General features: G+C 56.0%; 51 protein-coding genes and 1 pseudogene (2 of these 52 only partly in view). 34 read left to right on the top strand and 18 right to left on the bottom strand.

Annotated elements, in window-relative coordinates; all coding sequences use genetic code 11:
• The 7 genes from ACR0NM_RS13560 to ACR0NM_RS13590 all read left to right on the top strand — a co-directional run.
• Nucleotides 1-422 carry the 3' portion of a ribonuclease D gene (locus ACR0NM_RS13560; RefSeq protein WP_170408673.1) on the top strand. 193 nt of this gene lie to the left of the window's left edge, so 422 of the gene's 615 nt are visible here — the last part of the coding sequence; its start codon lies beyond the left edge, outside the window; it ends in the stop codon at nt 420-422.
• Nucleotides 419-1,381 (top strand): KpsF/GutQ family sugar-phosphate isomerase, encoded by a 963-nt coding sequence (locus tag ACR0NM_RS13565; RefSeq protein ID WP_480615196.1) that lies wholly within the window; start codon nt 419-421, stop codon nt 1,379-1,381. The genes ACR0NM_RS13560 and ACR0NM_RS13565 overlap by 4 nt, the downstream gene beginning before the upstream one ends.
• A gap of 4 nt (nt 1,382-1,385) precedes the next feature.
• Nucleotides 1,386-1,994, top strand: a complete 609-nt coding sequence (locus ACR0NM_RS13570; protein ID WP_480615198.1) for an LPS export ABC transporter periplasmic protein LptC — start codon at nt 1,386-1,388, stop codon at nt 1,992-1,994.
• 3 nt (nt 1,995-1,997) lie between these two features.
• Complete coding sequence (locus ACR0NM_RS13575) at nt 1,998-2,489, top strand: LptA/OstA family protein (protein ID WP_480459812.1); 492 nt, start codon at nt 1,998-2,000, stop codon at nt 2,487-2,489.
• On the top strand, nt 2,489-3,247 hold the full coding sequence (lptB, locus tag ACR0NM_RS13580; RefSeq protein ID WP_170395315.1) for an LPS export ABC transporter ATP-binding protein: 759 nt from the start codon (nt 2,489-2,491) through the stop codon (nt 3,245-3,247). Before ACR0NM_RS13575 ends, lptB begins: the two co-directional genes overlap by 1 nt.
• Before the next feature lie 252 nt (nt 3,248-3,499).
• On the top strand, nt 3,500-4,063 hold the full coding sequence (gene hpf, locus ACR0NM_RS13585) for a ribosome hibernation-promoting factor, HPF/YfiA family (protein WP_039541074.1): 564 nt from the start codon (nt 3,500-3,502) through the stop codon (nt 4,061-4,063).
• Nucleotides 4,064-4,122: 59 nt separating this feature from the next.
• Nucleotides 4,123-4,587, top strand: coding sequence for a PTS sugar transporter subunit IIA (locus ACR0NM_RS13590; protein ID WP_170395318.1), 465 nt, complete (start codon nt 4,123-4,125; stop codon nt 4,585-4,587).
• A gap of 71 nt (nt 4,588-4,658) precedes the next feature.
• Here the strand turns inward: ACR0NM_RS13590 and dalA are convergent, their stop codons facing one another.
• Nucleotides 4,659-5,174 (bottom strand): divisome-associated lipoprotein DalA, encoded by a 516-nt coding sequence (dalA, locus tag ACR0NM_RS13595; protein ID WP_255611997.1) that lies wholly within the window; start codon nt 5,172-5,174, stop codon nt 4,659-4,661.
• Between the two features lie 169 nt (nt 5,175-5,343).
• Between dalA and ACR0NM_RS13600 the strand changes: the two genes are divergently transcribed.
• Entirely contained in the window at nt 5,344-5,943 is a 600-nt protein-coding gene (locus ACR0NM_RS13600) for a L,D-transpeptidase (protein ID WP_170395325.1), read from the top strand.
• A 139-nt stretch (nt 5,944-6,082) separates the two neighbouring features.
• Nucleotides 6,083-6,265: a hypothetical protein gene (locus ACR0NM_RS13605; RefSeq protein ID WP_010442520.1), complete on the top strand. Its 183-nt coding sequence runs from the start codon at nt 6,083-6,085 to the stop codon at nt 6,263-6,265.
• A gap of 76 nt (nt 6,266-6,341) precedes the next feature.
• Here the strand turns inward: ACR0NM_RS13605 and hemH are convergent, their stop codons facing one another.
• A complete protein-coding gene (gene hemH / locus ACR0NM_RS13610; RefSeq protein ID WP_480615200.1) occupies nt 6,342-7,391 on the bottom strand; it encodes a ferrochelatase in 1,050 nt (349 codons plus the stop codon).
• Between the two features lie 55 nt (nt 7,392-7,446).
• Nucleotides 7,447-8,277: a methyltransferase domain-containing protein gene (locus ACR0NM_RS13615; RefSeq protein WP_480615202.1), complete on the bottom strand. Its 831-nt coding sequence runs from the start codon at nt 8,275-8,277 to the stop codon at nt 7,447-7,449.
• Between ACR0NM_RS13615 and ACR0NM_RS13620 the strand changes: the two genes are divergently transcribed.
• From ACR0NM_RS13620 to ACR0NM_RS13640, 5 genes are read left to right on the top strand one after another with little or no spacing between them, the layout of a single operon-like run.
• The gene (locus tag ACR0NM_RS13620) at nt 8,258-9,022 is read left to right on the top strand and encodes a double zinc ribbon domain-containing protein (protein WP_480615204.1); all 765 of its coding nucleotides are present in this window, start codon (nt 8,258-8,260) and stop codon (nt 9,020-9,022) included. The genes ACR0NM_RS13615 and ACR0NM_RS13620 overlap by 20 nt on opposite strands.
• Nucleotides 9,023-9,059: 37 nt before the next feature.
• Nucleotides 9,060-9,317, top strand: a complete 258-nt coding sequence (grxC, locus tag ACR0NM_RS13625; RefSeq protein WP_170395334.1) for a glutaredoxin 3 — start codon at nt 9,060-9,062, stop codon at nt 9,315-9,317.
• Complete coding sequence (locus tag ACR0NM_RS13630) at nt 9,317-10,147, top strand: carbon-nitrogen hydrolase family protein (RefSeq protein ID WP_480615206.1); 831 nt, start codon at nt 9,317-9,319, stop codon at nt 10,145-10,147. The genes grxC and ACR0NM_RS13630 overlap by 1 nt, the downstream gene beginning before the upstream one ends.
• Before the next feature lie 14 nt (nt 10,148-10,161).
• The gene (locus tag ACR0NM_RS13635; protein WP_170395340.1) at nt 10,162-10,602 is read left to right on the top strand and encodes a MarR family winged helix-turn-helix transcriptional regulator; all 441 of its coding nucleotides are present in this window, start codon (nt 10,162-10,164) and stop codon (nt 10,600-10,602) included.
• Between the two features lie 36 nt (nt 10,603-10,638).
• Nucleotides 10,639-11,328, top strand: coding sequence for a hypothetical protein (locus tag ACR0NM_RS13640; protein WP_480615208.1), 690 nt, complete (start codon nt 10,639-10,641; stop codon nt 11,326-11,328).
• A 71-nt stretch (nt 11,329-11,399) separates the two neighbouring features.
• Here the strand turns inward: ACR0NM_RS13640 and ubiG are convergent, their stop codons facing one another.
• Nucleotides 11,400-12,146 (bottom strand): bifunctional 2-polyprenyl-6-hydroxyphenol methylase/3-demethylubiquinol 3-O-methyltransferase UbiG, encoded by a 747-nt coding sequence (gene ubiG, locus ACR0NM_RS13645; RefSeq protein ID WP_170664356.1) that lies wholly within the window; start codon nt 12,144-12,146, stop codon nt 11,400-11,402.
• Between the two features lie 48 nt (nt 12,147-12,194).
• Between ubiG and pip the strand changes: the two genes are divergently transcribed.
• The 6 genes from pip (at nt 12,195) to infB (ending at nt 19,473) form a co-directional block, all read left to right on the top strand.
• Nucleotides 12,195-13,172 carry a prolyl aminopeptidase gene (gene pip / locus ACR0NM_RS13650; protein ID WP_480615210.1) on the top strand — a complete coding sequence of 326 codons (978 nt, stop codon included), beginning with the start codon at nt 12,195-12,197 and terminating at the stop codon, nt 13,170-13,172.
• The gene (locus tag ACR0NM_RS13655) at nt 13,169-13,981 is read left to right on the top strand and encodes an ABC transporter substrate-binding protein (protein WP_170395350.1); all 813 of its coding nucleotides are present in this window, start codon (nt 13,169-13,171) and stop codon (nt 13,979-13,981) included. Before pip ends, ACR0NM_RS13655 begins: the two co-directional genes overlap by 4 nt.
• A gap of 159 nt (nt 13,982-14,140) precedes the next feature.
• The gene (rimP, locus tag ACR0NM_RS13660; RefSeq protein ID WP_480615212.1) at nt 14,141-14,731 is read left to right on the top strand and encodes a ribosome maturation factor RimP; all 591 of its coding nucleotides are present in this window, start codon (nt 14,141-14,143) and stop codon (nt 14,729-14,731) included.
• Nucleotides 14,731-16,344 (top strand): transcription termination factor NusA, encoded by a 1,614-nt coding sequence (gene nusA, locus ACR0NM_RS13665; protein ID WP_480615214.1) that lies wholly within the window; start codon nt 14,731-14,733, stop codon nt 16,342-16,344. The genes rimP and nusA overlap by 1 nt, the downstream gene beginning before the upstream one ends.
• A 22-nt stretch (nt 16,345-16,366) precedes the next feature.
• Nucleotides 16,367-16,990, top strand: coding sequence for an RNA-binding protein (locus ACR0NM_RS13670; protein ID WP_170395356.1), 624 nt, complete (start codon nt 16,367-16,369; stop codon nt 16,988-16,990).
• Between the two features lie 8 nt (nt 16,991-16,998).
• On the top strand, nt 16,999-19,473 hold the full coding sequence (gene infB / locus ACR0NM_RS13675) for a translation initiation factor IF-2 (protein WP_170395359.1): 2,475 nt from the start codon (nt 16,999-17,001) through the stop codon (nt 19,471-19,473).
• A gap of 59 nt (nt 19,474-19,532) precedes the next feature.
• Here infB and ACR0NM_RS13680 read toward each other — a convergent pair whose 3' ends face one another.
• From ACR0NM_RS13680 to ACR0NM_RS13700, 5 genes are all read right to left on the bottom strand, one after another.
• Complete coding sequence (locus tag ACR0NM_RS13680; protein WP_480615216.1) at nt 19,533-20,363, bottom strand: alpha/beta hydrolase; 831 nt, start codon at nt 20,361-20,363, stop codon at nt 19,533-19,535.
• Between the two features lie 3 nt (nt 20,364-20,366).
• On the bottom strand, nt 20,367-21,242 hold the full coding sequence (locus tag ACR0NM_RS13685; RefSeq protein ID WP_170396070.1) for a tryptophan 2,3-dioxygenase: 876 nt from the start codon (nt 21,240-21,242) through the stop codon (nt 20,367-20,369).
• Between the two features lie 63 nt (nt 21,243-21,305).
• Nucleotides 21,306-22,334, bottom strand: a complete 1,029-nt coding sequence (tdh, locus tag ACR0NM_RS13690) for an L-threonine 3-dehydrogenase (protein ID WP_170396071.1) — start codon at nt 22,332-22,334, stop codon at nt 21,306-21,308.
• Between the two features lie 14 nt (nt 22,335-22,348).
• The gene (locus ACR0NM_RS13695; protein ID WP_170395363.1) at nt 22,349-23,533 is read right to left on the bottom strand and encodes a glycine C-acetyltransferase; all 1,185 of its coding nucleotides are present in this window, start codon (nt 23,531-23,533) and stop codon (nt 22,349-22,351) included.
• Between the two features lie 109 nt (nt 23,534-23,642).
• Nucleotides 23,643-24,206 (bottom strand): helix-turn-helix domain-containing protein, encoded by a 564-nt coding sequence (locus ACR0NM_RS13700; protein WP_170395365.1) that lies wholly within the window; start codon nt 24,204-24,206, stop codon nt 23,643-23,645.
• A gap of 112 nt (nt 24,207-24,318) precedes the next feature.
• Between ACR0NM_RS13700 and ACR0NM_RS13705 the strand changes: the two genes are divergently transcribed.
• Nucleotides 24,319-25,494 carry an acetyl-CoA C-acyltransferase family protein gene (locus tag ACR0NM_RS13705; protein WP_170408660.1) on the top strand — a complete coding sequence of 392 codons (1,176 nt, stop codon included), beginning with the start codon at nt 24,319-24,321 and terminating at the stop codon, nt 25,492-25,494.
• Nucleotides 25,495-25,592: 98 nt separating this feature from the next.
• Here the strand turns inward: ACR0NM_RS13705 and ubiB are convergent, their stop codons facing one another.
• Nucleotides 25,593-27,122 carry a 2-polyprenylphenol 6-hydroxylase gene (gene ubiB, locus ACR0NM_RS13710; protein WP_170515344.1) on the bottom strand — a complete coding sequence of 510 codons (1,530 nt, stop codon included), beginning with the start codon at nt 27,120-27,122 and terminating at the stop codon, nt 25,593-25,595.
• The gene (gene ubiE / locus ACR0NM_RS13715) at nt 27,123-27,875 is read right to left on the bottom strand and encodes a bifunctional demethylmenaquinone methyltransferase/2-methoxy-6-polyprenyl-1,4-benzoquinol methylase UbiE (protein ID WP_170515342.1); all 753 of its coding nucleotides are present in this window, start codon (nt 27,873-27,875) and stop codon (nt 27,123-27,125) included. It abuts the gene before it with no gap.
• A gap of 86 nt (nt 27,876-27,961) precedes the next feature.
• On the opposite strand from ubiE, the gene mutM reads away from it, so the two are divergent.
• The 6 genes from mutM to recF all read left to right on the top strand — a co-directional run bounded on the left by mutM (nt 27,962) and on the right by recF (nt 34,557).
• Entirely contained in the window at nt 27,962-28,813 is an 852-nt protein-coding gene (gene mutM, locus ACR0NM_RS13720; protein ID WP_170408657.1) for a bifunctional DNA-formamidopyrimidine glycosylase/DNA-(apurinic or apyrimidinic site) lyase, read from the top strand.
• A 66-nt stretch (nt 28,814-28,879) separates the two neighbouring features.
• A complete protein-coding gene (locus ACR0NM_RS13725; RefSeq protein WP_170395375.1) occupies nt 28,880-29,656 on the top strand; it encodes an enoyl-CoA hydratase in 777 nt (258 codons plus the stop codon).
• 227 nt (nt 29,657-29,883) lie between these two features.
• Nucleotides 29,884-30,147: a 30S ribosomal protein S20 gene (gene rpsT / locus ACR0NM_RS13730; RefSeq protein WP_010442545.1), complete on the top strand. Its 264-nt coding sequence runs from the start codon at nt 29,884-29,886 to the stop codon at nt 30,145-30,147.
• Between the two features lie 543 nt (nt 30,148-30,690).
• The gene (gene dnaA, locus ACR0NM_RS13735) at nt 30,691-32,073 is read left to right on the top strand and encodes a chromosomal replication initiator protein DnaA (protein WP_170395377.1); all 1,383 of its coding nucleotides are present in this window, start codon (nt 30,691-30,693) and stop codon (nt 32,071-32,073) included.
• Between the two features lie 225 nt (nt 32,074-32,298).
• Nucleotides 32,299-33,420, top strand: a complete 1,122-nt coding sequence (gene dnaN, locus ACR0NM_RS13740) for a DNA polymerase III subunit beta (RefSeq protein WP_170515339.1) — start codon at nt 32,299-32,301, stop codon at nt 33,418-33,420.
• A gap of 39 nt (nt 33,421-33,459) precedes the next feature.
• Nucleotides 33,460-34,557, top strand: coding sequence for a DNA replication/repair protein RecF (recF, locus tag ACR0NM_RS13745; RefSeq protein ID WP_480615219.1), 1,098 nt, complete (start codon nt 33,460-33,462; stop codon nt 34,555-34,557).
• Here the strand turns inward: recF and ACR0NM_RS13750 are convergent.
• Nucleotides 34,554-35,120: a carboxymuconolactone decarboxylase family protein gene (locus ACR0NM_RS13750; protein ID WP_170423365.1), complete on the bottom strand. Its 567-nt coding sequence runs from the start codon at nt 35,118-35,120 to the stop codon at nt 34,554-34,556. The two genes, recF and ACR0NM_RS13750, sit on opposite strands and share 4 nt — an antisense overlap.
• A gap of 99 nt (nt 35,121-35,219) precedes the next feature.
• Between ACR0NM_RS13750 and ACR0NM_RS13755 the strand changes: the two genes are divergently transcribed.
• The gene (locus tag ACR0NM_RS13755) at nt 35,220-35,792 is read left to right on the top strand and encodes a TetR/AcrR family transcriptional regulator (RefSeq protein ID WP_170613687.1); all 573 of its coding nucleotides are present in this window, start codon (nt 35,220-35,222) and stop codon (nt 35,790-35,792) included.
• Between the two features lie 102 nt (nt 35,793-35,894).
• Nucleotides 35,895-38,312: a DNA topoisomerase (ATP-hydrolyzing) subunit B gene (gene gyrB, locus ACR0NM_RS13760; protein WP_170395385.1), complete on the top strand. Its 2,418-nt coding sequence runs from the start codon at nt 35,895-35,897 to the stop codon at nt 38,310-38,312.
• Nucleotides 38,313-38,457: 145 nt separating this feature from the next.
• Here gyrB and ACR0NM_RS13765 read toward each other — a convergent pair whose 3' ends face one another.
• The 6 genes from ACR0NM_RS13765 to ACR0NM_RS13790 form a co-directional block, all read right to left on the bottom strand.
• Nucleotides 38,458-39,219 carry an HNH endonuclease gene (locus ACR0NM_RS13765; RefSeq protein WP_480615222.1) on the bottom strand — a complete coding sequence of 254 codons (762 nt, stop codon included), beginning with the start codon at nt 39,217-39,219 and terminating at the stop codon, nt 38,458-38,460.
• Nucleotides 39,220-39,228: 9 nt separating this feature from the next.
• A complete protein-coding gene (locus ACR0NM_RS13770) occupies nt 39,229-39,933 on the bottom strand; it encodes a hypothetical protein (RefSeq protein ID WP_480615224.1) in 705 nt (234 codons plus the stop codon).
• Between the two features lie 3 nt (nt 39,934-39,936).
• Nucleotides 39,937-42,984 (bottom strand): Eco57I restriction-modification methylase domain-containing protein, encoded by a 3,048-nt coding sequence (locus ACR0NM_RS13775; RefSeq protein ID WP_480615226.1) that lies wholly within the window; start codon nt 42,982-42,984, stop codon nt 39,937-39,939.
• A 797-nt stretch (nt 42,985-43,781) separates the two neighbouring features.
• Nucleotides 43,782-46,553, bottom strand: coding sequence for a helicase-related protein (locus ACR0NM_RS13780; RefSeq protein ID WP_480615228.1), 2,772 nt, complete (start codon nt 46,551-46,553; stop codon nt 43,782-43,784).
• Nucleotides 46,546-51,729, bottom strand: coding sequence for a DEAD/DEAH box helicase (locus ACR0NM_RS13785; RefSeq protein WP_480615230.1), 5,184 nt, complete (start codon nt 51,727-51,729; stop codon nt 46,546-46,548). Before ACR0NM_RS13785 ends, ACR0NM_RS13780 begins: the two co-directional genes overlap by 8 nt.
• Before the next feature lie 26 nt (nt 51,730-51,755).
• Complete coding sequence (locus ACR0NM_RS13790; protein ID WP_480615232.1) at nt 51,756-52,586, bottom strand: hypothetical protein; 831 nt, start codon at nt 52,584-52,586, stop codon at nt 51,756-51,758.
• A gap of 71 nt (nt 52,587-52,657) precedes the next feature.
• Here ACR0NM_RS13790 and ACR0NM_RS13795 point away from each other — a divergent pair, with 71 nt between their 5' ends.
• From ACR0NM_RS13795 to ACR0NM_RS13815, 5 genes and pseudogenes are all read left to right on the top strand, one after another.
• The gene (locus ACR0NM_RS13795; protein ID WP_480615234.1) at nt 52,658-53,368 is read left to right on the top strand and encodes a hypothetical protein; all 711 of its coding nucleotides are present in this window, start codon (nt 52,658-52,660) and stop codon (nt 53,366-53,368) included.
• On the top strand, nt 53,365-55,317 hold the full coding sequence (locus ACR0NM_RS13800) for a Mu transposase C-terminal domain-containing protein (RefSeq protein ID WP_480615236.1): 1,953 nt from the start codon (nt 53,365-53,367) through the stop codon (nt 55,315-55,317). The genes ACR0NM_RS13795 and ACR0NM_RS13800 overlap by 4 nt, the downstream gene beginning before the upstream one ends.
• Before the next feature lie 47 nt (nt 55,318-55,364).
• The gene (locus tag ACR0NM_RS13805; protein ID WP_480615564.1) at nt 55,365-56,288 is read left to right on the top strand and encodes a TniB family NTP-binding protein; all 924 of its coding nucleotides are present in this window, start codon (nt 55,365-55,367) and stop codon (nt 56,286-56,288) included.
• Nucleotides 56,288-56,632: pseudogene (locus tag ACR0NM_RS13810) on the top strand (TniQ family protein); the annotation flags it as partial. The gene ACR0NM_RS13805 and the pseudogene ACR0NM_RS13810, both read left to right, overlap by 1 nt.
• Before the next feature lie 315 nt (nt 56,633-56,947).
• Nucleotides 56,948-57,671, top strand: the 5' portion of a protein-coding gene (locus tag ACR0NM_RS13815; protein ID WP_480615578.1) for a hypothetical protein. The gene runs 491 nt beyond the window's last position; 724 of the gene's 1,215 nt are visible here — the first part of the coding sequence; it begins with the start codon at nt 56,948-56,950; its stop codon lies beyond the right edge, outside the window.

Consider the following 57,671-nt stretch of genomic DNA (forward strand, 5'->3'; position numbering starts at 1 on the left):
CGATGCTGGAAAATCCGAATGTTTTGAAGCTGTTCCACTTTGGCCGCTTCGATATTGCTGCGATGTATCACACCTTCGGCGCTTTGGCCGCCCCGGTCTATTGCACCAAGATCGCCAGCCGCTTGGTGCGCACCTATACTGATCGTCATGGTCTTAAGAACCTGTGTCAGGAACTGATTGGCGTCGATATCTCGAAACAACAACAGATGAGCGATTGGGGTGCTGAAACGCTGACCGATGCCCAGTTGGACTATGCGGCATCGGATGTTTTGTACCTGCACCAACTGCGGGATGCACTGGACGGACGTCTGGCCCGCGAAGGCCGCACCGAAATGGCGCAGGCGTGTTTTGACTTCCTGCCAATGCGTGCGAAGCTTGACCTCGCAGGCTGGCCCGAAACCGATATTTTTGCGCACTCATGACTGACACCGAAGCATTCCTCAGAACCGCCCGGCAGGTCGTTACCGACGAAGCCCGCGCATTGGAGGTCCTTGCCGAAAGCTTGGACGAGCATTTCACCGAAGCCGTGCAACTGATCCTGCAGGCCACTGGCCGCATCATTATCAGTGGTATCGGCAAATCCGGCCATATTGGCCACAAGATCGCGGCGACTCTGGCCAGCACTGGTACGCCCGCCTATTTTGTCCATCCCGCCGAAGCCAGCCATGGTGATTTGGGCATGGTATCGAAAGGCGATGTGGTCCTTGCGATCTCGAACTCAGGTGAAGCGCCGGAACTGGCGAACTTACTGGCCTTTACGCGTCGCTTTGGAATTCCGCTGATCGGGTTGTCGAGCAAGCCGGAAAGCACCTTGATGAAACAGGCGGATGTGCATCTGCTTATCCCGTCACTGGGAGAGGCCTGCGGCTTTGGGATGGTGCCTTCAATTTCGACGACGCTGACCCTTGCGATGGGCGACGCGCTGGCGATTGCGCTGATGAAGTACCGGGATTTCAAACCCGAAGATTTCCGCGCTTACCACCCCGGTGGAAAGTTGGGGGCGCAACTGTCAACTGTGCGTGATCTGATGCATGAAGATTTGCCCTTGGTGACCGCTGGCACCCCGATGAGCGAGGCGCTGCTGGTCATGAGTCAGAAGAGCTTTGGTGTTGTGGGAGTCACTGATCAGGCAGGTCGTTTGCTGGGTATTGTGACCGATGGCGACCTGCGCAGGAACATGGACGGGCTATTGAGCAAAAACACCGAAGAGGTGATGACCGAAAATCCAATGACCATTGCGCCAAGTGCTATGGCGGAGGAGGCGGTTGCAATCATGAACGATCGCAAGATCACGTCACTCTTTGTGGTTGATCCTGACACAAATGGCCCAGCCTTGGGTCTGCTGCACATACATGACTGTCTGCGTGTAGGATTGGGTTAGGAAGATGGCTGAAGTTGATCGCCATTCCCGATGGGTGCAGTTCCTGAAGGTACTGCTACCGCTTGTGGCGATTTTGTTGCTGTCTTCTGTCTTTCTTCTTTCTCGCAGCGTCGACACCAATGTCACGGTGCCGTTCAGTGATCAGGATATTGACGACCGGCTGACAGATCAGGTGGTCACGCGGCCCGACTATAAAGGTGTCACCCGCAAGGGCGAGGAAATCCGCGTCGAAGCCCGAAGGGCCAGTCAAGGTGGCGATGGCGACACGCCGACGGCAGCCGAAGTGCAGGGTCGCTTTGGACTAAGCAATGGGGGCGAGATCACACTCGAATCCAACACAGGCATCATCAGGCCAGACAAGGGTACTGCAACGTTTGCAGGGGATGTGGTCATCACCACCAGAGACGGCATCCAGGTCACCACCGACCTGTTGAATACGTCGCTGGATGAAATACGTGGTGATAGCCCTGGACAGATTGACGGAACCGGTCCGATTGGCGACTTTACTGCCGGAAGAATGGTGTTTGGGACTGAAAAAAAGGACGGTCCGGTTCATATTCTTTTTACAGGCGGCGTGAAGTTGATATATGAGCCGCAAAAAGCAGAAAGATAACTTGTGTTCGATTTACGTGTCGCCTTTTTGTGTCTAGCCGTGGCTGTCGGGGCCGCACCTGTTTCTGCACAAGAGGCTCAGGTGGCGTTCGGCTCGGTCAATGCCGACCCGACGCTGCCGGTCGAGGTGACGTCCGAGACATTGAACGTGAATCAGGAAGATGGATCGGCCGAGTTTATCGGCAACGTCATTGTCATCCAGGGTGAGATGCGCCTGACGGCAGACCGGGTTCTTGTCATCTATAACGAAGAACGCTCGGCTATCGAACGGATGGAGGCCACCGAAAACGTGGTTCTGGTCAGTCCGCCCGACGCAGCCGAGGGCGATTGGGCAGAATACACCATCGATTCCGGCGTGATTGAGATGAAGGGCAACGTGTTGCTGACGCAGGGCCCAAGTATCATCAGCGGCGACGAGATGATTGCAAATCTGACGACGGGAACTGCGACGATGTCAGGGCGTGTCAAAACCATTCTGCAACAAGGTGGCAACTGATGAACCGGCCCGAACTCTCCATCGCTGAAGGTTCTTCCGGTCTGAAGATCGAAAAGCTACGAAAGTCTTATCGCAAGAAGACCGTCATTCGCGATGTGTCCATGGAATTGAACCGCTCCGAGGTCGTGGCGTTGCTAGGCCCGAACGGATCGGGCAAGACCACCACTTTTTATTCTGTCGCGGGTCTGGTTTTCCCCGAAGCAGGCACGGTCACGATTGATGGGCAGAGCGTCACGACCCTGCCGATGTATCGTCGTGCCCGGATGGGGATCGGATATCTGCCGCAGGAGATGTCGATTTTCCGCGGGATGAGCGTTGAAGACAACATCGCTTCGGTTCTAGATATCACGGTTAAACATGCCCATCGCCGCAAGGAGCGGCTGGAAGAGCTGCTATCGGACTTTTCCATCGAACACCTGCGCCGAGCGCCTGCATTGGCATTGTCCGGCGGGGAACGCCGAAGGGTCGAAATTGCGCGCTGTCTGGCCGCCGATCCGAAATATCTGCTGTTGGACGAACCATTTGCGGGTGTCGATCCGATCAGTGTCGGTGATATCCGGCATCTGGTGGCCGATCTGAAAAAGCGTGGCATCGGAGTACTGATCACGGATCATAACGTCCGGGAAACGCTGGAGATTGTGGATCGGGCTTATATTTTGCATGACGGCCAGGTTTTGATGTCAGGCACGCCCGATGAAGTTGTCGAAAACGAAAATGTTCGCCGGGTCTATCTGGGTGAAAACTTCCGTATTTCATAAGGTTGTGCGGAGATGCGCCTGATGCATGACGGAAATCACGTATATACACACCTGTTTTGATTGACTCTTCCCTCACCTCTTGGCTCAATTGGCATATGGCATTTCTTCGGTTCCAAACTGGATCTCGATCTCCCTTCGTTGAAGGGCCGGGCCAACGGCAACCGCAGAACATGCCGACACCCCCCACCCGATAAAAACAAGTCAGTCGCGTTACGCGACGTCAGAATGGGTGTGAATTGTGAAGGAGATCACATGCGTTACCAAATCAGCGGAAAACAGATCGACATCGGTGCGGCCCTGCAGACCCATGTGCAGACCGAACTGGGCGAGGTCGTGGGCAAATATGCCCAGCGGCCTACAGACGCCAATGTCGTCTTTTCCCGTTCGGCGCATGAATATGTATGCGAAACCACCGTGCATCTGTCGACCGGCCTGACCGCACAGGCCAAGGCGCACGCGACCGAGATTTACGCGGCATTCGAAGGCTGCTGCGACAAGATGGAGACACAACTGCGACGCTATAAGCGCCGCCTGAAAGACCACCATAAGGATCGGTCCGAGCCGGTTGAACTCTTTGGCGCGTCCTCTTATATCCTCGCCTCTGACGAATCGGAGACGGCAGACGAACCCGAATCGCTGCAGCCTATGATCGTGGCTGAGATGGAAACCAAGATCCCATCGCTCAGTGTTGGTGAAGCCGTCATGCAGATGGAACTCGCTGGTGCTCCGGTACTGGTGTTCCGAAATGAGAACAAGGACGGATTGAATGTCGTTTATCGCCGCGAGGACGGCAATATCGGTTGGATCGATCCGTAACAGGCAAGACAAATCGGCCTGCCCCCGAATAGCCGGGGGCACGGCTTAGGAGCAAAATGATGGAGCTTTCGAGCATTCTAAAGCCAGAAGCGGTGCGTGTACTGTCCGCTGCTTCCAGCAAGAAGCGTTTGTTTCAGGAAATTGGCGATGTGGGCGCCGCGACGCTTGGGCTGGATGCTCAGACGATCGTAGACAGCCTGCTTGAGAGGGAGAGCCTTGGCCCAACTGGTGTTGGACATGGTGTAGCACTTCCGCACGCACGGCTTTCCGAACTGGAATCGGTTTCGGGCGTGTTTGTCATGCTGGAAAAGCCCATCGACTTCGGGTCGGTCGACCGTCAGCCGGTCGATTTGGCGTTTTCCCTGTTTGCGCCAGAAGAGGCGGGGGTTGAACACCTTAAGGCGCTGGCGTTGGTCTCGCGCACGCTGCGCGAGCAATCGGTCTGCGCCAAGCTGCGGGCCAACCCTGACCCGGTAAAGCTATATGCCATTCTGACTGAAGCGCAATCGATGCAAGCTGCCTGATTGGCCCACTTATCAACAAAAAAAGCCCCCGATTTGTCGGGGGCTTTTTTTTGTTTCTTTAGCTGGCGTGATCAGCCGCCGGATCCCATTTCCAGCGTCCACCAGATCTTGCCACCGCCTTCTTGGTGCCAGGCGAACCCCATCTGGGTGGCGCGCGGGTCCATGATCACAGCACGAGGACCGGGTTCCTGCATCCATGCGGCCAGCGTTTCGGTCTCGGTCTCAAAGGTTTCCGAGATCGCTTCACCCAGGAATGTACCGAAGTAACCGGCGCGCGCCGCGCGATCCAACGGAGACGAACCGTCCGAACCGAAATGCCATGGCCGATTCTGTCGCGCCATGTCTTTCGCATGAGTGGCGGCAGCTGCATTCAGTTGCGAGTTCAATTGGACCTGTTGCAAGCCAGATGCCTGCCGCAAGGCATTCACCGAATCCAGCATTCTGAACTGCAGCTTTTCAGGGTTGCCACGAATTTTGTACACGGATGGCAGCGGCCTGCCATCGGCGCCAATAGCGGATGTGCCCGAATCGGTACATGCCGCAAGTGCGACAAAACAAATCGCTAGTAGAGAAAGAATACGTGTCATGATCGGCCTAAATATTGTGTCGAGAAGGGAAATAGCCTGCTTGACCGCCCGGAGCAAACCTACAATGCCCCAACCTTGCGTGATTCTGCCGGTTTGATTTGCGACTGAAGCATTCTGGCCATAAAATGCCTTAGATTTTGCATTTGCTGTTAGCAGAGGACCGATCTCCATGGTCAAGAAACATATTCTTACATCGACGCGCCGGGGATTCCTGGCCGGTGCAACCGCCAGCTTGGCCTCGCCTGCGTTGGCTCAGTATATTCCGGGCGACCCGCTGCGCCCCGCCCCGGAACCGGAAGCTCCGGTACGCCGCAATGTGTCGGGATTCCGTGCGCTGGACTGGCAGCCCTACTTTTCGAACACAAGAAACGGTGCCATTCTGGTGGATACCGTATCCAGAGCGCTGCATTATTGGTCAGATGATCAATCCGTATACAAACTGTACCCCTCTTCGGTGCCTTTGACCGAGGAATTGACCCGTCGCGGGCGCACCAGTGTCATTCGCAAGGTGGAAGGCCCAAGCTGGTCACCGACGCCATCGATGAAGAAGCGCAACCCTGAATGGCCGGATTATATTCCGCCGGGTCCTGATAACCCGCTGGGAACACACGCTTTATATCTGAGCTGGAAGTATTATCGCATCCATGGCACCCACGATACGCGTAAAATTGGACGCCGGTCGTCGAACGGGTGCATTGGCTTGTTCAACGATGACATCGCCGAACTGTTTTCTATGGCCAAGGTCGGCACGCAAGTGTTGCTAATTTGACGACATTTTCGCGCACGAACCCGCTTGCGGGACAAGTTGCAATTGCAATCCGCCTGCATTGCTGATTAGAAAAACTCACGAGGTAAGTCTTAGATGCGTGGTTTCGCTATTGGGAATCGCGCAAATTCTGGAGGTTAATATGAAGAAACTCGTTCTCGCTGCTGCTCTGACCGCTGCTGCTTCGACCGCATATGCTGGCAACCTGGAAGAGCCGGTTGTTGAAGCACCTGTTGTTGTCGAAGAGACCCAAGGTTCGTCGCAGGGCATCATCCTGCCGCTGATCCTGCTGGTTGTTGTTGCCGCAGCTGTTGCAGCAAGCTAAGTCGACGAGACTTTATGCACTTAAAAGGCGGTGGTGCAAACCACCGCCTTTTTTCGTGTCTGGTGAAAGCGCGCGATTAGTCTAACCAACCACGCAGATTGTCTTCGATCACTTTACTCAGCGCGGCGATATGCGAATCATCGTCGTTAAGGCAAGGGATATAGGTGAACGATTCACCACCCGCCTCTTCGAAGCTCTCTTTGATCTCTTCGTTGATCTCTTCCAGCGTCTCAATGCAATCGGCAGAGAAGGCAGGTGCGATGACGGCGATGTTCTTCTTACCCTGACGCGCCAGATCAGCCACGTGATCAACGGTGTAGGGCTTCAGCCATTCTTCCGGTCCAAAGCGCGATTGAAAGGTCGAGATCAGCTGATCATCCGTCCATCCCAGACGCTCTTTCAGTAGCCTTGATGTTTTCACGCATTGGCAGTGGTAGGGGTCCCCTTGCTGCAAATAGCGCTCGGGCATCCCGTGATACGAGCAGACCAGGACATCCGGTTTTGTCTCCATATCTGCATAGGCGCGCTCGACCGAGCTCGCCAACGCATCGATATAGGCAGGTTCGTCGAAATAGGCCGGAACAGCTCGGCTGGCAGGCTGCCATGTCTCTTTCATCAACGCGCGGAAGAACTGATCATTTGCTGTAGCAGTCGTGGCACCGGCATATTGCGGGTAGAGCGGGAAGAACAGGATGCGATCACAGCCTTCTTCTACCATCTCTCGGACCTTCGACGGAGTTGAAGGATTGCCGTAACGCATGCAAAAATCCAGCATCACCCGATCGCCATACCGCTGCTGCATCGCTGCGCGCAGCTTGGCAGTCTGATCTTTGGTGATCGTCATCAACGGGCTTTCGCCCTTATCGTGATTCCAGATTGACTTGTACGCCTCACCCGAACTGAAAGGCCGCTTGGTCAGAATGATGCTTTGCAGAATCGGCTGCCACTTCCACGCAGGGTAGTCGATCACGCGCTTGTCCGACAGGAACTCGTTCAGATACCGCCGCATAGGCCAATAACTGTAGTCATCTGGAGTTCCCAGATTAGCCAGCAGGATGCCGACGCGGCCCATCTTGACCTTGGTATGGTCTGCAGGGGCATGGGTTGGACGAGTGGCATCAAACATTGAAAGCTTCCTGATTTGTGGTGTCTAGCCTGAGATATAGGGAAAAGGCCGGTCGTCAATCGGGCAGTTTGCCCTCATCCGTACCTAGCGCATCAGCCAGCCGCATCTTGGCGGATCCCGGACGCAAAGGTTTGGGTTGGCTGTCATCGGGGGTCCAGCCCGTCAGACAGATCAGTTCAAAGGTTGCCGTCAGGCGGCCCTGTGGCGATTTGTAATGTCCGGCATAGATGTCTTGCGCTTTGTCAAAAACAGCACGTCGGGTCGCGTGTTTCAGGCGATCGGCCAATGCGTTGGTTTCTCCCATTGCACGCAGGTCACGCATCAGATGCAGCAGATCGCGGTATTCCGCAGACAGTGTCGCCTTGTCGGCGACGGGCAAAGCCAGCCCGGCCCGCTGCAGCAGCCCCCCCAGATCACGAAGCTCGGCCATAGGAGCAATACGGGGGCTGAGACCGCCAGTCACCTCGATCTCGGCTTGACCCAAGGCCGCGCGTAATTCCTGAAGGGTGTCACCCCCCAAACATACCGCCAGTAGCAATCCATCGGGTTTCATGGCGCGATGGCATTGGATCAGTTGCCCGACCGGGTCGTTTGCCCAATGCAGCGCCATCGCATGTATCACGAGATCATGCGCACTTGGCGTCAAGTCGAGAACATCTTCATCCCCAATCACCCGAGCCTCGGGCCACAACCCCTCCCAGATATGGGGGAAGGGGGTCACGACGGCGGGCGCCTTAAAGGTTTTGTTAACCATGGACAGACGATCCTGCACTTCGTCGACAGCGGCATGGTGCAGGAAAAGCGCGTCGTCCCGCGCGCGGCTGCGGTGAAGCGCAAGGACGGCGCGGTCAAACAGAGAGGGTGTAGTGTCGGACGGAAGCTTCATAAGCCGCAAGTATCGCATTCGTCAGGGGATTCAAACCGCTGTCGAGATGATCTACCCACCGCGTTGCCTGTCCTGCGGAGCACTGACCGAATCCGATTTCGGCCTCTGCGGCGCATGCTGGCGCGACACGCCGTTCATCGGTGGCACCGTCTGCGAAAGCTGCGGCATGCCACTTCCCGGCGCGCAGGACGGACACCGGATTGAATGTGATGACTGCCTCAGGGCACCACGCGCGTGGCAGCATGGTCGGGCAGCGTTGCTGTATCAGGGGCGCGCGAAGGCACTCATACTTGCCTTTAAGCACGGGGATCGGCCTGAGTTGGCCCGCCCTGCCGCACGCTGGATGGCTCAAGCCGGGCAAGAGCTGTTGCACCCGAACATGCTGATCGCGCCGGTTCCGCTGCACTGGACCCGGCTGATCAAGCGTCGCTACAATCAATCGGTGCTGCTGGCGGGGCATCTGGGCCGGGAAGCGGAGTTGAGTGTATGCCCCGATCTTCTGGTACGCACGGTACGCACCCCTGTTCTGGATGGAAAAACTGCGGTTGAGCGATCCCTTGCGCTGTCCAACGCCATATCCCTGCACCGAAAACGTGCACCCATGATCAGAGGCCAGGATATTCTTCTGGTCGATGATGTTATGACCTCGGGTGCGACCTTGGACGCCTGCGCGCGTGTCTGTCGCGCGTCAGGGGCAAATCATATTTTCGTGTTGGTACTGGCGCGCGTTGCCAAGGATGCCTAATTCGCCCAAGAATGTGCGAAACCCAAAGGGACGGAATATGAAGCCGGTAGAAATCTACACCTCGCCGCTGTGCGGCTTTTGTCATGCGGCCAAGCGGTTGCTGAAACAGAAAGGCGTCGAATTCAAGGAAATCGACGTGCTGATGCATCCGAAACGCAAACCTGAAATGATCCAGCGCGCGGCAGGAAAACGCACTGTGCCGCAGATTTTTGTGGGCACCACCCATGTTGGTGGGTGCGACGATCTTTACGAGCTTGAACGTCAGGGCAAGCTGGACCGCCTGCTGGCGGCTTGATGAAAACCGCTTTGCTGCAGATCACCGCGTCGGATGATCCGACCGAGAATCTGGACATGGTGCGTGCCATGATGGCCCACGCGGCAGCGCAGGGTGCGCAGTTCATTCTGACGCCCGAGGTCACGAATTGCGTCTCCACCAGCACCACACGCCAGCACGAGGTTCTGCAGCACGAAGAAGATGACATTACTTTGGCGGGTCTGTGCGAACAGGCCGCCAAATTGGGTGTCTGGCTGCTGATCGGGTCACTTGCGATCAAAACGCATGACTCGGACGGGCGCTTTGCCAACCGTAGCTTCATGGTCAACCCGCAGGGGCAGATCGTGGCGCGGTACGACAAGATTCATATGTTCGACGTGCAGGTCACGGAATCCGAGACCTTTCGCGAATCAAAGAACTACCGTCCCGGTCAGAAAGCGGTGATTGCCGACACCGAATTCGGCAAGGTCGGCATGACCATCTGCTATGACATCCGCTTCCCGCATCTTTACGCCGCGCTGGCGCAGGCGGGGTCACGAATCCTGACTGTCCCGGCGGCTTTTTCACCGGTCACCGGCGCGGCCCACTGGGAAGCGCTGTTGCGGGCACGGGCCATTGAGACCGGCTGCTGGTTGCTGGCTCCGGCACAAACGGGTGAGCACCCTAAAACTCGCGGCAAGACGCGATATACACACGGCCACAGTATGGTTGTCGCCCCGTGGGGAGAGGTGCTGATCGACGCAGGCACCGATCCGGGCATTCACTTTTTTGATTTGGATGATAGGTCTGTTACAGAGGCGCGAAGACGCGTGCCTTCACTAACACATGTCCGCCCCTTTGACGGACCCTGATCCAGAACCGGACCATGACTGACGAAAAAAATGCCCTGGCGGTCACGCTGTTCAGCGAGATCCTGACCGCCGATCAGCTATTGCGCAACCGGCTGAGCCGGGTGCTGCCCAAAGGCATGGAAATCTCGCATTTCTCGGTGCTGAACCATCTGGTGTTTGTCGGCGACGAGCGCACCCCGGCGCAACTGGCCAACACGTTCCATGTGACGCGCGGGGCGATGACCAACACTTTGGCCAAGCTGGAATGGGCCGGTTATATCCACATCCGCCCCGACTGGGACGACGCCCGCCGCAAGATGGTCGCCATCAGCCCCGCAGGCCGACGCGCACGCGATCAGGCGATTTCCTCGATTGCCCCGCTGATCAACCGCGTGGTCGGAGAGCTGGGGCTGGAGCGGGTGCGCAGCACGCTGCCCGTGCTACGGGATTTGCGGTTGCAGTTGGAGGGGGAGTAGGGGCTTTACGCCAACTGCGCCAAAGGATCGTAAAAGATGACGGATGAAATTTGGGTTTCAGACATTACCGTCGGGATGGACCTGCAGAGGCCATTCCGGGCGCTTGTCCCCGATGATTTTCCTGAAGAACCAAGTGAACGCTTCAAGGCCTTCAGGTGGCAACCCGGATCAGGTTATCATGCGAATCTGTATCGTTGGCAGCGCCATGGGGAGCCGCTGGAGCAGCAGGATATCTTGCCGGATTTCTTTCAAGAGGTTGCTCCTGAAGATCATGATTTTGAGGCTCACTACGGGAAGTATTCTCCTGTAATCACTTTGTTTGGAATTCTGGCGATCCGATCAGATGTGGCTGATATCCTCAAAAATCTCGAATTAGGGCAAGGGGGGCTTTATCCCGTCAACCTGTTCGAAAGAGACAAGATCACACCGATTGAGCAGGACTACTCGATCCTGTGGATCGCAAACAAATCCGGCACGCTGAACATTGCTGAGTCAAAAAGTCTTCGACGAGCCCGACCCGACCGGGATGACCTTTTCCGACTTCCTGAATGGAAGGATGCCAAGCCCGGGGACGTTGTCTGCAATGCAGATGCGGCGTCCGGGATCGACATTTGGCGCGACCCGGGCGTACCACATCGCGTTTTTCTAAATGGGCGTCTCAAACACTCGTTGGACGAAGCTGGTTTTGCCTCAGCGTTTTACCTTCACCGTTTAGCCGTAAAATAATCAAGCGTAGGATGGGTTTTAACCCATCGCTTAAGATCGAAAACGCTTGCAAGATGGGTTGAAAACCCATCCTACCTAGGCTTCACACTCGCCGTCACGTAATTCACGCTCAAATCCCGGTCCGAGATCGACCAGCTCCACAGGATCGGGTTGAAGACGAACCCCTTGCGGTCCACCGGATCCAGCCCGGCCTGGCGCAGCAGGTCGAACAGCTCATCCGGGGTGATGAACTTGTTCCACTCGTGCGTGCCGCGCGGCAGCCAACGCATGACGACCTCGGCCCCGATGATGGCCATCGCGTAGGATTTTGGGTTGCGGTTGATGGTTGAGCAGATCAGTAACCCGCCCGGTTTCAGCAATTGCTGCGATGCGGTCAGGAAACCCAACGGATCAGCGACGTGTTCGACCACTTCCATATTCAGCACCACATCGAACTGTTCGCCTGCGGCGGCCATGTCTTCGGCGGTAGTGTGGCGGTAGTCGATCTGCAGCCCCGATTGCTCGGCATGGATGCGGGCGACAGGCAGGTTGCCTTCGGCGGCGTCGGCGCCCACGACCGTGGCGCCCAAACGCGCCATCGGTTCGCTCAATAACCCGCCGCCGCAGCCGATATCCAGCAGGCGCAAGCCTTCGAAGGGACGCGGAGCTTTCAGATCACGGTCGAACTCGCCTGCGATCTGCTGTGTGATATAATCCAGGCGACACGGATTCAGCATGTGCAGAGGTTTGAATTTCCCATGCGGGTCCCACCATTCCGCAGCCATCGCCTCGAATTTTGCGATCTCGGACGGGTCAACCGTGTTCGGATGCGCTTGCATTCCTGTCTCCGTGTGCTCTTTTACGCTTAAGGACTATATAGGGCCGTAATGGATAAGTACCCGGACCAAAAGCGCGCAGTTCAATATCTTTACCCGCCGATCGATCCGTTCGATCAGCGCGTGGTCGATATGGGCGATGGGCACCGTATTTATGTGGAACAATGCGGTAATCCCAATGGGATACCAGTGGTGATCCTGCACGGCGGGCCGGGCGGCGGCTGCAGCCCGGCGATGCGACGGTATTTCAACCCGGATGCCTATCGGGTGATTCTCTTTGATCAGCGCGGATGTGGCCGATCGCGGCCCACTGCGTCGGTCGAAAACAACACGACATGGCATCTGGTGGCGGATATCGAGCGTCTGCGCAAATTGTTCGACATCGAAGATTGGATCGTCTTTGGCGGCAGCTGGGGCGCGACACTGGCGTTGATCTATGCCCAAACACATCCAGATCGGGTAAATCGGCTGGTATTGCGCGGCGTGTTTCTGGCCACACAGGCCGAGCTGGACTGGTTTTATGGCGGTGGTGCGGGCAAATTCTGGCCTGAACAATGGGCCAAGTTCACCTCTCTCTTGCCCGAACATGAAGTAAATGACGCAATTTCGGCCTACAACAAGCGCCTGTTTTCGGGCGACCGCGCGACCGAGATCCTGTATGCTCGCGCGTGGTCGCATTGGGAAAACGCTTTGGCTTCGATCCACACCAACGGATCGGTCGGGGAAAGCCCCGGCGAATACGCGCGAACTTTTGCGCGGCTTGAGAATCACTATTTCACGAACAAGGCGTTTCTTGAGTATGACGGGCAAATTCTGGATCAGATGGACCGGATTGCCCATATTCCCGGTCATATCGTTCAGGGACGCTATGACATGATCTGCCCACCGCAGGCTGCATGGAACCTGTCCGAGCGCTGGCCCAATGCCGAACTGAAGATGGTGCGGCAAGCCGGTCACGCCCTGTCAGAACCGGGCATCAGCGCGGAACTGGTTCGGATCATGGATCGCGTGTCGGAGGAAACGGTATGACTCGCATCGACCGTCGCGCATTATTTGCCTCGGGCGCCGCCGCCGCTTTGCTGGCGGCGACAGGAGCGTCTCTGGCCGATACGCCGAAACAGGGTGGCACCTTGCGGCTGGCGGTGCCACGCGACAACAGTCTGGAACAGGTGGCTCGGGGCGCAGTCTTTGACAGCCTGACCGAGATCGCGCCGGATGGTACCCTGCGCGGAGAGCTGGCTACAAATTGGCAGACCGATGCTTATGCGCGGGTCTGGAACTTTGACCTGCGCGATGATGCTGTGTTCCACGATGGCACCAAGCTGGACGTGAACGATGTTCTAGCTGTTCTGGAAGATATTGGTCAGGCCGAGGCCATTGCACCTGATCGTGTGCAGTTGCAATTGGCTGAGGGTAACCCGGGACTACCATTCTTGCTGGCTGGGTCACGGTTTGTCATTGCGCGAGGGGGCGTGACGCCACTGGCTCAGGCCAACGGCACAGGATGCTACCGGGTTGAGCGGGCCGAGGATGAACGTCATTTCCGCGCACGCAGGGTGTCCAATCACTACAAAAGCGGAACGGCAGGATGGGTTGATACGCTTGAGATTATCGTGATCCCGGACGCCGGGGTGCGGGCCGAAGCATTGCGCGATGGATATGTAGATATCGCAGCGCTCCCGGCTGGTGAGGAGCTAACCGCGCAACGCGGGCTGCGATATCATCCGTCTGAGGCCGAGATGGCGTTGGCGATGGCCTCTCATGTCGGTATGCCGCGCCAGATCAGCCGGGCTGCGCTGGATGATGGGCGCATCGCCGAACGGTGGTGGCTGGCGTAAATTTGATCACGATTTGCGCCGGGGGTTGCAGACTCAGGAACTCCTGCGTATATGCAGTCCCAACAGCGGCGTGTCGGGCTTCGGTCCGGGGCTCCACCGGAAAGTTCGACGGGCCGCGCGCCCGTTTTTTTGTGCCCGATTGAAGGGTAGAGAACCTGAATGACAAACGACCTGATAGCCAAAGCGGCCATTGACCGGCGACTGGCCGAGATCATCACCCCCGTGATCGAGGATCTGGGGTATGAGTTGATCCGTATCCGCCTGATGAGCGGCAAGCAAACCACGCTGCAGATCATGGCTGACAAGCCAGACGGTGGTATCGAAGTGGATGACTGCGCCGAGATTTCCAACGCCGTCAGCGCCACGCTGGATGTCGAGGACCCGATCCTCGATGCCTATACGCTGGAAGTGTCCAGCCCCGGTATCGACCGCCCTCTGACCCGTCTCAAGGATTTTGAGACATTCGAAGGGTATGAGGCCAAGATCGAGACCGCCGAACTGATCGACGGCCGCCGCCGCTTTAAGGGGGAACTGGCCGGGATCGAGGGGGATGAGGTTCTGATCAACATCCCCGAGGGAGACGAGACCATTACCATCGGTCTGCAATTTGACTGGCTGAGCGACGCCAAGCTGGTTCTGACCGATGACCTGATCAAGGAAATGCTGCGCCAGCGCAAAGACGCTGGTGCCCTGAACGAAAACGCTTTCGACGAGATTGAGACCGAAGGGTCCGAAGAGGAGACGAACTGATGGCAATCACCTCAGCCAACCAGCTGGAGCTGCTGCAGACCGCCGAGGCCGTGGCCCGCGAAAAGATGATCGACCCCGGTCTGGTTGTCGAAGCGATGGAGGAATCGCTCGCACGTGCCGCCAAAAGCCGTTACGGCGCGGAAATGGACATCCGCGTGTCCATCGACCGCAAGACTGGCAAGGCGACCTTTACCCGTGTCCGCACCGTGGTCGAGGATGAAGAGCTTGAGAACTATCAGGCCGAGATGACCGTCGAGCAGGCCAAGCAGTACATGGAGGCGCCAGAGGTTGGTGACGTCTTCGTTGAAGAAGTCCCGCCCGTGGAAATGGGCCGTATCGCTGCTCAGTCCGCCAAGCAGGTCATCTTGCAAAAGGTTCGCGAAGCCGAGCGTGATCGTCAGTACGAAGAATTCAAGGATCGTGCAGGCACCATCATCAACGGTGCGGTCAAGCGTGAAGAGTTCGGCAATGTGATCGTCGATCTGGGCGGTGCCGAGGCCGTTCTGCGCCGCAATGACAAGATCGGTCGCGAAAGCTATCGCCCGAACGACCGTGTGCGCGCCTATATCAAAGAGGTTCGCCGCGAGGTGCGTGGTCACCAGATCTTCCTGTCGCGCACTGCGCCGGAATTCATGGCCGAGCTGTTCAAGATGGAAGTACCGGAAATCTATGACGGCATCATCGAGGTCAAGGCCGTTGCTCGTGATCCCGGCTCGCGCGCCAAGATTGCCGTGATTTCTTATGACGGCTCGATTGACCCCGTCGGCGCTTGTGTTGGTATGCGCGGCAGCCGCGTGCAGGCCGTGGTAAACGAGCTGCAGGGAGAGAAAATCGACATCATCCCGTGGAACGAAGATCAGCCGACTTTCCTTGTGAACGCTCTGCAGCCCGCCGAAGTTTCAAAGGTGGTTCTGGACGAAGAAGCTGGCAAGATCGAAGTTGTGGTTCCCGAGGAGCAACTGAGCCTCGCCATTGGCCGTCGTGGTCAGAACGTGCGTCTGGCCAGCCAGCTGACCAATCTGGACATCGACATCATGACCGAAGCCGAAGAATCGGCGCGCCGTCAGAAAGAATTCGAGGCTCGTACCCAGTTGTTCATGGAAACGCTGGATCTGGACGAATTCTTCGCTCAGCTGCTGGTTTCTGAAGGCTTTACCAACCTCGAAGAAGTGGCATATGTTGAAATCGACGAACTGCTGGTCATCGACGGTGTGGATGAAGGTACCGCGCAAGAACTTCAGACACGTGCACGCGAATTCCTGGAAGCTCAGGCCAAGGCGGCGCTGGATGCAGCCCGTGCGCTGGGTGCCGAGGACAGTCTTATTGAATTCGAGGGCCTGACACCCCAGATGGTAGAGGCGCTGGCCAAGGATGATGTGAAGACTCTGGAAGACTTCGCAACCTGCGCCGACTGGGAACTGGCCGGTGGCTGGACCACGGTCGATGGCGAACGCATCAAGGATGATGGTGTACTGGAGCCCTTCGGCGTGACGCTGGAAGAAGCGCAGGATCTGGTCATGACCGCGCGCATCATGCTGGGCTGGGTTGATCCGGCCGAGCTGGACCAGGCCGAAGAAGACGGCGAAGCAACCGATGAGGAGGTCGAGGCCTGATCTCAGGCCTCGGGTGGCTGACATGGGTCGCGGTGGCGTCCATAAGGATCGGTCGGAAGGCCCTGAACGCAAGTGCATCGCCACGGGCGAGGTTCAGCCCAAATATGGCTTGATCCGCTTTGTGACGGGGCCGGATGGTCAGGTCTTTCCCGATGTCGCGGCGAAATTGCCGGGGCGTGGGGTTTACGTGGCGGCGGATCGTGCGGCGCTGGACAAGGCGGTGAACAAGAAACTGTTCTCGCGCGGGTTTAAGGCACAGGTGAGTGCCGCCAAGGACCTGACCGATGAGGTCGAGAAACAGGTGGCGCGTCGTGTGATCGAGCTGATCAGTCTGGCGCGCAAGTCCGGTGACGCGGTCGCCGGGTATGAAAAGGTCAAGTCGTGGCTGGACCGGGAAGAGGCCCAGGTGCTGATTCAGGCCTCAGATGGATCGGGGCGCGGCAAGTCGAAACTCAGCACGCCGCACTTCGGGAAATACATCGGCTGGCTGACCGCAGACGAGCTTGGGGCGGCATTTGGGCGCCAAACCGTGATTCATGCGGCCTTGGCCTCTGGCGGACTCGCCAAACGTGTTGTAGAGGAAGCGCAGCGCCTGCGTGGCTTGCGCGAAAAGGATGACGGCGGCAAGGGCCGCTCGGAAGGGTAAGAAGCTTTATGAGCGATAGTGACGGCAAAAAGACATTGGGTCTTCGTGGCGGGGCACGCCCCGGAAATGTGAAACAGAGTTTCAGCCACGGACGCACCAAGAATGTCGTGGTGGAGACCAAACGCAAACGCGTGGTCGTACCCAAGCCGGGCGCGACCAAACCAAGTGGTGGTGCGACACCTTCGGGTGATCCTTCGCGTCGCCCAGCGGGTATTTCCGATGCGGAAATGGCGCGTCGTATGAAGGCGTTGCAAGCCGCCAAAGCGCGCGAGGCTGAAGAGGCCGCTGCCCGTGAGGCGCAGGAAAAGGCGCGCGAAGAAGAACGCGCACGCCGCCGGGCCGAACAAGAGGCCAAGGAACGCGAGCAGCGTGAAGCTGAAGAGCGTGCCCGTGCCAAGGCCGAAGAGGAAGAACGCAAGCGTAAAGAGGCCGAGGAAGCAGCCCAGCGTGCTGCCGCAGCCCCGGCACCCGCCGAGCCCAAGGCCGCACGCAGCCCATCCAGCAAGCCTGCACCTGCTGCGGCACCGCGCAAGCAGGATCGCGAGCGTGAGCAGCGTGGCCGTGGCAAGGGCCGTGACGACAACCGCCGCTCGGGCAAGCTGACACTGGGTCAGGCCACTGGCGGCGAAGGCAATCGCCAACGCTCGATGGCCGCGATGAAACGCAAGCAAGAGCGGGCGCGCCAGAAGGCCATGGGCGGCACGGTCGAGCGGGAAAAGGTGATCCGCGACGTTCAGCTGCCCGAGGCGATCATGGTCTCGGAATTGGCCAACCGTATGGCCGAGCGTGTCGCTGACGTTGTCAAATCGCTGATGCAGATGGGCATGATGGTCACGCAGAACCAGACCATCGACGCTGACACCGCTGAACTGATCATCGAAGAATTTGGCCACAAGGTCACGCGTGTCTCTGATTCGGATGTTGAAGACGTCATCAAAGAGGTCGAAGACAGCGATGACGATCTGCAGCCCCGTCCGCCGGTCATCACCATCATGGGTCACGTTGACCACGGCAAAACCTCGTTGCTGGATGCGATCCGCGACGCGCGTGTTGTTGCCGGCGAAGCTGGTGGCATCACCCAGCATATCGGCGCCTATCAGGTGAAAACCGATGGTGGCACCACGCTGACCTTCCTGGATACACCGGGACACGCGGCCTTTACCTCGATGCGCTCGCGCGGGGCTCAGGTCACGGATATCGTGGTTCTTGTTGTTGCCGCCGACGACGCGGTGATGCCGCAGACGATCGAGGCGATCAACCACGCCAAAGCGGCCGAAGTGCCAATGATCGTGGCGATCAACAAGATCGACAAGCCCGACGCGAACCCCGACAAAGTCCGCACTGACTTGCTGCAGCACGAAGTGATCGTCGAGAAGATGTCGGGTGAGGTTCAGGACGTTGAGGTCTCGGCCATGACTGGTCAGGGTCTGGACGAATTGCTGGAAGCCATTGCACTGCAGGCCGAGATTCTGGAACTGAAAGCCAACCCAGATCGCGCCGCCCAAGGTGCCGTGATCGAGGCGCAGCTGGATGTGGGCCGTGGTCCCGTCGCCACCGTTCTGGTTCAGAACGGCACGCTGCGTCAGGGCGATATCTTCGTTGTGGGTGAGCAGTACGGTAAGGTCCGTGCGCTGATCAACGACAAGGGCGACCGTGTCAAAGAAGCTGGCCCCTCAGTTCCGGTCGAGGTTCTGGGTCTCAACGGTACGCCCGAAGCAGGTGACGTTCTGAACGTGACCGAGACCGAAGCGCAGGCCCGTGAGATCGCTGCTTATCGTGAGCAAGCCGCCAAGGACAAACGCGCCGCTGCTGGTGCCGCGACCACCCTTGAACAGCTGATGCAGAAGGCGAAGGAAGACGAAAACGTCACCGAGCTGCCTATTCTGATGAAAGCGGATGTGCAGGGCTCTGCCGAAGCCATCGTTCAGGCGATGGAGAAGATCGGCAACGACGAAGTGCGCGTACGCGTTCTTCACTCGGGTGTTGGTGCGATCACCGAGACGGATGTCGGCCTGGCCGAAGCCTCTGGTGCACCGATCTTTGGCTTCAACGTGCGTGCGAACGCATCGGCGCGGAACACCGCCAACCAGAAAGGCGTCGAGATTCGCTACTATTCGGTGATCTACGATCTGGTGGATGACGTGAAAGCGGCCGCATCTGGCCTGCTGAGCGCCGAGATTCGCGAAAAATTCATCGGTTACGCCGAGATCAAAGAGGTCTTCAAGGTCACCGGCGTCGGCAAGGTTGCTGGCTGCCTGGTCACCGAAGGTGTTGCCCGCCGCTCGGCGGGTGTCCGCCTGCTGCGCGACAACGTGGTGATCCACGAAGGCACGCTGAAGACCCTCAAGCGTTTCAAGGATGAAGTGGCCGAAGTTCAATCGGGTCAGGAATGCGGTATGGCGTTCGAGAACTACGACGATATCCGCGCAGGCGACGTGATCGAAATCTTCGAGCGCGAAGAGGTCACGCGCACGCTGGACTGATCCGGATCTAGAAAGAAACTTGAAACAGCGGCCCCACGAGGCCGCTGTTTTCATTTAGGTTAGTCCGTGCGCGACGACAGAAACGTGCCCGACGGCATGATGATGTCAAAATGATGCTTGCCCTTCTGCAGATCGAAACTGACCGAATGTCCGGCCTTGCGCAGTAGTTCAGCATAGTCACGGCTTTGGCGGATAAACTCGGGCGTATCCCGCTCGGCGACTGTCACCCTGTAACGGGGTCCTGGCGCGGGCAGGTTGAGGCAGGGTGAGAAATCGTGAATCTCGACCTTGGTCAGTTGCAGCGGATCATTCACCGAGGTCAGGCTGATCGGAACAAGGTCATAGATCCCGCTAATCAGGATCACATTGCGCACCCGCAGGCCAGCCTGCGCAAATGCCTTCGAAGACGTCGCCATCACCATCGCAACCAGATGGGCACCTGCACTGTGACCCGATAGCGTGATGTTTGATGGATCAAAACCCAGTGTTTCGGCCTGTGACGCAAGCCACAACAAGGCGGTACGGCATTCTTCGACCATCTGCCCCAATTTGGCATCGGGGGCGAGCGTATAATTCAGCGTGGCAAAGGCTTGCCCGTTCTCATGCAATACCGGTGCCATAGGGGCCGACTCACGCTGGCTAAGCGCCTGCCAATAGCCACCATGAATAAAGACATGCAAAGGCGCGTTGGCGCCAGGTGCGGGGAAGAAATCTAGAACTTGCGTCGGGCTGTCGCCATAGGAACGGTTTTCGTGCATCCTAATTTCAGACCGTGCCTGTGCGCTGAGGGCAGAATAGCTGGCTAGATATGGCGTCAGATCACCGCCAATCATTGAGCTAGGGGAATACTCCTGCTCAAGCTCTTCTTGGGTGAATCCGCGATACAGCATGGCCTATTCCCCAGTATACATCAGTTCGGTTCGCACGTCGTAGAGGTCGTGGAAAAACCGCAACTCCAGCGCTTTGCGCAGGAAGGCCACGCCGCTAGATCCACCCGTTCCGGGCTGCATTCCGATCACGCGCTCAACCGCGGTTGCATGATCGAATCGCCACCTCTGGAACAGAGATTCCACATCCATCAGTTTTTCGGCCAGCGCGTAAAGATCCCAGTATTGCTCCGTGTTGCGGAACACTTCGACCCAGATTTTGACGATACGCGGATCGCCGGAGTAGGGCTTTGCGTAATCCCGCTCGATCAGATCATGCGGCACGTCAAACCCTTGCCGGGCCAGCATCCGCAGCACTTCGTCATAGAGCGAGGGTTTGGTAAGAGCCGCGTTCAGCATCTCCATCACTTCTGGGTCATGCGCATGCACTTTCAGGGTCTGGGGATCTTTGTTGCCCAGAATGAACTCGATTTGGCGATAGCCATAGCTTTGAAAGCCTGACGAACTGCCTAATGCGTCCCGAAACGTCATGTAGTCCGCGGGAGTCATAGTCAGTAGCGTCTCCCACGCGGCGATCAACTGCCGTTGGATCGCCTTGATCCGGTCGAGGTTCTTCATCGCGGGACCGAAATCGTCCTGCTGCAAGAACCGGCGGACTTCGACAAGTTGATGGTGCATCAGTTTCAGCCACAGTTCGCTGACCTGATGAATGATGATGAACAACATCTCATCAGGTTGGGCCGGGTCCTGAAAGGTCTTTTGCAGGTTCAGCAGAGTCTTAAGTTGCAGAAAATCCCCATAGCTTTTGCGGTGAGTTTCTGTGAAATCGGTGACCAGAGACTCTTCGATTCCCCGTTCTGTATACCTGTCTTTGTCGCCCATGTGCTCCTCCAGACGCGCGGGTTTATCCATGTTTAGGGACAAAACCCGCACGGTTCCAGAGCGTTAGGTCCAGTCCAGAACCACCTTGCCTGATTGACCGGATTTCATGGCCTTGAATCCCTGAGCAAAGTCATCGACCGCAAACTGGTGGGTGATTACGCGGCTGACATCCAGCCCGTTCTGCAACATGGCGATCATCTTGTACCAGGTCTCGAACATCTCGCGCCCATAGACACCCTTGATGGTGATAGCTTTGAACACGATACGCGACCAGTCCACCGGAGATTTTCCGGGCGGAATCCCCAACAGTGCGATCTTGCCACCCATAACCAGCGCTTCGACCATCTGGTCCAGCGCGGCTTGCGAGCCCGACATTTCAAGCCCGACATCAAAGCCCTGAGTCATGCCCAGTTCCGCGATGACATCCTGCAGATCCTCTTTGGACACATCAACGGTGCGTACCGTTGGTACCACGTGTTCGGCCAGTTTAAGGCGGTCGGGGTTGATATCGGTGATCACTACATGCCGGGCACCGGCGTGACGGGCAACGGCGGCGGCCATGATGCCGATAGGGCCTGCGCCAGTAATCAATACATCCTCGCCCAGCAGATCGAAGCTGAGTGCAGTGTGCACGGCATTACCCAGCGGGTCGAGGATCGCCCCGATCTCATCCGGTACGTCGTCAGGCAGGGGCACCACGTTAAAGGCAGGCAGTTTCAGGTATTGCGCAAAGGCACCCTGTTCATTCACACCGATACCGCGCGTGCCGGGATCAAGGTGGAACTTGCCCGCACGGCTCTGGCGGCTGTCAGGGGTGATCAGATGCCCCTCGCCTGAACAGCGCTGGCCGACAGTCATCCCTGTCACGTTGCGACCCAATTCAACAATTTCACCCGCGAACTCGTGGCCGGTGATCATCGGGATCGGCACGGTGGCCGCAGCCCATTCATCCCAGTTCCAGATATGAATATCCGTGCCGCAAATCCCGGTCTTGTTGATGCGGATCAGAACCTCGTCTGGGCCGATCTCGGGTACCGGGGCCTGCACCATCCACAGACCTTCCTGGGGCTTGGATTTCTCAAGGGCTTTCATCGTGTTGGGCCGCATCAGATTATCCCCAATTCTTTGCCGACCCTGCCAAATGCCGCGAGCGCCCGGTCTAATTCGTCTCGTGTTAGAGCCGCATTCATCTGCGTTCTGATTCGGGCCTGACCACGCGGCACGACAGGGAAGAAAAAGCCCGAAACATAGACGCCTTCGTCAAACAATCGCGATGCCATATCCTGCGCCAGGGTCGCTTCACCCAGCATGACCGGGATGATCGGGTGTTCGCCCGGAAGTAGGTCGAAGCCCAGATTCTCTAACCCGGCGCGCCAGTACTTGGCATTGCCGAACAATTGGGCGCGCAGCATGTCACCTTCTTCAACCAGACGGATTGCCTCAAGCCCTGCGGCAACGATGGACGGCGGCAGCGAGTTTGAGAACAGATAGGGCCGCGCCCGCTGCCGCAGCAGGTCGATCACTGGCTGCGGCCCGGCGATATAACCGCCGATTGCCCCCCCAAGTGCCTTGCCTAGAGTTCCCGTCAGAATATCCACGTCGACGCCGAAATGATCCGGCGTGCCCGCCCCGTTTGGCCCCATAAAGCCGGTGGCGTGGCAGTCATCGACCATCACGATGGCGTCGTATTTGTCGGCCAGCTCGCGAATCTTCGGCAGATTGGCCAGATAGCCGTCCATTGAGAACACACCATCGGTTGCGATCATGATATGCCGCGCCCCGTCCTCGCGTGCTTGTTTCAGCCACGCTTCGAGGTCGTTCATGTCGTTGTTCATGTAGCGATAGCGTTTTGCCTTGCACAGCCGTACCCCGTCGATGATCGAGGCATGATTTAGACTGTCAGAGATGATGGCGTCTTCAGGCCCTAACAAAGGCTCAAACAACCCGCCATTGGCGTCGAAGCAGGCAGCGAACAGAATTGAATCGTCCTTGTTCAGGAACTTTGCCAGCTTCTGCTCAAGTTCACGATGAATGTCCTGCGTACCGCAGATGAACCGGACCGAGGCCATGCCGAACCCCTTGGGCTCCATGACGCCTTTGGCGGCGTTGATCAGCGCGGGGTGATCGGCCAAACCCAGATAGTTGTTGGCGCACAAGTTGATCACCTGCTTGTCGCCCACCGTAATCTCACCGCCCTGAGGCGAGGTGATCATTCGTTCGCGCTTGTACAGACCCTCTGCCTCAATCTGCGCGAGTGTATCCGAAATATGGGACAGGAATGCATCAGCCATGGCGACCTCCGTTAATCTGAGTCGCATGTCTAACATAGCGGATGAAATTCCCAAATAGGAGAATTACAGTATTTGGGAAAAATATCCGTGAAGGCGGAATCTTGCCCGTTCAGGCGTTTTTTACGATCAGGAAAACGCGGGCCGGGTTTTCAGCGCTTATCGAATGCGTAATATCGGCGGCATACCGGGCGGTATCCCCTTGTTTCAGATCGCTGGATGCCGTTCCCGAAGTGACACGGACGGCGCCTTCCAGCACAGTCAGTTGCTCCCGTGCGCCGCGCGCATGAGGCTGGCTGTTCAGGCTCCCATTGGCCTGAAACTGAATATCATAGACCTCGTGTCCTCCGGCCTCTTCGGGGGGAGAGAGGATGCGAATCCGGCATTTCTCGCCCATATTGTCGATACTGGGCACTTCTGCTTGACGCAGCACTTCGATCTGGTCGGTCGTTTTGGCGTCTTCTAAAAGTCCGGCGAAATCCACCTGCAGAGCGCGTGTCAGGTTCCAAAGAGTCGAAATTGTGGGGCTGCTTTCGCCACGCTCGATCTGGCTGACCATAGAACGGGAGACGCCGCTGAGGTTGGCAACCGCCTCAAGCGACAGGCCTTTGGCGCGGCGCGCCTCTTTCAATCGGGCGGGCAGGCGCGTCAGAATATCGTCTGTGTTTTCCGTCATGACGGAATCCATGGGTGTTGCGCAACGTAATGTCAATTCCGGCGTGACAGTGAGTCTAATATGAAGATCATGCTGCAGGTGCATAATGGGCGCGAGACTTGGAGGAGAAAACATGACGGACATAGTAATACTGGACGGTGCGCGCACAGCCATCGGGACCTTTGGCGGTGCGTTGGCCTCGACCGCTCCGATCGATCTGGCGACCGTGGCGACCGAGGCGGCAATGGAGCGTTCGGGCGTTGAAGGCGCGCAGATTGATCATGTTGTCTTTGGTCATGTGATCAACACCGAACCGCGCGACATGTATCTATCGCGTGTCGCCGCAATGCAGGCGGGTATTCCGAACGGGACTCCGGCGATGAACGTGAACCGGCTATGCGGTTCGGGGGCGCAGGCAGTAGTGTCGGCGGTGCAGGCGCTGATGCTAGGCGATGCCGAGTTTGCCGTGGCGGGCGGTGCCGAAAGCATGTCGCGCAGCCCTTATGTCGTGCCGCAGGCCCGTTGGGGGGCGAAGATGGGCGATGTCAAATCGCTCGACATGATGCTGGGCGCGCTGAACTGCCCGTTCGGCACCGGGCATATGGGGGTGACCGCCGAGAATGTGGCGGATGAACACCAGATCAGCCGCGAACAGATGGACGCGTTTGCGCTGACCAGCCAGACCCGTGCGGCTGCGGCGATTGAGGCCGGGTATTTCGACAGCCAGATCGCGCCGGTGCAGGTCAAGGTCAAGCGCGACATGGTCGACTTCAAGGTCGATGAACATCCCAAGGCCACCACTGCCGAGGCGCTGGCCGGATTGCGCCCGGTATTCCAGAAAGATGGGCGGGTGACGGCGGGCAACGCCTCGGGCATCAATGACGGCGCGGCGGCGATGGTGTTGGCGACAGCGGATGCTGCAGAAAAGGCGGGCTTGAAACCCAAAGCGCGCGTGATTGGCTATGCCCATGCCGGCGTGCGACCCGAGGTGATGGGCATCGGCCCGGTTCCCGCAGTGCAGAACCTGTTCGCAAAGACGGGTTTGTCTGCGGATGATTTCGACGTGATCGAAAGCAACGAGGCGTTTGCGGCGCAAGCTCTGGCCGTCAATCAGGAATTGGGTCTGGACGCTGCAAAGGTGAATCCGAACGGTGGGGCTATTGCACTGGGCCATCCGGTGGGCGCCACAGGGGCGATTATCACGCTTAAGGCGTTGTATGAGTTGGAGCGTATTGGCGGATCGAAAGGTCTGATCACCATGTGCATCGGCGGAGGGCAGGGGATTGCCCTCGCCATCGAGCGGCTCTGAGTTGGATCGGGGCAAGGGGGGCTGTCTGCCCCCCCATCGCGCCGGGGCGCGATTCCCCCCCGAAGGTATTTTTGGCCAGATGAAGCGGTCGGGTTGGTTTAGCTGAGTGCGAAGATCACCAGCGTCGCGGCTATGCCTGCGGCCGCGCCGATCGCTGCTGGCAGAAGGTTCGCGATCAAACCCGGGGTCTTTGGGTCGTCTTTTTGAGTCTGGGCAATCAGGGCATTTTCCACCAGACCGGGCAAGCGGGGGCCGAAACGGGCAAGCACCAGGGCGGTTTTGCCGAAATCGCGCAGGGCGGCGCGGGGGCCGATGGATTGTTTGATGTAATCCTCGACCACCGGTCGGGCGACCTCCCAGATGTTCATGTGATCATCAAGCGAGCGGGCGACGCCTTCGACCACCACCATGGTGCGTTGCAGCAGGATCAGCTCGGTGCGGGTTTCCATGCCAAAGCGTTCAGTGACTTCGAACAGGTAGCTTAGCAGCCGACCCATCGAGATATGGGTGGCGTCCATGCCGAAGATCGGCTCACCTACCGCGCGCAAGGCGCGGGCGAATTCGTCGACGTCCTGATTGGCAGGCACATAGCCTGCTTCGAAATGGACTTCAGCCACGCGTTTATAGTCGCGGCGGATGAAACCAAAGAGAATCTCGGCATAGACCCGGCGAGTATATTCATCGATATGACCCATGATGCCGTAGTCATAGGCGATAATGTCCCCGTTCGCAGCGACCTTGAGGTTGCCTTGGTGCATGTCGGCGTGAAAATAGCCGTCGCGTAGCGCGTGCAATAGGAACAGGCGGAGCACGCGTTCAGCCAGATCGCGGCGATTATGTCCGGCAGCGTCCAGCGCGTTGTTATCTCCCAAGGGAATGCCATCAGCCCAGCTGAGCGTCATGACGCGGCGTGCGGATAGCGACCAGACCACCGGAGGCAGCCAGAATCCGGCATCATCCTTGGTATTGGCAGCGTATTCCGAGGCGGCGGCACTTTCCAGACGCAGGTCCAACTCGCCGCGTACTACGCCGTCGAAATGCTCGATCACTTCCATCGGGCGTAGTCGGCGCGCTCCGGGGGCGCAAAGTTGCACCATACGCGCGGCGAAATAGAACGCGTCTACATCCTTGCGGAAGGCGCGCTCGATACCCGGTCTCAGGACTTTGACAGCAACGTCTTCGCCTGTGCTGGTCAGCTTGGCCTTGTGAACCTGAGCAATCGAGGCAGCGGCGATAGGTTCACTGAACTCGCTGAATATCTCTGACGTCGGTTGGCCTAACTCTTTCTCGACCTCTGCCATTGCTTCAGCTTTGGAAAAGGGCGGCAGCTTGTCTTGCAGAACACGCAGTTGCTCGGCCAGTTCATTTCCCACCACATCGGGGCGGGTCGAAAGTACCTGCCCGAATTTGATGTAAGCCGGACCCAATGCGGTCAGGGCACGGGTGGCGGGCGGCATCTCGGGGTCGCCCTTGTAGCCCAGCCATTGGAACGGTTTGCCAAGGGTATGCGCCAGAATACGTACGGCACGCGGTGCCTCGAATGCATCCAATACGACGTTCATGGCACCGGTACGTTCCAGTGTGGCGCCCGTCCGGACCAGGCGAATGATGTTGTGAGGGCCGCGCATCTAGATCTTCCAGCCAGAATGCAGTGCGGCAATGCCCATGCTCAGGTTGCGGTATTTGGCGTTTTCGAACCCGGCGGTGCGGACCATGTTCAGGAATGTCTCCTGATCCGGGAACTTGCGGATCGACTCCACCAGATACTGGTAGCTGTCGTAGTCATTGGCGATCAGCTTGCCCATGCGCGGGATGACGTTGAAGCTGTAGAGATCATAGAGCTTTTGCAGCCCGTCATTGGGTAGTTGGCTGAATTCCAGTACCATCAGGCGTCCACCGGGTTTCAACACGCGGAAGGCTTCGTTCAGCGCCTCTTGCGGGCGGGTGACGTTCCGGATGCCGAAGGAGATGGTGTAGACGTCGAAGGTGTTATCCTCGAAGGGCAGCGCCATCGCATCGCCCACCACCCAATTCAGGCTGTCGGACATCTGGTCGGCCTCGGCGCGCTGGCGGCCTTCGACCAGCATCGGCTCGGTCAGGTCCAGCACGGTAGCATGGCCGTGGCCTGCGCGCTTCAGAAAGCGGAACGAGATATCGCCGGTGCCGCCCGCCACATCCAGAAGCCGCTGACCGGCGCGCGGGGCAAGCCAGTCCATCATCGCGTCTTTCCAGACCCGGTGGATGCCCATCGACATCACGTCGTTCATCACGTCGTATTTCGAGGCGACCGAATTGAACACGCCCTGTACGCGGCCGGCTTTTTCAGCCTCGCGCACGGTTTCGAACCCGAAATGGGTGGTCTTGTCGTTGGTGTCGGACATTTGCCTTGCCGTTTGTCGAATTTCGCCTCTGTTATAGGGCGATAAGAGGCGGGCACAATGCGGCCCTTTGGAATAGGAGCCCTGTAATGCCCGAATTGCCCGAGGTCGAGACAGTAAGACGCGGCCTGAGCCCCGCAATGGAGGGCGCAGTGATCGAAAGGGCGGATGTGAATCGCCCCGATTTGCGTTGGCCTTTCCCGGCTCGGATGGCCGAGCGGCTGACGGGGCAACGGGTGGATCGGCTGCGGCGACGGTCGAAGTACATTCTGGCGGATCTCAGCAGTGCCGAGACGTTGTTGATCCATCTGGGCATGTCGGGGCGGATGACGGTCTCTGGCGATCCGCTCGGACAGTATGCGCATGAGCATCCGATGGCGCAGAAACATGATCACGTGGTGTTTCATATGGCTAATGGCGCACGCATCACCTTCAACGATCCGCGCCGGTTCGGGGCAATGGATCTGCTGCCGACGGCAACGGCGGAGCAGCACAAGCTGCTATCGGTTCTGGGACCTGAACCGTTGGGTAATGATTTTCACGAACAGCACCTGATAGACGCCTTCAAAGGCAAGAACAGCCCGGTCAAATCGGCGTTGTTGGATCAGGGAATCGTTGCCGGTTTGGGTAATATTTACGTCTGCGAAGCGCTTTATCGCGGCAAGGTGTCGCCACGTCGCAAAGCGGGACAGATTTCTGCGCCACGCGTTGCGGCCCTTGTGCCGATCATCAGAAAAGTGTTGCAGGATGCGATTGAAGCGGGTGGGTCATCGCTGCGCGATTTCCGCCAAGCCGATGGAGAACTTGGATATTTTCAACACAGCTTCGACGTCTACGGTCGCGAAGGAGAGCCTTGTCGAACCGAGGGTTGTGGCGCTGAAATCAAGAGAATCACCCAGTCCGGTCGCTCATCCTTCTATTGCGCGCAATGCCAAAGATAACTTGATCCAGCGAAATCGCGTGATAAGGAATCGTACCTGAACGGAACAACCGGAAGCTTACACCTCATGGCTTTTGAGACGATCATCGTCGAAATCGAAGACCACGTCGCCCTTATCAAGCTCAACCGCCCCGATGCGATGAACGCGCTGAACACCCAGTTGCTGGGTGAGCTGTGCGAGGCGCTGGAAGATGCGGATAGCAATGACAAGGTGCGCTGCATCGTCATCACCGGCTCGGACAAGGCCTTTGCCGCCGGTGCGGACATCAAGGAAATGTCCGAAATGAGCTTTGTCGATGTGTTCGACGTTAATCTGTTTGCGGACGCCAATGATAGGGTTTCCGCGATCCGTAAACCTATCATCGCTGCCGTTGCCGGTTACGCGCTGGGCGGCGGGTGTGAACTGGCGATGCTGTGCGATTTCATCATCGCTGCCGACACCGCCAAGTTCGGCCAGCCTGAGATCAATCTGGGCGTCATCGCGGGGCTTGGTGGCAGTCAGCGTCTGACCCGCTTCGTTGGTAAGTCCAAATCGATGGACATGAACCTGACAGGCCGCTTCATGGACGCTGAAGAGGCCGAGCGCGCGGGATTGGTCAGTCGTGTCGTGCCCGCCAAAAAGCTGATCGAAGAGGCAACCGGTGCGGCGCAGAAGATTGCAGAGAAATCGCAGATCACGGCCATCGCGGCCAAAGAGGCTGTGAACCGCAGCTATGAGCTGCCGCTGAGCGAAGGCATGCTGTTTGAGCGTCGGGTGTTCCATTCGATGTTCGCGACAGAGGACCAGAAAGAAGGCATGGCCGCGTTTCTGGAAAAACGTGCGGCTCAGTTCCGCGACAAGTGATCATAATCGTCGCTTAGTGATATTAGGCGGGCAGACCCCGCCTTTTTCCCTCATCACATACTGGAAGAATCAGCTTGGCAAACCTGCCAAACTTGGTTAGAGACCGCCGTCATACATGCGCGTGCGGCCCGCTTGGCCCGACTCACACTCGTGATTTCTGATCCGGTGCGGATATGTCCGTGGCGCGCAACCCAAGATAACCGTACCGAACAAAAGGTCAGAGACACATGGCAAATTCGCCCCAGGCAAAGAAACGCGCCCGTCAGAACGAAAAGCGCTTCGCCGTCAACAAAGCGCGTCGTTCGCGCATCCGTACCCACCTGCGCAAAGTTGAAGAAGCGATCGCATCCGGCGACAAGGACGCAGCTACCGCAGCCCTGCGCGCCGCTCAACCCGAGTTGATGCGTGGCGTCACCAAAGGCGTCTTCCACAAGAACACCGCAGCCCGCAAAATGTCGCGCCTGTCGGCGCGCGTCAAAGCGCTGGGCTGATTCTTTGGGAAAACGCGTCAAGCGTTGATTTACGAAAAAGGCGTCGCTGATTGCGACGCCTTTTTCATTGTTGCCGGAAAGCCGCGTCTTCACGAAGCCGAGAGATTCTTTCGCCCAGAACCCCGAGTCAATATCAGAGTTTCGTTGCCCGGACCCTTGGGCTCTTGCTACGACTTAGTCAGCGATTCACTCGCTTGGGGGGACAGGCTGTTCCAAGGATCTGACCGACGGGCATCGGAAAGATTTGGGAACGAATGTTCGAAAGCTGGCTTCGGTCAGTTGGACGATCTGCTCTGGGTCTCGGGTTAGCCGAAGATCCTGGCCCTGTCGATAAATTGGAATATCATGCGCATCCCGGATTCCGGGTGTGCCCCCATTTTGGGGCCGTGCTGTATTGGACTGCGATGATATTCGAGCGTACCCGCCAGACCATCAGGTTTGGCGAAACGTTCCCTTGTGTGTGAGCGCCATAAAGGCCCGTAATTCGGGACACATTAAAAAAGGCCTTAAGGCCAATAATGAATGGGATGCGTGAGGCGCCGAATGACACAAGAGAAATGGGGACAACTGCGTAGCAAATTGATGAAGGCGGTTGGGAAGAACAATTTTACCACCTGGATTGAACCCTTGGAGTTTCAGGAGTTGCAGGATGGTGTAGCGGTGTTCTCGGTGCCGACCAACTTCATGGGCAACTATGTCAGTCAGAATTTTGCGGACCTTATTCTCTATGAGCTGAACACATCGGGCGAAAAGGTTCAGCGCTTAGCGTTTCGCACAGCGGCCAATTCGTCAGCCCGTCCCACATTGGTGGAAGAGTCCAAGCCATCTCCCGCGCCAGAAACCCGGCCCGCTGTTACAGATACAGCCAACGATGCGCTTGAAGCACTACAGGCTGCGCCACTGGATGCACGGTTTACCTTTGATAGCTTTGTTGTTGGCAAACCCAACGAACTTGCACATGCCGCAGCTCGCCGCGTATCCGAGGGCGGCCCGGTAACTTTCAATCCGCTCGTTCTCTACGGCGGTGTTGGACTGGGTAAAACCCACCTGATGCACGCGATTGCGTGGGAGTTGAAAACCAAGCACCCCGAGTTGAACGTGCTTTATCTGTCAGCGGAACAGTTCATGTATCGCTTTGTGCAGGCCTTGCGTGAACGCCGCATGATGGATTTCAAGCACTTGTTCCGTTCGGTCGATGTGCTGATGGTCGATGACGTGCAGTTCATCGCTGGCAAGGATTCGACGCAGGAAGAGTTTTTCCACACCTTCAATGCGCTGGTGGATCAGAACAAGCAGATCATCATTTCGGCCGACCGCGCTCCGGGCGAAATCAAAGACCTTGAGGATCGCGTGAAATCGCGCTTGCAATGTGGCCTTGTCGTCGATCTTCATCCCACAGACTATGAATTGCGTCTGGGAATCCTGCAGAACAAAGTGCAGCAGTACAGCAGCACCTATCCCGATCTGACCATTGCTGATGGTGTATTGGAGTTCCTTGCACACCGCATCTCGACCAATGTGCGCGTGCTGGAAGGGGCGCTGACCCGCCTTTTTGCCTTTGCCTCGCTGGTCGGGCGCGAGATCGATATGGAGCTGACGCAGGATTGTCTGGCCGATGTACTGCGCGCCTCCGAGCGCAAGATCACCGTCGAAGAGATCCAGCGAAAGGTCTCGGATTATTACAACATCCGCCTCAGCGATATCATCGGCCCTAAACGCCTGCGGTCCTATGCGCGTCCGCGTCAGGTGGCGATGTATCTGTGCAAGCAACTGACCAGTCGGTCGCTGCCTGAGATTGGCCGTCGATTTGGCGGGCGCGACCACACCACGGTCATGCATGGCGTGAAGCGCATCGAAGAGCTGAAGTTGACCGATGGCCAGATTGCCGAAGATGTTGAGATGCTGCGCCGGGCCTTGGAAGCCTAAACCGCACTGAATCCTTGAAAAACACCCCGGGCTATTGCGTTCGGGGTGTTTTCTTGTGCGCTATTGTCCACGGTTGAGAATGATCTGGTGTGTTTCACGCGCGCTGCTCTTGACCACCGAGGCAATCCGACCCAGAAATCCGTAAAAAATCCTTGTGCCTCAGGGCTGAGACGCTAACGTGCCAGTCCCGCCTATTTCGGCACGCAAGTCAAAGGAACAGAGGGTATGAAGATCAGCATCGAACGCGGCACCCTTCTCAAGGCCGTTTCGCAGGCCCAGTCAGTTGTCGAACGTCGCAACACGATTCCCATACTTGCCAACGTGCTGATCGAGGCCGAAGGCGATCAGGCGCTGTTTCGTGCCACCGATCTGGACATCGAAGTGGTCGACAAGGCCCCCGCGCAGGTGGAGAAAGCGGGCGCCACGACTGTTGCGGCCACAACGCTGCATGAGATCGTACGCAAACTGCCCGATGGGGCGCTGGTGACCCTGACCGCAGATAGTGCAGCTGGGCGGTTGACCGTGGAAGCGGGGCGCTCGAATTTTTCTCTGGCCACACTGCCGAAAGAAGATTTCCCGGTTATGGCGTCTTCAGAATACCAATCGAACTTTACGGCGTCGGCGGCATTGTTGCGCCGGCTGTTCGATAAATCGAAGTTTGCCATTTCCACGGAAGAGACGAGATATTATTTGAACGGCGTTTACATGCACGTTGCGGATGGTTCCGAGGGCGGCAAGGTACTGCGTTGCGTGGCGACTGATGGTCACCGCTTGGCACGGATCGATGCGGATCTGCCGGATGGTGCAGCGGATATGCCGGGCGTGATCGTGCCCCGCAAAACCGTGGGCGAACTGCGCAAGCTGCTGGATGATGACGAGATGGACATCGCCGTCTCTGTCAGCGAAACCAAGGTGCGGTTTGCAACGCCTGACATCACGCTCACCTCGAAAGTGATCGACGGAACGTTCCCGGATTACACACGTGTCATCCCGCAAGGTAACACGCGCAAGTTAGAAGTGGACGCGGCTGAATTCGCGCAGGCCGTGGATCGTGTGGCGACAGTTTCGTCCGAGCGGTCGCGGGCCGTCAAACTGCAGTTGGATGCGGATAAGCTGATTCTGTCAGTGAATGCACCCGACAGTGGTGCGGCTGAGGAAGAGCTGGCAGTTGCTTACGGGGATGAGCGCCTGGAGATCGGGTTCAACGCTAAATACCTGCTCGAAATCGCGTCTCAGGTGGATCGTGAAAATGCGGTGTTTATGTTCAACTCGGCGGGTGATCCGACACTGATGCGCGAAGGCAACGACCAAAGCGCAGTATACGTCGTAATGCCGATGCGCGTCTGATTGCCTCGACTGGGTGATCTCTAACGAAAGAGAGGGGTCATGGGATTGGCCCTGACCGAGCTTACGGTCTCGCATTTTCGGTCTCATAAGCTGGCACGCCTGTCGTTGGACGAGCGGCCAGTGGCGATCCATGGGCCGAACGGTGCCGGTAAGACCAACATCCTGGAAGCGGTTTCTCTGTTTTCACCCGGGCGCGGGATGCGGCGGGCAAGCGCCGCTGAGATGACACGGCGCCCCGAGGCGCTGGGGTGGAAGCTGATTGGGCTATTGAATGCGCAAGGACAGAATTTCGAGATTGAAACCTGGTCCGAAGGTGGTGCGGCGCGGCAAGTGCGGATTGATGAGAAAACCTCAAGCCAGATTGAATTGGGAAAGCTGGCGCGGGTAGTTTGGTTAATCCCATCGATGGACCGTCTCTGGATCGAAGGGGCTGAAGGGCGGCGGCGGTTCCTCGACCGGATCGCGCTGAGTTTTGATCCGGCACATGCCGAGGCATCTCTGACCTATGAAAAAGCGATGCGCGAGCGGAACCGGTTGCTGAAAGAACAAGTTCGCGATGCCCATTGGTACGCGGCGCTGGAAGGGCAGATGGCCGAGATGGGGCATCGCATCCACGCCGCGCGGTTGAGTGCGTTGGAGTATCTGCGCTCAGCACAGGATAAAGCTGAGACGGCCTTTCCGTCAGCGGATCTTGAATTGGTTCAAACCGAAGGTGCAATGCCTGAGACGGCGGAAGACTTGCGAGAAGCTTTGGATGAAAGCCGGTTACGCGATCTGGCCGCCGGGCGGACTTTGGTCGGCCCGCATCGATCAGACCTGTATGGTGTATATTCCGCCAAGGGCGTTCCTGCCAAAGATTGCTCGACCGGTGAGCAGAAAGCACTGCTGGTATCGCTGATCCTATCAAACGCGCGAGCGTTGGCTGAGATGGTTGGAGCACCTCCTATTGTATTGCTGGATGAGGTGGCCGCGCATCTGGATGCGGGTCGGCGCGCTGCGTTGTATGATGAGATTTGTGCGCTGGGCGCACAGGCCTGGATGACGGGCACCGGGCCTGAGCTATTTGCGGAATTGGGGGATCGAGCCCAAACGCTGGTCGTTACCGAAGGCGACGAGGGCTCGGTCGTCAGCGTTTAGGCAGGCTCGCCGACTTTGCGTTCCCAAAGGAAGCCGCGCATCACTTCGTCGACCGGGGTTTTGGCCATGTGGTTGACGTAGTTCGACATGGTTTTTTGTGCCAGACCCAGTACGACATCCAGGACCGCACGGTGGGAATAGCCAGCGTCAAAGAAGGCCTGCAGCTGTTCTTCAGTCGGGTTTCCACGGGTTTCCATCACTTGCAGGGTAAAGGTGCGTAGCGCTTCCAGCTTGGCCGTGGGCAGCGGAGTTTCGTTGCGCAGCGCCTCGGTGATCTCGTCAGAGACCTTCATCATCTTTGCGATGCCGGTATGCGCAGGCACGCAGTAATGGCATTCGTTTTCGACATTGATGGTTTGCCAGACAACGGTTTTTTCGTCGTTGTTGAAATCGGTCTGCAGAAACAGGCCGTGCAGAACCTGATAGCCTTCCAGATGCTGGGGGCTTTCAGCCATTACTTTATGAAGACCGGGCAGGCGGCCGAATGCAGCCTGAGATTTCTCAAGCAGCGGCTTGGACCCTTCCGGGGCGGTTTCTAGGTCGTGAGACGGGAAATTGGCCATGTCAAAACTCCTGTTTCTGGCGCGATGAGTCGTATTTAGGGTTTCTTGAGTGATCACTCAAGTATATATTTGAGCGAACGTTCAAGAATTGGTGAAACGATGCCCCGCAAACCCTCATATGACCGAGACGCGCTTATCGCGCAGGCGCGAGATATTTTCTGGCGTCACGGCTGGGCGGGGACGTCGCTTAAGGATCTCGAGCGAGAGCTGAAGCTTAAACCGGGCAGCTTCTACGCGGCGTTCGGGTCGAAAGATGCGCTCTACGCCCTGGCGTTAGAGCGGTATACTCAGGAAGGGGTTGCCAATATGAAGGCTTTGGCGCAGGAATTGGGCCCGCTTGGTGCTCTTAAGGTGCAACCTCGTCGTGTGATCGAGGCGTCGGAGCTGCCAACAAAAGCCTGCATGTTGGCGAAGACTTATGCGGAATTGCAAGCCAAAGACCATGATCTGGCTGATCAGGCGCAGTCCCATATGGCTGACATGAAAGTTTGTTTTGCGGACCTCTTTCGCAGCGCGCAGAAGGCCGGAGAAATCGCGCCAAGTCATGACCCGGATCGCTTGGCGGCGCGCTATCAATCCGACCTTCTGGGGTTGCGATTGTCAGCCGAACGGGACGATGTGAACGCGGCAGAAATTGCCGAGGATATTGCAGCAGACCTTGATCGGCTTTGATCCGCAAATTAAGCGGATCAGAACCACAAAATATGGGGGGAGCACGTGACAATCCCCACCAGAAAACGTATAAGTTACCAAAATAATATAGGTACTAACGGCATGTCCGAAGACGCACAGGCACCCCAAGAATACGGCGCTGATTCCATAAAAGTTCTCAAAGGCTTAGAGGCAGTTCGCAAACGTCCCGGTATGTATATCGGGGATACGGATGATGGTTCGGGTCTGCACCATATGGTGTACGAGGTTGTCGATAACGGAATTGACGAGGCACTGGCCGGTCATGCCGACCATGTGACTGTAAAAATTCACGCGGATTCCAGCGTTTCGGTCAGCGACAATGGACGTGGAATCCCGGTGGATATCCACCCCGAGGAAGGCGTTTCAGCGGCTGAAGTCATCATGACCCAACTGCACGCTGGCGGTAAGTTCGACAGCAACTCGTACAAGGTGTCAGGCGGTCTGCATGGAGTGGGCGTCTCGGTGGTGAATGCGCTATCCGATTGGCTGGAACTGCGCATTTGGCGGGCCGGCAAGGAACATGTGGCGCGTTTTGAAGGTGGAGAGACGGCGGAACATCTGAAAGTCGTTGGCGAGTGTGGCGATCGCACGGGAACCGAGGTACGATTTCTGGCCTCGACCAACACGTTTTCGAACCTCGAATACTCGTTTGAGACGCTGGAAAAGCGCTTGCGCGAGCTGGCTTTCCTGAACTCAGGCGTGCGGATTATTCTGATCGACGAACGCCCTGCTGAGCGGCTGGAAACCGAACTGTTCTACGAGGGTGGCGTCAAAGAGTTTGTCAAATATCTCGACCGGTCCAAGACACCGGCGATGCCCGAACCGATTTATATCAAGGGCGAGCGTGACGATATCGGCGTGGAAATCGCGATGTGGTGGAATGACAGTTATCATGAGACCGTGCTGCCCTTCACCAACAACATCCCGCAGCGCGATGGCGGCACCCATGTGGCTGGCTTCCGTGGTGCACTGACCCGGACGATCAACAACTATGCTCAGTCCAGCGGGATCGCGAAGAAGGAAAAGGTCAGCTTTACCGGTGACGATGCACGCGAAGGACTGACCTGCGTGCTATCGGTGAAAGTGCCCGACCCGAAATTCTCGTCCCAGACCAAGGACAAGCTGGTCAGCTCTGAGGTGCGCCCGGCGGTCGAAGGTCTGATGAACGAGAAGCTGGCTGAATGGTTCGAAGAGAACCCGAATGAGGCTAAGGGGATTGTCGGTAAGATCATCGAGGCGGCTTTAGCGCGCGAGGCCGCCCGTAAAGCTCGCGAATTGACCCGCCGCAAGACTGCGATGGATGTGAACTATCTGGCTGGTAAGCTGAAGGATTGCTCTGAAAAAGATCCGTCCAAGACTGAAGTTTTCCTGGTCGAGGGGGACTCGGCTGGTGGTTCTGCCCAGACCGGTCGGGATCGGCTGACTCAAGCTGTTCTGCCTTTGCGTGGCAAAATATTGAACGTGGAACGGGCGCGGTTTGACCGGATGTTGTCGAGCCAAGAGATCGGTAACCTCGTGATGGCGCTAGGCACCGGCATTGGCCGCGACGAATTCAACATCGAAAAACTGCGTTACCACAAAATCGTCATTATGACGGACGCAGATGTTGACGGCGCGCATATCCGCACCCTCTTGTTGACCTTCTTCTACCGGCAAATGCCAGAGTTGATCGAGGGCGGGTATCTCTACATCGCTCAACCACCACTATACAAGGTTTCTCGCGGTAAATCAGAGGTTTACTTGAAGGACCAGGCCGCGCTGGATGATTATTTGATCAATCAGGGCGTCGAAGGTGCAGTACTTAAATTAGGCTCGGGCGAGGAAATCATCGGCCAGGACCTGACCCGCGTAGTGGATGAAGCGCGCCAGCTGAAGCGAGTGCTGGACGCCTTCCCAACGCATTATCCGCGCCATATTCTGGAGCAGGCTGCTGTAGCCGGTGCCTTCGTGCCCGGCGCTGTTGATGCCGATTTGCAGGGCGTGGCCGACAAGGTCGCGGCGCGCCTTGACTTGATTGCACTGGAGTACGAACGCGGCTGGCAAGGCCGCATCACACAGGATCACGGCATCCGCCTCGCGCGCATCCTGCGCGGTGTGGAAGAAGTGCGCACACTGGACGGCCCCATGTTGCGCTCGGGTGAGGCCCGTAAAACCGGCAGTTTCACCCAAAGCCTGCAAGAGGTCTACAACACCCCCGCAACGTTGGTGCGTCGCGATCGGGGTCAAGTCATACACGGCCCGCTCGACCTGCTGCGCGCGATTCTGGAGGAGGGCGAAAAGGGCTTGTCGCTGCAACGCTACAAAGGTTTGGGAGAGATGAACCCCGATCAACTCTGGGAAACAACGCTGGACCCGGACGCACGGACCCTTTTGCAAGTACGCGTGGATGATATGGTCGAGGCCGATGATCTGTTCACCAAACTCATGGGTGATGTGGTAGAGCCACGCCGTGAATTCATTCAAAAGAATGCTCTGAGCGTGGAGAATTTGGATTTTTGAGCGGTTTGTAGGGACGCGCACAAACCTTCACGCACCCCATAAGTTTGCACGATTTGCCCATAAGTTTGCACGGTTTCGTGATAATAGTGCAGGGGAGAGGAGGTAAGTCGCCTTATGCGGGTGTCGAAGGATAGATTTCAGTTTCTCAAGGATTGAACACCTGATCGCGATGCCAGATCAGGTTCTCCTTGTGCCCAGCAGTTAGACCAGAGATCCGCTTGGAATGTCCGGACAACGAGCTCATTGCCGGCGCGGAAAGTTTACTCGAAAAACAAGGTGTCCCATCGTCTTTGAAAGTCACCAGACCCTTGTCGAATGCTGCGTCCCATAATGCTGACAGCAAAATCCCGTTGTGGACGTCCAACCGCTCAGCATCAGTTTCGCAGTCTTTCCACGGCTTAATGTGTGAGGCTCTAAGGAGCTCAGTGTCAGAAATGTCCGAAATCGGGCAGCGACCCTGCCAATAAGAGATCAAACGATTTCTGAAAATATCCTGACCGATGCGCTGCTTGACCAACCGCTCTGCTTCGGTTTTCTCCGGCAAACCCTCGGTTGCAACCTGAAACTCCTCCAGAGGGCCGTCTGGTAGGCTCACGGACAGCTCGTAAACACGTGTTAGCACCGGATACAGCTCGGACATCTGTGCGGCGCTGTAGGCGGCGATACCGGGGTGTGTAACGCGAGCTTTTGGAAACGGAAGCTCTGCGGCAACGCCTGGGTGGTCGATTGCGACATACCAGGATCCGTTATCACTGCCTGATGCTAGAAAAATCGTTCCTTTCGCCGTTGTCGATCCAAAAGCCGCCCATCCATTTTCTTGGCCGAGTTTCTTGCGGAAGCCGTTCTGCCACGCCGCTTGTTCGCTGGCGGAATAAGTTACAAAGGATTGGGGAAACTCAATTGCCATAGCTATCCTTCACCAGTAACGCCGTGGAGGGTGGCGCCGCAACAACCCGGCCAATTCGCGGTACTCGCGCAGAAACCACTGGCGGTCTTCTTCCCAATCCGCAACAGCAAACCGTTGGTTGTTTCGACCGCGCCGCAAATCGGCCAACATTTTCAGATGCTTCTCAATTGAACGGAACCGCTGGTATGTCGCGGGTGCGCCCCATCCCTGGTATTTGGAATCAAGGTCTGATGGGATCTCGATCCGGAAACAGACATCCAGCCGCCCTTGCCTTTCACGACTGGCGAGACCACGGGTCTTTCCAACCCTGTATCCGACATAGGCCAATGGCGAGCGGTCTTCACCGACGAACGAGCCATCCAAAAAGGCGCGCATATCCCGCTTGATATCCGGGGGGATTGGCCGCTCGACCAGCTCATCATGTTCCTTCTGTGCCCTGTCGCGCTCTGCACAGGCGCGGGCTTCGGCCTCGGCTTTTTTGCGTCGCGCTTCCTCCTCGCGTCGGTCCCGTTCAGCCTTTCTTTCGGCAAAGAACCGCAGGATCGGTGAAAGGCCTGGCACGTTGCACTGCCCGATGAAGCGTCCTGCGCGCTCAAACGAGATATTGGTGTCCCACCCGACTACGCGCACCCCGCGGAGGATTAGCGCCAGCAAGAGCCAGAGCAAAAAGACCAGCAGAGCGAGGACGAACAACAAGGCCAGGAAGAACTCCATCCTCTATATCCCCTTCGCGCTGAAGTCGCGGTTAGCTTGAATCCGGTCCCATGCTTCCTCGATCAATCTTTGAGTGCGGAATTCGCCGAAGGCACGCAGTTCGGCATTGCGAAGCGCCTTGAAGGTTTCGACACCACAATCCTTACCCAAAATGTTGTCAGGATCGAGGATGTAGAGCATTTCTTCCTTCTCCATCTGGAATACGTCGCGCGCGACCAGAGCATCTATTTCAGCGGCTAAAACCGCTCTTTGGTCAGGATTCTCGATCACGCAGTCAACACTATCAAGGATACCATCGCGAACTGCCGTCTCACGGAACTCCTCCATCTCAGGGCCCACCGCGCACAGCGCACAAACCCTTCGAACAATCTCATTCGCCGCTGGCGTTTTTTGGAAGTCACGCGGAAATGGCAGGCTATCCATAACGGTGAAAGACATCTTCAAAGAAACTTTCTTTCGCACAAGAAAATCCATTACCAAAGAATTTGCTACTCCCAGCCAAAGCAAATGATCTTGTTCATCGCCGCTTAGGATTATGGTAGGAACCTTGTCGCCACAGATTGACGCTGGAGGAATGAGGCCTGCGATCAGCGCACGTTGGTTGGTCGGACTTGCTACATCGCCGAATCCAATCCGATATTGGTCCGTCCTCCTGCCCAGCTTGTCAGGCACTTTTTCAGGTAGTATGCGCCACTGAGGTTGGATCCTTTTTTGCGGCGAACCAAACGGAAAGTCATCCCAAACTGCTGACCTGCCACGACCTGAGACATAACCTTTGGCGCGATAGTCATAGGCGTCAATCATCCGACCTTCGAAGACTGGCAAGCCTTCGTCGCCATCGGAGAACAAGTCGCGATTGTTACCCATATGTGCTTCGGCCATGTAGTGGCGATATGGCAAACCTTCTATCTTTGCTCCGAATTTGGGATAAAACGCATACATTCGGGCGCAGATGTCGACTTCAGATTGTGCAGCGAACTCCATCACCGCCACCGCGTCCGGCGAGAATTCTTCGATCACCGAGATAGGGATGTTCAGGCCGCCGCCTGTCATGAACTCTTGAAGCTTGCCAGATGTGTTAACGCGGAAGGTCGCATGAAAAGCGTTCGTCGTTTCACCTTTCCAAGCGACATAAAGGCAGAACTTCATGCGTGTGTCGATTCTCGGAAACCAGATTCCCTTGGTGTTCTCGAAACCTGCGAGATGCTCCAATCTGAAGGCGGAATACAGTTCTTTGCGGATCGCGGTAGCATTCGCCCCATTGTAGAGGCCTTCGGGAACAAACTGTGCAGCGACGCATCCTTCTTTGGTTGCCGCCAACGCCGTTTCTACGAACATGCGGTAGACGTTGAAGTCTCCTTTTCCGAGATTGCCTTCGGCAAAGAGCCGGTAGCGTCCGCTGGACTTGATAAAATGGACGGCCGCGTAGAGATCGGCGCAATACTGATCCCACTGCGCTTCGATGATTGGGTTTGCCAGTAACTGGTCATATGCCACTTTTTGCTCGGCGGGCGACATGTGGCGGATATCTGGATTGTGGACCGAGAAGAACTCCTTGTAGTCAGGGCTCATTGTATCCCAAGGCGGATTTCCTAGCACCACGTCGAACCCGCCGCGCTGCATGATGTCCGGAAACTCCAACGGCCAGTGAAAGGCGCGCGCTCTGCGCGCGGCCTTCGGAGCATCCAACATCGCCTGTCGCATCTTGCCCTGATTGAGGGCCATCCACAGTTCCTCGGTTGTCGGCACGGTGCGGGCTGACGCCCCTGCCGGTGCGCCGCCAACCTTGGGCAGCAGGAAGGCTGCCACATAGAGGTCCGCAGCCGCGGCGGCGCGAACAAAAGTCTGCCCCTTGCGCAGCTCCTTGAACCGCATTGCCTTTGCACCGATCTGCTCCACCGTGTCCTCAGGCAGATCGCGGAAGCCTGAGAAATCCAGCGCCAGCGGTTTCATTGCGGGCATGGAGGCCTGACCGGTGCCGAAGTCGAATCCACCTTGACCCTTTGTCGAGTCCTGATTGGCCTTTTTGTAGTACTTGGCTGTGTCCTTGTCGTCTCCGGCCAACGGCTTGTAGGCGGCGTCGGGGATACCGTCCTCCAGCACTTTCAGGTCGAAGATACCGAGCAGCGCATCGCCACAGCGAATCTGCGCATCGAAGAACCCTAGGGGAAGGCCGGGGTCCACCGTCTCGATCCAGAGCGCGACTTTGGTCAATTCCACCGCCATCGGATTGCGGTCTACGCCATTGATACAGCAGCGCGCGACATCACGGAGTGCATGGCGGAAATCGGCGAGCGAAGGTGTCCCCTCGGCCCGGATACGCGCTAGCCGTGTGGCGATGCGTCGGGCGGCGGCCAGCAGGAAGTGGCCCGAGCCGCAGGCTGGGTCGATCACCGAAAGCTTTAGCAGCGCCTTGGCGGGGTCGTCCGACTCGGCCTCTGTCTTGTCGAGCACAGGGTCGAGCGCCGTGTCGAGGAGCGCCTGAACGAGGCTGTCGGGCGTGTAGTAGGAGCCGGTGGTCTTGCGCTGATTGCCCTTCTGCTCGGCGGCTTCCGATGCAAAACGCAGTTCTTTGCCGTCATCGGATAACTGAGGTTGGAGTTCCAAAAGAGACTCGTAAACGGACCCCAATTCTTCGGTCTCCATCGCGCGCCAGTTCACCGGCATAATGCCGGACTTGTCGCTGAGCCACGCAAGTCGGTACAGAGCTTCCATAAAAGCCTTATTGCGGAGTTTCGCGGTGTCGAGGCGAGAAGTCTTATTCTGTGCGAACAGGCCACCTAATGCTGGTAGAGCCAGCTTGGGCTCACCTTGCGTCAAGGCGCCGAAAACCACCTTGAGACCTTCGTAGCGGTCGTGATGCCGATCCCAACTGGAACGTCGAACGCACTGTGACCGCAGATGTGCCAGGCTATAGCCGTCCACGTAGAGTTTACGTGCGTCCTTCTTGGCATTGGGCGCATGAAGCAAGTTGCGGTCCTCAGCCACCATCAGGAAAATAAGCCGATAAACCAGTCGGAGCAGTTCGTTAAACCAGTCGGTCAGAGGCACCTCGCCGGATTTCAGCTGGTTCTGGAGATCCGGGTTTGCTTCCAGAAACCCTGACCCTAGTGATTTCAGAGCCAACTGAACTTGGTCCGCCAATCGGTCTCGAGCAGCTTCACCCTCTTTTGACCCGGCTTCGCGCCACCGCTCCAATGCGCAATCCGTCGCCGGGGTTTCAGCTTTACCAAAGCGGGATCTATGGATGAGCAGCCAGAGTACCGCGAAGGAGGCTATGTCCTCGTTTGAAAAGATCTGCTCCAGATCTGCTTCTACGTAGGCAGGACGGGTCAGCGAAGCATTGTCGCGCATGAGCCGAAGCGACTTACCATTCGTGACAAGACCCCAGAGGGCGTCTTCATGTTGGTTAAGGTAGTCTTGCAGCGCAAACGCAGGTGAGAGAGACCGTTCGACTGAAAGCGTCGGGCTCCGCTTATCGAGTTCTTCTTCTGGCGGAACGATCACGACTGGTGCGCGCCCTCCAGCGATCTGCGAAACCGGCGCCGGTGCCGCAGCCATGTCATCAAATCCGAAGGCTTCTTTCAACAAACCCTGCACAAACCGACGCGTTGCTTCAGTTGATGGCGTTTCAGATTTTCGGAAATCGTCGAAATGCGATTGCCCCACTCGGAAAGCCAATGAAATCTCTTCCCGAATGCTCAAACCTTTTCGGACGCCATAGTCCTCTTCGGCTTGCTCAGAGGCTCCGCGCTGGTCGACCTTGGCGACCATTGCCGGCGCAATGATGTTGCCTTCCAGAGTTAGGGATGGCCAAGACGAAAGATCAACAACCTGTTTCCTAGCCATTATTCTTCCTCGCTTGGCATCAAAACAAACAGTCCGATGACATCAGGCGGGAGCAGTGGCTCCACTGTAACTTTCGATCCGGAACCGGTTGCAGCACGGATTCTTGCATGGTCGTCGACAAGCTCATCTGCGCGCTTGGCAACGTATTTCGCAATTGGACCCTCTAGCAATCCGGGCAGTTGCGCTTGTGCCTGTTTGACGAATCTCTCACGCGCAACTGGGGCAAGGTTTCCGGAAGCTGTTGCGCTCAAAAGCTGGCGCGCATCATCCCCGCTGCAAACCAACTGTTCGCCTTCTAGGGCCACCAGGGCGGACTCTTCGGCAAGCAGTAACCGCTCTCTTCGTGCGTGAACCCGAAGTTTGTAGCGAATTCTCAACAAGGCGAGTCTTGTGACCTTTTCGACCTTGTTGGTAGGCCAAGCTCCCAGTCTGCCAATGCCGAGGTCGTGCAATGAGGCTGGATCCAATGACGCCTCGACCAGTGTTTCCGCAAGCGTTGCAGTAAGCGGGTGCGTTCGCGTCAATAGAGCTGTACCAGATGGAGCCGGTTCAGACAGGGCCAGCTTAATTGTTCCAGTCAGAGCCTTTTGTTCCAAACGCTCCTTCAGTGGAAGATCAAGCGCATGAACGTGAGCGCGTACGAGCGATTTCTTTTCTTCGAGCGGTACACCAAACCGAGACATGGAGCGTTCGAGAAAGGTTTTCGCGTCTTCTGGAGATCCAAGCAGGTTTGCGACTTTTTCCCATTCCGGAGCCACTTCGTTTGGTTTCATTGCGTTTTGGGCGAAGCGTGCACGTGACGCCTTTTCTTTCTCGGACGCATCTCTCCAAACTGCTTCCATAATTTGGGTTCCGTCATCGAGGCGCAGATCAAAAGCCAGTTGTCGGGTTCCACCCTTTTTGAGCATCATCGCGGCCATGAGCGCGTCGGTAACGGGAGCCCGGTCGTCGGGCAGTGGAACAGTTACCCCGGTCGCTTTACGGATTTCTTCCGCTTTTCGGAGAATTACGTCTAGCACGGCGCCATCAATGGCGCTGTCGGGAGAGAACATCATGATGGACCGAACCAATTCGGCCGGCTGGCCAAAACGATCTACACGACCTTCTCGTTGTTGATGTCGAGTTGGGTTCCAACTGAGATCGTAGTGAACAACCGCATCAAAAATTTGCTGGAGGTTGATCCCCTCAGAGAGGCAGTCCGTCGCAACTAGAATGCGTTGAGGTGGATTTTCCTCGTCATCGTCAGGGGCCATGTCTGCAACCCGATCACGCCGTTCATCAGGGGTCAGCACTCCGGTGACAGCCTCAACCGTCAATTTGGGGAAGGCTTTTCTCAATCCATCCCTTACATGTTCCGCCGTTGCCAGGTATCGACAGAATACAACTGGATTGGCTCCATCCTTTATCATCGGTTTCAGAATGCCAATTAGCGCTGCGAGCTTTGGGTCTTTGGCCGCTACCAAGTCTTCCGCGCTCTGAATGAGATCGGCTAATGCTTCATCCACGGAGAAAGATGCGCTGGGCTCAACATCCACCGCGTCTTCATCATCGCCGTCCTCATCAAAAACCTGTGGTTCCAACCGATCTGCCTCGTTGGACATCCGGTTTCTCAGAGCGCTCAATGCAGCCGCTGGCGACGAGCCGACACAACGCATCAGCGCAAGCGTGCCCCAAAATGCCAATCGCCTATCTCGTTGGGCGTCTCCAGCTCTTTCGACAACACCGAGGCAATAGTCCAAAACCTGTTCTTGGAAGTCCAAATGCTCTTGGGTCAGCCGATAGGACGCTTCCGTCGTTTCATGCTTTGGAAACGCGCGATCTTCTCCCCAGTCCTTTGAAACAAGATCGATTCTACGGCGTTGAACAAAGTGGCGTGCCAGTCTTTCACGATATCGAGCATCATCAAATGCTAACGAGGCAAAGGCAGGATCGATGAGTGAAAGCAACCGTGAGAACGCTTCCTCGTCTCCCGAATGCGGGGTTGCAGTCAGCATAATGATCCGTCGTTCAGGATCCTTTGCGAGACCAGACAATAGTTCAAAGCGCTGCTGCTTGCCTTTGTGCGTCCCAACACATGCGTGCGCTTCATCAACAATCACGAAATCCGGGCAAGCCTTAGCAAATCCGTCTCGGCGTTTGTCGGCTTTGATATAATCCAAGCTGACGACCGTGAACGGATATGCGTCAAAGAGAGATTGCGCCAGCGGCAGGCCTCGCTCAAGCCGCGCAGCAGAGCTAGATGTGACGGCGACAGCTTCGATCCCAAACCTGGAGTTCAATTCCATGATCCATTGATCAACAAGATGGGGAGGGCAAAGGACCGAAAAAGTGTCAACTTCTCCACGATCCATCAGCTCCCGAAGAATAAGTCCGGCTTCGACCGTCTTGCCGATACCAACATCATCAGCAATCAATAGCCTTGGCACTGGCATGCGCATTGCCATGAGCAGAGGAACTAGCTGATAAATCCGGGGTTCGAAGGCGAGATTTGCCGCTGAACGAAAGGGTCCAGCGCCGCGCCTCAGAGTAAGCCGAAGTGCGTCCGACAACAGAGCGGCTTTCGATTGTACCGTTACAGCAGCGTCATCCGGCAAATCAAAGCGCGCGGCTTCAACGCTTTCCAACTCCAGGGTTGGATCAAGAACGACAGTATCTTTCTCGTTTCCAGTGAGTGGTCTGAGCGCGAGAAGACCTTCTTTTGGAGGAGGTAGTGCGACCCATTCACGACCGCGGGCCCGTACCAAGTCTCCGGGTGAGAATGCTTCAGTCATGATGTGCTCCGCCAAGTAATTCGATCAGTTCCGTGGGAACACCTTCATTCGGCTCAGCAGGCAGTGACACAATTGTCCAACCTTTCTCGGCGGCAATATCATTTGCTTGCTCGGAAGCCTGCCCGATTGCTGCTGCAACGTAGTGATCCCGCCAGGCGAATTGCGCCTGCTGCTCGCCAAACATGATCGGTTTTGCATCTGGAGATGGCAATTCCGCTTGAGTAAATGCACTAATCCAAGCTTCGGCAGAAGAGCTTGTTCCTGAAGTCGCGGAAGTGGTCAATTCGCCCCTTGCAAGATCCACCAAGAGTTGCTTGGCCTCGTCGCTTACTCGGTCAATCAACTCATGATCTGGCTGGTTAAAGTAAGACAGCAAGCATCGGTAGCAGCCGCGGACACATGCATCGTCCGCATCTTTGAGTAACGATGCATCACCGTCCGCGACGGCCGCATCTACTTCCTTGAAGTGCATCAAATTCAGAGCTGCGAGCGCAACCCGGCGCAGCGCGTTCTCGTCTTCTACAAGGCGACTTAGGACGCCGGCGCCCCCTTCTGTTGCTTCATACGCCAGAATCGTGCGCCGATCATCGCGTTTTGGTAGCGGCTCACCAAGTATCTCCCCTTCTTCAAGCTGAAACACGACTTCGATGCCGCGCATCAGTGCATGTTGAACGGTCGCCAAGGTCTCTGGTTCATAGAGATCGGGGCGATGAAACCTGAACAAGAGGGCGTTCTTGTGATCGCGTACGATTGGCACGATCCGGACTGGTTGCACAGCGTCTGGTGGGGGATCCGTATCTGCATCTTCGTCTGGTGTTTTCGCCCAGTATCCTGTCCGTGGGTCGATCAGGAAACCAAGAACAGTCTGGTCCCTGCGGCGTCGTAACCCTTTATTAATTCGGCTTATCTCTGCGCTGTTCGCATATTGCAGGTCGAGCAGGCGCTTACCTCCGGCAAGGTACTGCGCTTCAGTGATGTTAGATTTTCCAGCCTTTTGCGGCCATGAGAAAACGGTTTGAATTTCGAAACCTTGCCGGACACGCTCTTCGTCATTTGCAGTGATACGCTCCGCAGGGGCCGCCTCAACGTTGTCAATTCTGAGAGTTCTCTTAACGGGCAGCTCACCAGCCATAGAGTGATCACAGGCATGGCAACGTTCGACTTCCTCTTCATGCGAGGCGCCACAGTTTGGGCAGATCGTGATTTCTTTTGTTGCCAGTTCTTGCCCATCGGCAGTCCGTGTTTCCGGCGGCAGTTTTGCTTTCATAACCCGGAATGCGCGGCCCTCATGGTATATTAGGCTTCTTGGTCCAAACTCTGCGATTGCAAGAAACCTTGCGCGCTGTAAGTAAGCCCCGCTTTTCCCCTCACCGGGCACGAACGCATAGAGAGGAAGCCTCGGGAAATTGTATCCCGGTAGGAAACCTTCCGTGGCAAGATAGCGGTAAGAATAAAAGTCGGACCCGTTTGACGCCTTTCCTTGCTCAAGGATTGTGATTTGGTCGTTGGCCTGGGCTTGCGCGGCCCTGATCTTTCGCCTGTCAGAAGCGGACAAGCCAGCCTGCTGGGACTTCTTGTTGGCTTCAATCAGTTGTGTTCTTGCAGAATTGTAAAGTTCTCTCCATCGGTTGAATGCTTTGTCGAACTCGCGCGGTGCTTCCGCTGCAACCTCTGCCACAAACTCTTCTGGGGACGTCAGCCATTTCGGCATTTCCCCACCCAGAGAATGGAGAATTTGTGCTAGCACGCGACCCATCGGCGCCTTGGACCGCTCCACTAGGCTTGATGCCTGAACAACGGTTAAGATCTCTGGTTTGAGTGGATAGTCTTCATTCTCAAGATCCAGGATCAGCGGAATATCCGGTGACAGTGCGAGTTTCGCTTCTGCTAACCACACAGCGTGTAGGTGGGAAGTGACCAAATCACGATTGGTGATATCGAGTGCCGGTGGTTTGACGATACCAGAGACCATGTCGTTCCGACGTTCGAAAAAGTACTGATCATGTGGTGATTGCGCTGCACAATAAGTGAAGACGACAGCTGCCTGACCTGAGCGACCGGCGCGTCCCGCGCGTTGTGCGTAGTTTGCAGGCGTCGGGGGTACGTTTCGAAGATAAACCGCGTTCAGTGCAGATATATCGACGCCCAACTCCATTGTAGGTGAGCAGAACATTGCTGGCAAAAACTGGACTGACTCACCGCTTTCTTTGATTTGGAGAGCATTCTCCTCGAGCTTGGCAATATCATCATCCTCAAACCGGAAACGCCATTCTCTCCATTCTCGCTGTAGCTGGGTCACCTGTGCCGTATGTTCGCGGCTCTCGAGACCCCAATAACTGCTGTGTCCGCCTTTGAGATCTGCCGCGATGCTGGTGTAAAGATCATGAAAGTAGGCGTTTCCACGGAATTGGGCGTCATTCACCGCAGCGCCAGGCACCAATCGCACAGCCGACGGTGAAAGTTGCCAACCCTGATGGTCGTCATCCAGGCTCACTGGGGTCAGCAGCCCTTCTTCGCTCAGGTACGAAAGGACTTCTTCCATCACCCTCAGGTAATCGTCCTTGCCTAGTTTGACGCCGAGCATGCTGCGCTTATTGATTAGCTTGGCAATTCTAGAGTTATGGCCAGCACGTAGAATTGTTTTTTCTTCCCTAAGGCCGATGTTGCCGCGCCTCGGAGGCTGTAAGTACAAAATTGACTGCCCTTGAAGACTTTCCTTCTGATCAATCGACCAAGGAGCTCGCAGCAGGCTTCTCGAATTCTGGGCGGTCGTGTCGAGTATGGGCAGTTCGAGTGCCTCTGTCCGGACGGCCAAACCTTCGATCATGGCTTCGAGGAACGTGCGCAGAACCTCGCGTCTGTCTTGCGTAGGTAAAGCACCGAACTCCGGAAGAATTGCAGTAAAGCGTTCCTGGTCTCCTGCAATTTCATCGAGGCCAACAAAGTCCAAAGCGACGAGATTCAAGATCGACAGACTTGGATTTGTAAAACGCCAACCGCGTCGAAGATCTGTCCAAACGCGATGTGCCATGACCTTCGCGAGTGCGCGCTCTGCTTCTCCTCTGATGACCGTACCCGCCGTCGGATCCAGCATCCAGTGAACGCGTGCATCTTTGTTGTTAGCTGTGAACCCGAGAGCACGAACGACGCGCAGTCCAAACTCTTCCTCGCGCAACCCATAGGACCCTTCGTCCAACACAGCCCGAAGAATTGCTCCACGCAGTAAGCTGACAAACAGGAAATCGTTGAAATGCCCAGCTTGTAGCGCTGCGTCCTGCCGATTGTCCGTAAAGCCAAGAAGCTTGCGTTTGTCTTTCGGGACATTGCTGCTTGGAGCGTTCAACCATTCAAGCGCGGTTGAGACCAGCAACGTGGTCGCAGAGCTTCTGCCTTCGCCTGAAAGGCCGGCTAATTTGCTTCTTTCGCGCATGCCAGTTGGCGGCTCATGCAGGCAGCAGGTGCAGAAACCGAATTTTCCCGGCAAGAACCAAAAGTCCATTCCGCTTGAACCTAGACGACCGTCAGCGCCAACCGTCACGGGCTGAGGGGCGCGTGCGCGTCTATAAGAACGCAATCGTTCGACACCGCGGTGCTCTTCAACCCAGGTTTCAGGATAGCTCTCGATGTCCCCAGTAAAGCGGTATTCTGCGTCGCCTTCACCAGTAGGGGTCAGGTATCCGGCAATGTCTTCTTCTTCATCGTCGTCGATAGGGGTGTCATCAATGTTTCGAGGAATGAAACTGGTTAGGCCGTCTCGTTCCACTTTTGTGACGACGTGATATTCTTGACCGCACTCGCGACAAAAGCGCGTCGGGTACATTCTGTGGCCAGGGTTGTTCGGATCCTCCAGTTGGCCATCTAAAAGAACAGTTCTCGGGTGATCGGTTAGGGTGGTGAAAAACTCACCAGCACCGGAAACAAACCTATGCAGCTTGAACGCGAGAAATGCAGCATCACCTGATCCGCCTCTTTCCTTTTCGGGCAGACTTACGAGAGTGAGAAAGGTTTCCAACACCTGCTGACATTGATCTTCGCTCTCTCCGGAGGTTTTCATTAGCTCTTGAACAGCTTCTCCAAATGGAATTGGTCGCTTGCGCTTAAGATCCTTGCCATCGTCCAAACCGAGTGCCAGCTCACACCAAACAGCTAAAGGATGCTTCCTAAGTTCGTCGTCAGTGAGTTCTGATGGAATGCCTTGGCTAATCGTTTCTCCAAGAGCGGGGGTGACATCTGCAAGCTCTATAGAATCGTCAGTTGAACGCCGAAGCGCCTCGTCAATAACGGCGTCGGGACCGATGCTGGCACCGAACAGTCGTGAAGCAACTTGTGAGACGGCCAGAGCCCGCCCATCGTCGCTTCCTTCGCTAGCCATAGTTGCCGACGTGCCGATACAAATCGGTGCTTTTTCTCCCGCACACCGATCTCTCAATCTCCGAACCAGAATAGCTACATCAGCACCTTGTCGTCCGCGGTAGGTGTGAAGTTCATCAAGAACGATAAACTCCAGGCCCTTTGTGTTCTCGACGACTCGGGTGTCCTGCTCGTCTTGGCGAGTTAGCAAAAGCTCCGCCATCATGAAGTTTGTTAGCAAGATGTCGGGAGGATTGGCCGCGATGCGTTGTCGCTCCTCCTGACCTTCCTGACCCGTGTAGCGGGCGACAGTCGGTAGGAGCTCCTTGGGTAGGCCAGACTGAGAAATAAACTTTTCGATTTCTTTAATCTGGCTATTTGCGAGAGCGTTCATCGGATAGACAATGATGGCTCTTGTTCGCCGAGATTTATCCGCTTTTTTTGCCCTTACGATAGCGTCGACGATTGGAACAAAGAAGCAGAGAGACTTGCCAGATCCCGTACCTGTCGTAACGACAAAACTTTGACCTGCACGCGCTTTAGCGATTGCTTGAGCTTGATGCCGATGGAACCGAAGTGGCTCAGCTCCGAACCGGAAAATTTCACCGGTAGCTTTATCCAAATCTCCCGTAGAAATGAGTTCAGCAGTTGTCGGGCCTTCTTCATAGCGTGGGTTCAATGACAAGAGCGGGTCCGGCCAGAAATGGCCGTCTTGATAGAGTGCTTCGACCTGCGACTTTAGATCTGTCGCGCGTAAGGCGCTGAACGATTGCGAAAAGTGCGCGTAGTTCTCAATGAGACTGCTGTCGAATTCGAATGCTTTCATTTCAATCTTACTGCCTGCAAATAGCTTTATTCGGTTACCCTAAGGTCTGTAGCTCGTTCAGCTCTCTTTTCGGGCATTGTCGCAAAGCGAATACCCTTTAAGGAGAGTTTGTCGCGCAGATCCTTCATCCTACGCAAGTCATATGCGCTTCCTTCTGGTACAATCATGAGAATTTCTGGCACAAGTTTTTGAATTAGTGCCAAATACCCCAGTGTTGTTATGAACTGATGCCGGTCTACCCGGTTTCGGTAAGACTTTACTTCTACTGCAACACGCTCACCAGAACTCAGGTTCACAACAAGGTCCGGGCTTATAGGATCGATAATTCTTCCGGGCTGGATAGATACGCTGTCCGATTCAAAGAATTCAGCCCCAAAGCGCTTAAGGTAGTCGTCAACAAAGTCGTTAAATCGTTGTGCTCTTTGAGGCGCGGAAAGCTCTATACTTCCGGTCGTTATGGAAGGATCGCTTTTTCTTTCTCTAAGGTCGTCGAAGATAGCCTTGAGCTCGATCTGCTTCATCTGACCTTCAAAAACTTTCGGCGTTATCTTTTTTGCTTCTGCGGCATCCAACTCTTCTATTTTCATCAAATACATAACGAGCGTCATACCCAGCCAGGCCGGTTTGGCTTGGTAAACCTCAGGATGTTTCTCTTTTAACCATCTGCTTACATAGAGCGGGTTCTTGAGGCTGTGAGGTCTTCTTCCGGTTAGATCTGCAATGTTTTTAAGAACTTCGTTGGATGTTCGAAGTCCATAGGCGCTCGGGTTGTCCATGGCGTCGGACAAAGCACCTCCAAATTCTATCCAGTTTTCTCTTTTTGCCACGCTCTCGAGGCTGTTGCCTTGTTGCACCATACATTTATCCATTATTGGCAGCGCCAATATTGTATTGATATTGGAGATGCCAATATTGTAGACATCTATTCATGAAAAAAGACCCCAAATCACACCCAACATCCCGCATCGTAAGAAAAGCGGGGCAAAAAAAGAGAGCAAATTACGTCAGTGCTCCGAAATGTGCTGGATACATCCAATTGGAGAGCACATTGGAGGCCACGACTGCTTTTGCGTTGGCGTTGGATCCGCGTGTAGCCAGTTTCCGGCCCCAACCTTGCACATATGATCTTCTATCGGGAAGGTCTTATGCGAAAAAAGAGTATCTTATCGATGAGTTTGTCGGAAAGCGCTATCGCCCCAAGCCTTACACACCCGACTTCCTCGTCAGAATGCGGGATGGTCGAGCAGCTTTCGTTGAAACCAAAGCTGAAAGGTGGGTCAACGAGGACCTTCATCGGGATTTTTTGCCAAAGTTTTTCAAATCTGTTGGCCATCATTGGACACTGATTACAGACGAAACGCTAACGGAAATCGTGGCTCACAACGTCCGCACGCTGAAGGCTGTTATTGACAGGCCACCAACGAAGAAAACTCTAGAAGTCCTTGCTGAAGTGCCAACCGAAAGTGTCCGTCTTGGTCAGCTGATCTCCGAGTTTGATCTTGGTTCGGACGAACTCCTTTGCGCTATCCTTTCCGGGTTTCTTGCAGTGGATCTTTTTAGTCGACGTCTTGGGCCGGCTTCGTTTGCGTCTTTGAACCCAACTCCCAAAACAAATCATCTGGAGATCATCGAGCTGTGACCCACGTTCAGCGACAGTATATTGGCTGGCATGTTCTGATCGAAGAACAGACCTTCACCGTAGTAGAAATTGGAGTGCGCGACGGTTCAGTCTCCTTGACTGACAAGGACGGTGTTTATTCGCACATCAGCTTTGAGAGATTCAGAGAACTCATTCATTCCGAGATGGCGTTCGATCCGAACGCAGATGCCAGGTCACTGCGCCGAATGCTCAACGCTTCTGAGCAGAAAGAACTAAGCTTCAAAAAACGTGTTATCACAGCGATCAGAGTGCATAGAGGAGGTGGTCTCACTTGGCAGGCAGCCTACAATCGACTTGTACTAGACTTCTTGGATGACAAATACACGTCTTTCCGAGCTAATGGTTTTCCCTCACTAAGGACTGTTCAATCCTGGGATAAGCTGGACCGTTCAAAAGGCGATGCAGGGCTTCGACCCAAACACACGAACAAAGGCAACCGAGCGCCCAGATACGACTTCTTGTTTGAAGAAGTCACTTACGATCTGCTCGAAGAACGGTTTCTGACTTCGGATCGCATGACGGTTACGTCTCTCGCAAGGCTTGCCAAAGCAAAGTATCAGAAAAAATGTGAAGAACTGGATCTCAAGCCCGGACCATGCGGTAGCAAATGTGTAAACGCGATTATTCAGCTATTGCCACATGCAGATGTTGTGAAACTTAGGCTCGGCAGTGCGGAAGCAAGAAAACAATACTTGCTCGCGATGAATCTCCAGAAAGTTGAAGTTCCGTTCGCACGTCTTGAGGCGGACTCCACCACTTTGGACATGTGGTGCGTAGATGATGACGGAGATCCAGTAGGACGTCCAACAGTGTGTGCGGTAATCGATTGCGCAACGGGCCTGATTCTGGACCTTCAAGTGTCTTGGGGCGCTCCATCATCCAGTCTGACCGCGAGAACCATGAAGGAGGTTTTCGTACCCAAAACGGATGCGTTCTTTGATCGCTACAAAATCCAAAACAGGTTTCAGGCCGTCGGTACGCCACAATTGACGGTATCAGACCAAGGCTCAGAAAACTCTGGCGATATTATTGGGTCAGTCCTGTCGGCCTCGGCACAAGACTGGTTGAAGTGCGTTCCAGGCCAGCCAGATAAGAAGCCATTCATTGAGAGGTTTTTCCGAGAACTAAGTCGATTTATTACCCAGTTTCAGGGGGCCTCCCAAACTTCAGAAATTGGCGCGAAAAAACGCACAAAAATCGCGGAAGCAGAAGCTGTCTATACCATTCGCGAAGTCGAAGAAATGCTTCAAAGGTGGCGTTATGACATTTACGCTCAAAAGCAAAGACGGCGAGTGCAAAACATCCTACGGACCAATGAGTCTCCCGTTGCCGCATGGAACAGACTGAGTAGACGCCACTTACTTCCCCCCGCGCCATCTGCGGTCCAAGTCAGAGAAATGTTTATGGTTGAAGAGGCAGTTCGTGTCGCCGAACGAGATGGCATCATGTTCAAGAACATTCGGTACGCCTCGTGCGAGCTGAAGAACTATCTTGAGCGCGTTGGAGTAAGAAACAAGGTTCAGATCCGGTACGACCCAAATGACATCCGAGAAATCGCTGTCTGGGACGAACTGGCTCACGAACACTTTTTTGTCCCTACAAAGAGAGAAAACTGCCCCGCGTTGTCATTTGCGCAGTTGGATGTCGCACGAAAAGCGTTGCGCACGCCTGATGTGGAGGAAATCGAAACGCAGGCAATTCTAGCCGAACTTCAAATTTACGAAGACTTCAAAGACAAGGCTGACAAACTTACTTCGAAGAAGCGCCGGGCAAAGCAGATCGCAGCGACCCGCAACAAAGAGCTAATTGAACGTTCGGATCGCCTACCAGGTCAAGATCCCACCAACTCAGCCAAACGCAAACGGATCAAGCCGACAGTTAGCTTGCCCGGGAACATGCCGAAAAAATCAACCCGGAGGCACAGTTGAGTCACCAGAACTACAGTCACGTCCTGAAACAAGCCGTCTATCACGCCTTGTATCAACAAACGCGCAGTGAACTGATTGAAGCCATTAGCCTTGCACAGCGGCTCGGTGGGTCAATCGTGCCCTTCCTTGGTCCCACAAGGTGCGGAAAAAGTCGGATGCTCGAGGATCTGCGGGATACTATCGGTAAGCCAACAACTGAATACCAGGGATGGGTCTATGACAGCGATTTTGTCATCGGTTCCATCCCCAACAAGCCAAATGACAAAATGCTTGTTCGATCCATGCTGGCTTCGCTGGAACTGAGCGGTAAGAGAGGGTCATCTGCGTCAGAGATCGAGGCACAGCTATACAAGGAAATCACGAGCAAGGGCATTCGTGTCATTGCGATGGACGAGTGCAATCACTGCGCCGAACGTGGTGAACGGCTGTCAAAGCGGGGCGTTACCGACCATTTCAAACGCCTCGTGGACAACACAGGTGTGACGCTGGTCCTCTGCGGGTTGCCCAAGTTTCAGAGAATTCTGGATGAGAACGAACAGTGCCGTGATCGGGCAATGAAATCCACTTACATGTTGCCCTATTCCTGGTCCGTTGAAGAGGAAAAGACCAACTTCGCTGGCGCTATCGCATCGCCACTCAACAGCTTGCAAGAAGCCGGCCTAGAGTTTGACTTTGACCCTCATGACATTGTGGTGCGCCTTTACGGAGTGTCTGGCGGCCGCGTTGGGATCGTTATGCGCGTCTTGCACGGGGCAATCGCCTACATCGAGAATGATGTGTTGAGCTACGCCAGCCTCGCCAAGGCAGCGAACTCCGTTCTTCAAGCCCAACACCGTCCAGATTTTTTCTTTGAATCTGATGATATCGAAGAACTGGATTTGGTCCGTTCGTTCGTAAACGTCATGAAGGAAGCCGACCTTGAGCTTGCACCTTCCACGACGGAAGAATTTTCAGTGTTGGAACACTATTGATGCTGGCCAGAACAACAAATCCACAACCTGATGAAAGCCTCCTCGGCTTCCTTCGCAGATTGTCTGCTTTCAACGCATTCATCGACACGGGGGATTTCTTCTCGGAGCTTGGTATTAGGTACGGACGCCCTCTGATCGAGAGCATTGATGACTTGGAGCGCAAATGTGGATTACCTGCGGGCGAGCTCGCGGCAATCGCACCGGAAGCCAAGCCAAAAGACGCATGCCGCGAGTGGCAATATGAACGGCACCGGTCTGACCCAGTGTGCCCAATCTGTATCGCAGACGGTAAGGTCTATCACCAAAGCTGGCGTCACACGCTGGTAACTGCGTGCCCTGAGCACACGTGCAGGTTGGAAGATACCTGCCCGCGATGCTCAGAGGCTCTTACGCCCGAAAATGGAGGGCACGGAAAATGTTCTTGCGGAACGGATTTGTCGAGACTTCCAGTTCAGACAGCGCCGCGACATGAGGTTCTAATCTCGCAGTTGATTTCGGGCATTCCATCAAGTGAAGTCTCTGGTCTTCCGAAGCAGTTGGTGTCCAGTCCTCCAGCAGATATCGGCCGTTTTGTTCATTTCCTAGCCTCGTCCTTCTCAACAAATCGAACGGGCAAGGCTCTTAAGACCAAATTGCCGAGAACAGTAGAGGAGGCTGTTGTGCTGCTTGAGCCGGTTGCTTCATTATTAGAAAACTGGCCAAACGGTTTTGAAGATCACGTTCGCGAACGTCTGGTAAACGCTGACCCAGCATTGAACTCCGCGCCTGCAAGATTGGGAAATTGGTATCAGCGGTTCATGCAATTCAAAGATCCTGCATATGAACCATTTCACAAGGCTTTGGGTGGAGTTGTTTCAAAAGAGTTCAGCGGAACCTATCTCGGTTCATTACAAGTCGATGAATCAAGAGAATGGGTGTCTGCCAAGGAAGCTGCTCAAGAGATTGGGATCACGTCGCAGAGGCTGGTTGAGGCGGTTCAAAAGAAACAGATTGCCGGCAAACAAAGCCGGAGCGGATATGGGCACACTCATACTGTTATTCCTCGGCTAGAAGTTCATAACATCCTCGCTGATCGAGAAAGATACTGCGACGGCACTACAATCCGAAACCTACTTGGAGTTTCACGAAAGCAGCTTGAGCTTTTGCGTGAAGCTGCTGTGGTCAGCGAAATTGCTTTGGAAGATCGTCCCCCGTTGATTGACGGTGGCTTTGACAGAATTGCCCTTGCAGATCGGCTGGCTCGTATCAGTGCCTCCGCGGTCCAACGGGATGGTGAGACGATTAGTTTTGTGGATCTAAATCTTCGCAGAACAACGGATCGTTCGGTGCTCATCCAAATTTTTCAGCGCATCTTTGATTGTGAGATCGTGCCTGTAAACGCGA

Source organism: Ruegeria sp. AF2, assembly GCF_056542025.1.

Coding starts and splice junctions, on each gene's coding strand:
- ACR0NM_RS13565 (WP_480615196.1), top strand. CDS start 419: ATGACTGACACCGAAGCATTCCTCAGAACCGCCCGGCAGGTCGTTACC.
- ACR0NM_RS13570 (WP_480615198.1), top strand. CDS start 1,386: ATGGCTGAAGTTGATCGCCATTCCCGATGGGTGCAGTTCCTGAAGGTA.
- lptB (WP_170395315.1), top strand. CDS start 2,489: ATGAACCGGCCCGAACTCTCCATCGCTGAAGGTTCTTCCGGTCTGAAG.
- hpf (WP_039541074.1), top strand. CDS start 3,500: ATGCGTTACCAAATCAGCGGAAAACAGATCGACATCGGTGCGGCCCTG.
- ACR0NM_RS13590 (WP_170395318.1), top strand. CDS start 4,123: ATGGAGCTTTCGAGCATTCTAAAGCCAGAAGCGGTGCGTGTACTGTCC.
- dalA (WP_255611997.1), bottom strand. CDS start 5,174: ATGACACGTATTCTTTCTCTACTAGCGATTTGTTTTGTCGCACTTGCG.
- ACR0NM_RS13600 (WP_170395325.1), top strand. CDS start 5,344: ATGGTCAAGAAACATATTCTTACATCGACGCGCCGGGGATTCCTGGCC.
- ACR0NM_RS13605 (WP_010442520.1), top strand. CDS start 6,083: ATGAAGAAACTCGTTCTCGCTGCTGCTCTGACCGCTGCTGCTTCGACC.
- hemH (WP_480615200.1), bottom strand. CDS start 7,391: ATGTTTGATGCCACTCGTCCAACCCATGCCCCTGCAGACCATACCAAG.
- ACR0NM_RS13615 (WP_480615202.1), bottom strand. CDS start 8,277: ATGAAGCTTCCGTCCGACACTACACCCTCTCTGTTTGACCGCGCCGTC.
- grxC (WP_170395334.1), top strand. CDS start 9,060: ATGAAGCCGGTAGAAATCTACACCTCGCCGCTGTGCGGCTTTTGTCAT.
- ACR0NM_RS13630 (WP_480615206.1), top strand. CDS start 9,317: ATGAAAACCGCTTTGCTGCAGATCACCGCGTCGGATGATCCGACCGAG.
- ACR0NM_RS13635 (WP_170395340.1), top strand. CDS start 10,162: ATGACTGACGAAAAAAATGCCCTGGCGGTCACGCTGTTCAGCGAGATC.
- ACR0NM_RS13640 (WP_480615208.1), top strand. CDS start 10,639: ATGACGGATGAAATTTGGGTTTCAGACATTACCGTCGGGATGGACCTG.
- ubiG (WP_170664356.1), bottom strand. CDS start 12,146: ATGCAAGCGCATCCGAACACGGTTGACCCGTCCGAGATCGCAAAATTC.
- pip (WP_480615210.1), top strand. CDS start 12,195: ATGGATAAGTACCCGGACCAAAAGCGCGCAGTTCAATATCTTTACCCG.
- ACR0NM_RS13655 (WP_170395350.1), top strand. CDS start 13,169: ATGACTCGCATCGACCGTCGCGCATTATTTGCCTCGGGCGCCGCCGCC.
- rimP (WP_480615212.1), top strand. CDS start 14,141: ATGACAAACGACCTGATAGCCAAAGCGGCCATTGACCGGCGACTGGCC.
- nusA (WP_480615214.1), top strand. CDS start 14,731: ATGGCAATCACCTCAGCCAACCAGCTGGAGCTGCTGCAGACCGCCGAG.
- ACR0NM_RS13670 (WP_170395356.1), top strand. CDS start 16,367: ATGGGTCGCGGTGGCGTCCATAAGGATCGGTCGGAAGGCCCTGAACGC.
- infB (WP_170395359.1), top strand. CDS start 16,999: ATGAGCGATAGTGACGGCAAAAAGACATTGGGTCTTCGTGGCGGGGCA.
- ACR0NM_RS13680 (WP_480615216.1), bottom strand. CDS start 20,363: ATGCTGTATCGCGGATTCACCCAAGAAGAGCTTGAGCAGGAGTATTCC.
- ACR0NM_RS13685 (WP_170396070.1), bottom strand. CDS start 21,242: ATGGGCGACAAAGACAGGTATACAGAACGGGGAATCGAAGAGTCTCTG.
- tdh (WP_170396071.1), bottom strand. CDS start 22,334: ATGAAAGCCCTTGAGAAATCCAAGCCCCAGGAAGGTCTGTGGATGGTG.
- ACR0NM_RS13695 (WP_170395363.1), bottom strand. CDS start 23,533: ATGGCTGATGCATTCCTGTCCCATATTTCGGATACACTCGCGCAGATT.
- ACR0NM_RS13700 (WP_170395365.1), bottom strand. CDS start 24,206: ATGACGGAAAACACAGACGATATTCTGACGCGCCTGCCCGCCCGATTG.
- ACR0NM_RS13705 (WP_170408660.1), top strand. CDS start 24,319: ATGACGGACATAGTAATACTGGACGGTGCGCGCACAGCCATCGGGACC.
- ubiB (WP_170515344.1), bottom strand. CDS start 27,122: ATGCGCGGCCCTCACAACATCATTCGCCTGGTCCGGACGGGCGCCACA.
- ubiE (WP_170515342.1), bottom strand. CDS start 27,875: ATGTCCGACACCAACGACAAGACCACCCATTTCGGGTTCGAAACCGTG.
- mutM (WP_170408657.1), top strand. CDS start 27,962: ATGCCCGAATTGCCCGAGGTCGAGACAGTAAGACGCGGCCTGAGCCCC.
- ACR0NM_RS13725 (WP_170395375.1), top strand. CDS start 28,880: ATGGCTTTTGAGACGATCATCGTCGAAATCGAAGACCACGTCGCCCTT.
- rpsT (WP_010442545.1), top strand. CDS start 29,884: ATGGCAAATTCGCCCCAGGCAAAGAAACGCGCCCGTCAGAACGAAAAG.
- dnaA (WP_170395377.1), top strand. CDS start 30,691: ATGACACAAGAGAAATGGGGACAACTGCGTAGCAAATTGATGAAGGCG.
- dnaN (WP_170515339.1), top strand. CDS start 32,299: ATGAAGATCAGCATCGAACGCGGCACCCTTCTCAAGGCCGTTTCGCAG.
- recF (WP_480615219.1), top strand. CDS start 33,460: ATGGGATTGGCCCTGACCGAGCTTACGGTCTCGCATTTTCGGTCTCAT.
- ACR0NM_RS13750 (WP_170423365.1), bottom strand. CDS start 35,120: ATGGCCAATTTCCCGTCTCACGACCTAGAAACCGCCCCGGAAGGGTCC.
- ACR0NM_RS13755 (WP_170613687.1), top strand. CDS start 35,220: ATGCCCCGCAAACCCTCATATGACCGAGACGCGCTTATCGCGCAGGCG.
- gyrB (WP_170395385.1), top strand. CDS start 35,895: ATGTCCGAAGACGCACAGGCACCCCAAGAATACGGCGCTGATTCCATA.
- ACR0NM_RS13765 (WP_480615222.1), bottom strand. CDS start 39,219: ATGGCAATTGAGTTTCCCCAATCCTTTGTAACTTATTCCGCCAGCGAA.
- ACR0NM_RS13770 (WP_480615224.1), bottom strand. CDS start 39,933: ATGGAGTTCTTCCTGGCCTTGTTGTTCGTCCTCGCTCTGCTGGTCTTT.
- ACR0NM_RS13780 (WP_480615228.1), bottom strand. CDS start 46,553: ATGACTGAAGCATTCTCACCCGGAGACTTGGTACGGGCCCGCGGTCGT.
- ACR0NM_RS13785 (WP_480615230.1), bottom strand. CDS start 51,729: ATGAAAGCATTCGAATTCGACAGCAGTCTCATTGAGAACTACGCGCAC.
- ACR0NM_RS13790 (WP_480615232.1), bottom strand. CDS start 52,586: ATGGTGCAACAAGGCAACAGCCTCGAGAGCGTGGCAAAAAGAGAAAAC.
- ACR0NM_RS13795 (WP_480615234.1), top strand. CDS start 52,658: ATGAAAAAAGACCCCAAATCACACCCAACATCCCGCATCGTAAGAAAA.